We start from the raw sequence: 57,671 nt of genomic DNA, 5'->3' as shown, positions 1-57,671 counted from the left end.
TTTTTCTTCAAAATGTGCTTGTAATGCTTCAATCGTGATTCCTTTATTTGCTAATGCGTAATCAGCAACTTCATTACCTAATTCTAAGAAACTTGCATCTTTTGCTACGAAATCAGTTTCACAGTTCATTTCAACTAATACGCCAAAACCTGCACCAATACGAGCAAGAATTACACCTTCAGCTGCAACACGACCAGCTTTTTTAGCTGCTTTTGCTTGACCAGATTTACGCATATTGTCAATTGCTAATTCGATATCACCATTTGCTTCAACTAACGCTTTTTTACATTCCATCATACCTGCGCCAGTACGCTCACGAAGCTCTTTTACGAGTGCTGCTGTAATTTCAGCCATTTTTTATTCCTCTTAAATTATATATAAAGAAAAGCAGGGAACAAACCGCCCCTGCTTCACAAGTTATGATAAGGGCTTGAGCCTTAGAAAAATTATTCTGCTGCTACTTCTTCTGCCATTACAACGGTTTCTTCGCCACGACCTTCTTTGATTGCCGCTACTGCTGCATCTAAGTAAAGTTGGATCGCACGAGCTGCATCATCGTTACCAGGAATAATGTAGTTTACACCATCTGGATCTGCGTTTGTATCAACGATAGAGAATACAGGGATACCTAAGTTGTTCGCTTCTTTAATTGCAATATGTTCGTAATCTGCACCGATAACAAAAATTGCATCAGGAAGACCTGCCATATCTTTAATACCACCTAAACTTAATTCTAATTTTTCAAGTTCACGGGTACGCATTAACGCTTCTTTCTTAGTAATTTTATCGAAAGTGCCGTCTTGAGTTTGAGCTTCTAACTCTTTTAAACGTTTAATTGATTGACGAACGGTTTTCCAGTTAGTCAACATACCACCTAACCAGCGGTGATTTACGTAAAATTGTTGGCTCTCTAATGCTGCTGCTTTTACTGCATCAGACGCTGCACGTTTTGTACCAACGAAAAGGACTTTACCGTTATTGCTTGCAATGCGTGTTAATTCTACTAACGCATCATTGAACATTGGTAATGTTTTTTCTAAGTTAATGATATGAACACCATTACGAGCACCGAAAATGAATGGTTTCATTTTTGGGTTCCAGTAACGAGTTTGGTGACCGAAGTGAACGCCCGCATTAAGCATATCGCGCATAGATACTTGTGCCATAAAATTTTCCTTTTATAAAGTTCCGCCTTAACGGAAGGGTTTTGCCTCCACATACCCTGAAAAACCGACCACTAAAAGCTAATGCTTTTAACAGCACCCCGATAATCAGTTAATGATATGTGTGTGATTTTGGGTTAAATTAAATTGTTTTTCTGCTTTTTAGCGAGTAAAAAGCGGACAAATTTTACAGGAAAATCTGTAAAAAAGCGAGATTTTTTTATCATAAGAAATGATGATTTTCATTGTTTATGCAAAACTTACTAAAAAACTACCGCTTGCTCCAATTATTTCTATTTCTTTTTAGTAGGACGCTGCCAGCCTTGAATATGACGCTGTGGCACTCTGCTGATTACTAACTCATTCTCTGCAATATCTTTAGTAACCGTTGAGCCAGCGCCAATCGTTGAGCCACTCGCAATCGTAACAGGTGCAACTAACTGACTGTCTGAGCCAACAAAGACATTATCACCAATTACTGTTTTAAATTTATTTGCTCCATCATAATTACAGGTAATTACCCCCGCACCAATATTACACCCTTTGCCAATATCTGCATCACCGACATAGGCAAGGTGATTTACTTTAGAGCCTTGTGCAATTTGTGCATTTTTTATTTCAACAAAATTACCAATATGTGTTTCAGGCGCTAATTCGGTGCCAGGGCGTAAACGAGAAAATGGACCAATACGAGCATCTTCACCAATAGTGGCTTGCTCAATGACGGAATACGGCTTAATTTCAACATTATCTTCCACTATACAATTTTTAAGAATTACACCCGCACCAACTTTAACTCTATTACCTAAGATAACGTCGCCCTCAATAATAACATTAACATCAATTTCAACATCTTTACCGTGTTTCAAACTGCCTCGTAGGTCAAAACGTTGTGGATCCAAAATGGTTACGCCAGCCAATAATAATTTTTCTGCCTGTTTTTGTTGAAAATAGCGTTCAAGAGCCATTAGCTGTAAGCGATTATTTGCTCCCTCTACTTCCATTAAATCTGTTGCCTGAATAGTTTTAACTTCAAAGCCATCACAATTTGCCATTGCAATCACATCAGTAATGTAATATTCACCTTGGGCATTGTTATTATCTAATTGTGAGAGCCATTTTCTAAAACTTTTTCCGCTAGCAACCATTACGCCCGTATTGATCTCTTGAATTTTAAGTTGCTCTTCCGTTGCATCTTTCTGTTCAACAATACCCACCACCGATCCGTTATGGCGTAAAATACGACCATAACCTGTCGGATTATCTAATACAACAGTGAGTAATCCAATCCCATTTTCTGGTTTCACGGCAATTAGCTTTTCTAATGTTTCTTTAGTAATTAAAGGTGCATCACCGTATAGCATTAAAATATTTTCATCATCAGCAAAAAATGGGGCAGCCTGTTGCATAGCGTGTCCTGTGCCTAATTGTTCCGCTTGATGTACCCAATTTACTGGTTCTGACTGCAAACGTTGCTGTAATAATTCACCCTCGTGTCCATAAATAAGATGAATATTATCCGCATTAAGTTGTTTTGCCGTATCAATCACATGTTTAACCATTGCTTTACCTGCAATGGGATGAAGCACTTTCGGCAAATCTGAATACATTCGTGTTCCTTTACCTGCAGCTAAAATTACCACACTTAATTTATTCATTTGAAATCCTTAAACAGAAAAAAATCACTAACATTCTACCGAAATATAGGTAGAAATAAAAATAAACAAGCGGTTAGATCTTCACATTATTTTGCAATTTCGCATTTGCAAATTATTGGTCAAATCTAACCGCTTGCTATCTGATAAAATAATTATTTGATTTTTGTATTCACTTGATTTTCATCAAATTCCATTAGCGGTTTATGCTCACTCGCTAAGAAAGTGTAAATAACAGGTAACACAAACAGAGTAAAGATCGTTCCTATCGCTAAACCTGCTACAATAACAATCCCAATACTAAAACGCATAACTGCCCCCGCTCCTGTTGCAAATAACAATGGTACTAATCCTGCAATCATTGCGGCAGTTGTCATTAAAATTGGGCGTAACCGAATTTTTGCAGCATAGAAAATTGCTTCTGCTCTTGATTTGCCGTGATGAAGCTGTTCTTCTTTTGCTACTTCACACATCAAAATACCGTGTTTAGTGATCAAACCGACCAACGTAATCAAGCCCACTTGCGAATAAATATTTAAAGTGGAACCAGATACACCTGCCAATCCTAAAATATTTAGCACAAATAATGATCCACTAATTGCTAAAGGCACAGACACTAAAATCACTAACGGATCACGCCATGATTCAAACTGAATAGCTAGTACTAAATAAATCATCACAACTGCCAGTGAAAAAGTAATCGCTAAGGCATTACCCTCTTGTTTGTACTGACGAGACTCACTCATAAAGTCATATTGATAACCAGCTGGTAAAATTTCTGCTGCTTTTGCTTCTGCCCAAGCAACCGTATCCCCCATTGATCCCGATAAAATACCTGTAATTTTTGCTGAATTTAACTGATTTAGACGGCTTAAACTTGCTGGTCTTGTTTCTAATTTCATCGTAACAAATGCACTTAACGGTATAGAGTCGCCATTACTTGCTGTAACAAAATAATTACCAAGATCTTGTGGATTTAAACGATTTCTACGTTCAACTTGCGACACTATATTATAAGGGCGGTTATCAATATCAACTCTAGCTAACGTTGCGCCAGATAAATAGCTCCCCAATGTTGAGCTGATTTGTTGTACTGTAATACCATAAGTCCCTAATTTCTCACGATCTAAATTGATCCGCATTAATGCTGTATCAAATTTCAAGTCTAAGGTACTGAAGAAGAATTTACCTGAACGTTGTGCCTCTAATAAAAATTGCTGTGCAACTTCTGCTAATTTAGTGTAATCATTAGCAGTCGTAATCACTAACGAAAACGGTAAATCGCTCTCACCGGTTGAAATTTCAGGGACTGGGAATGCCATTATAGATACTTCAGCAACACGTTGTATGATTTGGTTAATAGCCCCTAATACTTCTGTCTGCGAACGAGTACGCTCACTCCAATCGACTAACGGTAATAATGCAAATGCACTATTACTACTCGGATAGCCCGGCATAATTTGAGTAGCACTTACTTCTGGAATTTTTTGTGTTTCATTTGCAAAAGGTACCATAATATCTTGAATGTAATCTAAATTTACGTTTGACGGCCCATTTGCAATCGCCATAAGAATGCCACGGTCTTCTGAGGGTGCAAGCTCGGTTGGCAATGATTTCAATAAGAACGGAACTGTTGAGAATATAGCCAATGCAAAAACTAACATTGATTTACGCATTGTCATCACAAAACTAAGCATATTCGTATAACAGGTTGTCATTTTTGTAAGAAAACCATCAACACAACGCTCTAATTTACTCTGCTTACCTTCTTCCGTTTTTTTCAAAATTCGGCTTGACATCATTGGTGATAATGTTAATGCCGCTACGCCTGAAATAAATACGGACCCTGCTAAAGTTAAAGCAAACTCTTTAAACAATGTTCCTGTAATTCCACCCATTAACGCCATTGGTGAATACACTGCCATTAAGGTTACTGTCATAGCAATAACAGGTGTTGCAATTTCTCGTGTACCAATAATTGCAGCTCTAAATGGTGTTTCTCCCTCTTTAATATGGCGGTCGACGTTTTCAAGTACGACAATCGCATCATCAACAACTAAACCGATAGCTAAAATTAACCCAAGTAAAGTTAGCAAATTCAGAGAGAAGCCAAAGCCCTGCAACACCATTATTACCCCAACGAGTGAAATTGGAATGGTAATAATTGGGATAATCATTGCACGGAATGAACCTAAAAATAGGGTAATCACAACTAAAACAATGAGTGTTGCTTCAAAGATAGTTTTAATTACTTCTTGGATAGAACTATTGATGGCAATAGTTTTATCATACATCACCTCTAGTTCCATTGATGCGGGAACATCTTTTTTGATTTTATCAAATAACGGATATAAATTTTTAGCAACGGTTAATGAGTTAGCCGTACTCGCTGCCTCAACGGCAAGAACAACTGCATCGGCTCCATTTACAATAGCACGACTATTATCGTTATTTTTATCTAATTCAATTTTTGCAATATCTTTTAATTTAATTTGCTGACCGCTTGCGGTAGTACGCACAACTAAATTACTTAACTGCTCAACATTGCGTGTAGTAGATTCCACTTTATTTGCATAAGCAGTGAAATAACCATTGGTATTACCTGCCGCAGTTTGCACATTGTTAACAGACAACGAAGCCATAACTTCTGGAGCAGATAGCCCAAGCCCCGCCATTTTATCTGGATCTAACCAAATCCGTAGCCCAAAATCTGTTCCACCAAATATTGTTACTTTTGAAACACCACTTACAGTGAATAATTGTGGCTTCACTACACGTTCCACATAATCTGTAATTTGAGGTGCTGAAAGTTGATTAGATGCAAAGCGAACAAACATTATCGCTTCCATTGAGCCATTTGACGCTGAAATAGAAGGATCTTCAATTCCTAATGGCAACTCTGAACGAACCGCATTCACTTTTGATGCAATGTCTGCCACAGCAATACCTGGATTAGTATTCAACCGCATTTTAATCGTGATCCTACTACTATTTGCAGCGCTTGATGAGGTGATATAATCTATATTGTTTGCTTGTGCAATTGACTCCTCTAATTTAGAAGTAACAAACGATTGCATTGTTTCCGCATCAGCCCCTGGATAAACAGTTGAAACCGTTACAATAGTATTTACCATTTCAGGATATTCACGCACTTGCAGCTTAAATATCGCTTGCAATCCTAAAATAACAATAACGATACTGATACTTATAGCTAAAACAGGTCGTTTAATAAAAATATCGGTAAATTTCATCATTTTCCTCAATTATAAACGTGTATTTTTAGAAGGTTGTGTTGTTCCTACACCTGCTTTATCAGATATTTCAACCAACGCATTATTATGTAACCGTTGGAAACCACCCGTTACAATCGTATCACCTACTTTAACACCAGAGATTAACTGTGCATAAATTCCTTGACGATCTGCAGTTTTTACTTCGACTTGTTTTACTCGAGCTAATTTATTGACATTATCTCCATACATTTTAGATTGCTCAAATTTTGCTTTTTCTTCTGCTGATAAAGGCTCAATCACATAGGCACTTTCACCATACATTGTGTAAGTAACAGCAATTTGTGGGACAACAACCTGTTCTCTTTCTGTTGGTAATGCAATGCGTAAACGAGCAAACATACCTGAATAGAGTTTATCTCTACCATCTACTGTTGCCTCAAGCTCAACTAAACCTGTCGATTTATTTACTGCGGGATCAATGGCAGAAATACGTGCATCAAATGTTTGTCCTGATAATGCATCTGCGGATACAGTTACTTTTTGTCCAAAAGAAAGACGTTCTAAATCCGTTTGAGGCAATGTAAAGCTTACTTTCATTTTACTGCGATCTTCTACTCGCACGATTTCAGTCCCCATATTGATGTATTGACCTACATTGATTTTAACGATCCCAGCCTGACCATCAAATGGAGCATAAATCTGGCGGCGCTTAATTGATGCTTTTAACGATTCAATATTCGCAACTAACTGATTATAAGCTGAACGGGCATTGTCTAATTCTGATTTTGATGCGCTATTTGAAGCAATTAACGTTTGAAAACGGTTATAGGTTGCTTGCACACTAGGCAATTGGGCTTCCATTGCACGCAAAGATGCCTGTTCTACCGAACTATCTAATTCTACTAATAGCTGTCCTTTTTTTACTATATCGCCTGATTTCACCAAAATATGATTAACCGTACCACTGACTTGAGAACTTAACATCGCTCCTTGATTTGGGCGAACATAACCTACTGCTTCAATAGCAGGAGTCCACTCTTTACCTTCAACTTTCATTACAGTTACTAATGATGATTTCTCTGGGGCAGATTTTGCATAGGCCGCCTTTTGCTGATCAATAAACATATTGAGGCCAACAACACCGATAAAAATCAGTGCGACCAATAATAAAATCAAGACAAAGCCAAATCTTTTAAGAAAAGAGGGCTTTTTAACTGCATCTGACATAGTTGCTCCATTATTAAACTAGAATTACTCTCCCTCATACATAAGCCATTTTCAATAACTCTCTTATGTTATCAGGTAAGCTTTTAGGGTTTATTCTTTTTAAAAATATTGATTATCTGCAAAATTTAGCTATTAAATAACCGCTTGTAGCAAAACAATAATGCAATAATAGTGGATAAACCAAAACCTAAAATAGCCGCCTATTCTACTATTTTTTGATTATTTAGCAAACACAAACATATCTCAATTTGAACTAAAACAAGTGCTTAGATCTTATTACTCGTTATACAAGTTCATAAATAACGCATTTTCAAACTGATTAAGGGGGGCTCGTTTAGTTTTACTTTCTATATTTTGCGAGGTGGAATAACCATTGATAAATTCAACAAAAGCAATCCGTTCTCCTCGCACATTGCTCATAAAACCTGCTAAATTATATACACCTTTTAATGCACCAGTTTTCGCAATAAGATTATTTGCTAAAGGAGCCGTAATTACTGATCCTCGACCAGATAATGTGCCATCTACTCCAGCAATTGGAAAGGTTTCAAACAAATGTAGTTGTTCCTCATTCTTTGCAATAAAAACAAGGGCATCTAACATTGTTTGAGCATTCACTAAATTATGACGAGAAAGTCCTGACCCATCAACAATAACACCATTTGCCAAATCAATATTTGCCTGTTTTTTTAAAATATCTCTTAGTGCTTGGCTTGCAAGCGGAAAGCTGGCAGAGCGTTTATATTTTTGATTAGCTATGGTACGAAAAAGGGTATCTGCAATCTGATTATCCGATTTCTTCATCATCTTTTTAACTAAATCAGAAAGTGGAACCGAATAATGCTCCGCTAACAACAAACCTGTCTGAGGCTTGGTTGCAACCTGTACTTGCCCGCTAAATTTAATACCACTGTGTTTTAATTTAGCTTGTATCATACTTGCCCCATAAGCTGTTGGATCTTGCACGGCAAAACTCAAACCAAAAGGTTTGTCTTGACGAGCCAAACAACCTTTAATATGGTAACGATTATTATCACTCACTACCGCATCAAGTAAACAATACGGAACGTCTGCATTTTCTGCTACATAAGCAGAACTGAATACTTGCACAGGATATTCTGCAGGTACATTGACCGTAACAGGACTCCCCGCAGGCTGACTAGCCTCTAAATTGGCATAAAAGCAGTTATGGTCAATATTGACGGCTGCAGGCTGTGCACTAAAACAGAGCGATAAATCATTCCAAATCCAGCCTGAAGCCTTATTATGACTCGTAAAAACGCTAGTATCGAGAATTAAATTTCCTGTAATTTGACGAATACCTTGCTTTCCTAACTCCTCAACTAATTTAGTTAATTGAATATGAGATAAAGTAGGATCGCCAGTAAATTTAGCAATTAAATCCCCTTTTAATGTGCCGTTTTCAATATTTCCTTTACTCAAAAAGGCTGTTTGAAAGCGAAAATCATCGGGAAGTGCCAGTTTAGTAGCTAATGCCGTAAATACTTTTTGTGTGCTCGCAGGTAACATAAATGCTTGGCTTTGATGTTCTGCAATAATTTGCCCTGTCTCCAAATTTTTAGCAATCACACTGACGGATACCCCCGCAGGTAAAGAAGATAATAATTCAGATACAGCGACTTTAGCTCCCGTTGATAGAGGAAAACTAACCAAAAAAATCAATAAAGTTTTAGAAAAAATATGGCGGAATGAAAACATAATCTAGGTTGCTATTTTTGAAAAGAAAATGAATAATATAGCTTTCAAAACAGCTCGTAAACAGTCAATTTACCACTTACAATAAAATTTGAAAGGATACATAATGAAACAAATTCCAATGACAGTTCGAGGGGCAGAACTACTGCGTGAAGAACTGGATTTTTTAAAAAATACACGCCGACCAGAAATTATTGCAGCTATTGCCGAAGCTCGTGAACACGGTGATTTAAAAGAAAATGCTGAATATCACGCCGCTCGTGAACAACAAGGTTTTTGCGAAGGAAGAATTCAAGAAATTGAAGGTAAATTAGGCAATGCTCAAATTATTGATATCACTAAAATGGAAAATACTGGAAAAGTAATTTTTGGAGCCACCGTTACTTTAGTGAATAACGACACCGATGAAGAAGTAACTTACCGCATTGTTGGGGACGATGAAGCCAATATTAAAGAAGGCTTAATTTCAGTCAATTCCCCGATTGCTCGTGGCTTAATCGGTAAAGAAATTGATGACACTGTCAATATCAAAACGCCTGGTGGAAATATTGAATTTGATATTTTAGATGTAAAATATCTGTAATCTACCAAAGAATAAATATTTACATAAAAGGGCTGATTTTCAGCCCTATATTTTTTATAACTATTGACTACAAATTATTCAAATCCAATACATCAGTCATATCAAATAATCCGTGTGGTTTGGTTTCAAGCCATTTTGCTGCTCGAACAGCGCCATTTGCAAATGTCATTCTGCTTGAGGCTTTATGGCTGATTTCTACACGTTCACCATCATTGGCAAACCATACGCTGTGCTCCCCCACAACATCACCGGCTCGGATAGTTGCAAAGCCAATTTCATCACGTTTACGTTCACCCGTAATGCCTTCTCTAGAAAAGACGCCGTGCGTTTTTAAATCACGCCCGAGGGCTTTAGCAATATGTTCTCCCATTGATAATGCTGTACCAGATGGAGCATCAACTTTATGCCGATGATGCGCCTCAATGATTTCAATATCACTATCATCACCCATTACTTTTGCCGCTTTTTCAAGTAATTTAAAGACTAAATTTACTCCAATACTATAATTTGAAGCAAACACAACAGCTATTTTTTCAGCCGCTGTGTAAATAGCTTGTTTTCCTTCCTCATCAAATCCTGTTGTGCCAATAACTATTTTTTTGCCGTGTTGTTGGCAAAAATTAAGGTAATCTAATGTGCCTTCAGGGCGAGTGAAATCAATTAAAAGATCAAATTGATCTGCTTGGCTTGCCAGATCATCACTGATCTTGATACCTATCACGCCAATACCAGCAACTTCGCCTGCATCTGCATTAACCAATGATGAACCTTTGCGAACAAACGCTGCACCTAACATTACATCCTCTGCTTGCTGTACTGCTTGAATTAGCTGACGCCCCATTCTGCCACCAGCTCCAACAATTCCAATTCTTAATGCCATTTTTACGTCCTTTCTACTCTTTTAACGTGTTTTTAATTATAAGCGGTTTGATTTTAGCAAAAATTTGTAAGCTTATCTTTCTTTGCTCATTTTTAGAAAAAATATATTACTATTTTCGCTTTTGAATTTCTGCCACGATTTTTAACAATAAAAAATCAGGGATAAATCGCCTGCCTAATACTAATATTTTATTGAGCCAATTTGGAATAATTACCGCTTTTCCGCACTGTTGCACAGCAATTTTTGCTACCTCTTCTGCTGATTGAACATTCAAGCGGTCAAATAATTTAGAATTTTGCAAATTTGCGGTTTTCTCAAATTCCGTTGCTGTTGTACCAGGGGCAAGGACAGATATTTTTATATTGCTCTCTTTTAACTCATAACGTAGTGCTTGGCTAAACGAAGTAACGAAAGCTTTGGTTGCATAATATACCGCCATTAACGGCCCAGGCATAAAACCTGCAACCGAAGACACATTCAGAATTTCACCTTGATTATATTTTTTCATTGGTTGCAAATAGCATTTGGTTAAAATCATTACCGCTTGAATATTCAAATTGACCATTGCAATGTTAGTTGCAAGATCTGTATCACTGAACTTGCCAAACACGCCTACCCCTGCATTATTGATTAGCCGAAAGACAAACCAGCCTTGCTGTTCAGTTATTGCAAACAGTGCTTGTGCATTTTCTGGGGAAGCGAGATCAAGTTCAATAATTTCAACATTTGTATATTCCTTTTGAAATTGCTCTAATCGATGTTTACGGCGAGCAACTAAGATCAAATATTCCCCTTGTTCAGCATATTTTTTGGCTAATGCGTAACCAATACCCGATGATGCCCCTGTAATCAAGGTATATTTTTTCATTACCACTCCGTATTTAGGTAAGATTAGCTATTTTCCTGTTCAAATTTCTGCATAAACTCAATTAACGCTTTCACGCCCTCAATCGGCATTGCGTTATAAATAGAAGCCCGCATTCCGCCTAATACTTTATGCCCTTTTAAGGCAAGTAGCCCACAAGCGGTTGCTTCTGCCACAAATTTTGCATTTAGTTCATCATTATCTGTGGTAAAAGTTACATTCATTAAAGAGCGGTTAGCTTTAGCAACTTGATTACGATAAAACGTGCTTTGATCCAAATAGTCATACAATAATTTTGCTTTAGCTTGATTACGTTCTTCAATTTTGGATATGCCACCTAAATTCAATAAATGCTTGAATACTAACGCACACAGATACCACGCAAACGTTGGTGGTGTGTTGATCATTGAATCGCTTTTTGCTTGTATTTCATAATTCCAAATAGACGGTGTTGCAAACCGAGCGTTGCCGATAAGATCTTCACGCACAATTACCATTGTAATTCCTGAAGGCCCTAAATTCTTCTGAGCACCTGCATAAATTAAGCCAAATTTGCTAATATCAATTTCACGAGATAGAATCGTTGAAGACATATCTGCCACCAATACTGCATTACCAACTTTAGGTAATTCAAAAATTTCAACACCACTGATTGTTTCATTAGGGCAATAATGTACATAATCATATTGATCTGCAATGTGGCTAAAATCTAAATTTCCAATGGTTAATCGCTCACCCTGTTCCAAAATTGAAATTTCATCAATCTCACAAAATAGACGAGCTTCTTTAGCTGCCGTTGCAGACCAATGCCCACTGTTTAAATATAAGGCTTTGCCTTTCTTACCAATTAAATTCATCGGGATAGCAGCAAATTGTCCCCTTGCTCCCCCTTGCAAAAATAGAACCTTATAATTATTTGGGATATTGTATAAAAGGCGAAAATCCTGCTCTGCTTGGGTAATCAGATCTATAAACGGCTTACCACGATGGCTAACCTCCATAACAGACGTTCCCAAACCTTGCCAATCTTGTAATTCTCTTTGAGCTTGCGCTAATACTTCAGGCGGAATCATTGCAGGTCCTGCACTAAAATTGAATAGATGCTTCATTGTATTTTTCCTTAAATGATTAAATTTTAATGGCTTGCCATTATTGCTTCAATTTCCTCAATCTCTTTCGGCACACCGCTAGTGAGATTTTTATTACCATATTCGGTAATCAGTAAATTATCTTCAATGCGAATACCGATGCCTTTATATTGTTCAGGTACATCGGCGTTTTTAGGAATATAAAGCCCAGGCTCAATTGTCAAAACCATACCAATTTGAAGTGGTCGATCTCGATCTACACCATAATCACCTACATCGTGTACATCTAAGCCTAGCCAATGCCCTAAACCGTGCATATAAAATGCTTTATAAGCCTTTTCCTCAATTAACTGTTCTACCTCACCTTGCAAAATACCCAAACGAACCATTCCTTCCGTCATAATACGAACGGCTTTATCATTTGCTAATTTGATTGAACTATTCGGTATAAGCAATTTTGCACTTTCTTTCATTGCCTCTAACACAATTTGATAAATTTCTTGTTGAGCAGGGCTAAATTTACCATTAATCGGAATAGTTCTAGTAATATCTCCTGCATACATAGCAAATTCTGCCCCAGAGTCTATCAATAATAATTCGCCGTCTTGAAGCACTTGATCATTTTCATTGTAGTGCAAAATACAGGCATTTTCTCCACTAGCAACAATCTGGTTATACGAAGCAAACCTTGCACCAAAACGGGAAAATTCGTGCTGAATTTCTCCCTCAATCTCCATTTCATACCGATTCGGACGGGTCTGTTTCATTGCACGAATATGTGCCATTGCCGAAATATGGCACGCTTGCTGTATTAGAGCGAGTTCATTCTCAGATTTAATTAAACGCATTTCTGATAACATTGGTTGCCAATCTATCATCACCGTTGGAGCAGCCTGACGCAGTGCCTTCATTTTATCAAAAGTGGCAAAAAGAATAACATCTCCCCATTCTTGAATACCTCGAGCGTAATAACAAGCGGTGAGATCCACCAATTTTTTTGCCAATTCAGTTTCAATATTCTCTATATCATAAGCGATATCAACGCCTAATAATTGGGGGGCATTTTCAAGCCCCAGCCGTCTGCCATTCCATGTTTCCATCAGTGGATCTTTTTCTCGGAGAAACAGTACAGTCTCACATTGCCCTGCTTTTTTCACGAGTAATAAGGCTGATTTTGGTTCTGCAAACCCAGTAAGATACCAAAAATAGCTATCTGGACGGAAAAGGTAATCACAATCACTATTACGTCGTTTTTCTGTTTCCGTAAACACAATTAACGCTGAATTATCTTGCATCTGGTCAAATACTCGCTGACGGCGTTGGGTAAATTCTACTTGGGGTAATTTTTGTAGATAGGCTAAATCCATCATAAAATCCTTATTGAAATTTGAAAAATTGTCGAAATTGTAACATAATTACGCTGAATAAATTTACAAATTTAATTAGCAAACACCCCCTTGCTCTTCATAAAATCACTCTTTCTTCAACTTTAGGGATATTAGAAAATGTTAAAAATCAATCAACTACTTGAAACAGTAGCTCAGTTAAGAGATCCTAAAACAGGCTGCCCTTGGGATATTAAACAGACTTTTGACTCTATTTTACCTCATATGCTCGAAGAAAGTTATGAAGTTGCCGAAGCCATTCACACACAAGATCGCTCTGCATTACGGGAAGAATTAGGGGATTTATTACTACAAGTCATTTTTTTAAGCCAACTCGCTAAAGAAGAAGGTTCATTCGATTTTAATGATGTAGCAAATGATTTATATGAAAAATTAATTTTCCGCCACCCACATGTTTTTGGAGATAAATCTGCTAATAATAGCGAAGAAGCTCTACAATATTGGGAAGCCCAAAAAGCAGAAACCAAACAACAAAAAGGGTATCGCTCAATTTTAGATGATTTACCCTACGCTCTTCCCGCCCTTACCCGTGCCAATAAATTGCAAAAACGATGTGCGAAAGTTGGATTTGATTGGGATAACCCCAATGATGTTGCCGATAAAGTTGAGGAAGAATGGCAAGAAGTTCAGCAAGAACTCAATAACTTACCCATTCAACCTGAAAAATTAGAAGAAGAATTAGGCGATCTCTTCTTTGCTAGTGTAAATTTATGTCGCCATCATAAAATTGATGCCGAAGACTGTTTACGTAAAGCAAATGTCAAATTTGAAAACAGATTCAAAAAAATTGAGCAATACCTTGCTAATCAAGAAAAATTTGTTAGCGATTGTACACTTGAAGAGCTTGATTTTATTTGGAATGAAATAAAAACAATGGAAAAAATTGACAAACTTCTGTAAAGTAATGCTCTTTGACACAAAATAATGTCAAGAATGCTAATTTATTAGCATACGCTATAAAATAATTTCAATGGAATAGGAAAAACGCTATGCCAAAAATTTTACTTGTTGATGATGATGTTGAACTCACTGAATTACTAGCAGAATTGCTCTCTTTAGAAGGCTTTGAAGCTCACGTCGTTCATAATGGTCAAGAAGCTTTAGATGAGTTAGAACAAAATTCATATGATTTAATTCTTTTAGATGTGATGATGCCTGTTCTTAACGGTATCGAAACATTAAAACAGGTACGTCAAAAATATATCTTACCTGTACTTATGTTAAGCGCTAGAGACGATGAAATAGACCGTGTATTAGGTTTAGAGCTTGGTGCAGATGATTATTTGCCAAAACCATTTAATGATCGTGAATTAGTCGCTCGAATTAAAGCGATTTTGCGCCGTACTGCAAATCTAAAAGAGAATGTAATAGATGGGGGTTCACATTCACCCGATGAGGAATCAAAATTCCTACATTTTGGTGGTGTAGAGCTTCACCCTGGTCGCCAACAAGCCATTTTTGACGGAAAAGATTTAGATTTAACTGGAACAGAATTTGCATTATTACAAATTTTAATGCGTCATCCTGGACAAATTCTTTCTCGGGAATTACTTAGTTTAGAGATCTTAGGTAAACGTCTTACTCCATACGATAGAGCTATTGATATGCACATTTCTAATTTGCGTAAAAAGCTCCCCGAAAGAAACGATAATCTCCCGTGGTTTAAAACTTTACGGGGCAGAGGTTACTTACTTGTAACTGAAAAATAATAGATCCCCCACTTCGGGGGATTTCTATTCTCTCAATTGGATCTCTTATGCGTCATCTTTGGAATAAAATTAATACATTACGTCATTATTTGATTTATCAGATATTCTCTTCGTTTTTTTTAATCTTCGTGATTATTTTAAGCATCGTGCTTGTATTACCTTATTTTGATGCTCGAACATTAATACCTATTGAAGAACAAAAACAGCATTATTTCAATAAAGAAAGTTTATTTACTCAAAAAGAATATAACTTAGATGAAGTCTTTCGCCGAAACCTCATCGTAACCTCTAAAAATGGTTATGACGTTATTTTACTTAATCCCAAGAGTAATATTATTAGTGGAATAAACCCTGCAAATGTTAATGCATTAAGATCATTTATTTTCAAATCTAATAATCCAATATTTCCTAAACAACGCCGCTTGGGCTCTATCGAAATTTATGGTCCATTTGTCCTTCATTCCAATGATCACACTTACTATCAATATTTTATTGAACGGGTTGTCCCCCAACAAGAAATTATCAATGTCCTATTTGACAATCCCATTTTACTATTTTTACTGCTGTTAGCCATTTGTACGCCATTGCTACTTTGGCTATCATGGCGTATTGTCAAACCAGTAAAAGCATTGCGCTTTTCTGCTGATGCCGTTGCTACAGGTAACCTAGTAGTTAACCCTAAATTAGAAACTGAAGGTATCAATGAATTTCGCTCTGTTGGACGAAGTTTTAACCGAATGATCTCAGCTTTGGAAAAACTTACTAGCTATCAACAACGGCTATTATCTGATATTTCCCATGAGCTTAAAACACCCTTAACTCGAATGCAATTAGCCGTATCTCTTATTCGCTACCGCAATGGTGAGTCTAACGAGCTTACTCGTATTGAAAATGAAATTCAAAAACTAGATACAATGATTCATGATCTACTTTCCCTTTCTCGCCAACAAATTAACAACCATTTGCATCGGGAAGTCTTTACTGTAAATAAAATTTGGGAAGATGTATTTGAAGATGCTAAATTTGAATTGGAGCAAAATGGATTAAATTTTTGCGTTAGTCTTCGTATTCTACACCCTAAACGTTACTATATTAATGGTAATATCAGTTTGCTTTCTAGTGCCTTAGAAAATGTTATTCGCAATGCCAAAAAATACGCTGAAAGCCAAATTAAAGTAATGATTTATATCGACAAAAATGAGCTTATTTTTACGATTGATGATGATGGAATTGGTGTTCCTGAACATCAATATGAAGAAATTTTCCGTCCTTTCTATCGAGTTGATGAAGCTAGAGCCAGACAAACAGGTGGAACTGGTTTAGGGCTTGCCATTGTTTATAATGCTATTCAGCAACATAAAGGTACAGTAATTGCTGAAAAAAGCCCAATTGGCGGTTTACGTATAAAAATACAACTCCCACTTTGGACCAAATAAACCTTTATACTTATCATTCCACAGAAAAATTATTAGAGAATAAATAAAATTTATTCTCTAATGAAAATCACTGATAATTTTTCTCTCAACAATAGTTACTACGGTAAATTTTCACTAAAATATAACCGCTTGTATATTAAAGAAGGATAAAAAATGCTAACCAATTTACAACTTGAACAGATTTTAGATGAAAAACTCAACAGTAAAATGATTGCTGACTATGCCCCAAATGGGCTACAAGTGGAAGGCCGTCGTGAAATTCAAAAAATTATTACAGGTGTTACCGCCTCATTGCCCCTCATTGAGCAGGCGATTTCTCAAAATGCCGACGCTATTTTAGTTCATCATGGCTATTTTTGGAAAAGCGAAAATTTAGCTATTCGAGGAATGAAAGGCAAACGGATTAAACAACTCTTAAAGCACGATATCAATTTATTCGCCTATCATCTCCCTTTAGATATTCACCTTGAATTAGGCAATAATGCACAGCTAGCTAAACAGCTTGGTATTACACAATTAAAAGGCTTAGAAAATAAACCCAACTCTATTCCTGTTTATGGCGAGTTATCTCAACCAATTTCAGCAAATGAGTTGCAACAAAAACTCGCTGGATTATTACAGCACCCTGTCATTTTATGTGATGAATTTATTGCCGATTACCCACAGAAATTAATAAAAACTATAGGGATTTGTTCCGGCGGTGGGCAAGGCTATATTGATTTGGCTGCAGAAAAAGGCTGTGATGCTTTTATTAGTGGCGAAATTTCTGAGCAAACAACCCATTCAGCTCGAGAACAAGGCATCTATTATTTTGCTTGCGGACATCACGCTACAGAACGAGACGGGGTTAAAGCTCTAGGTAGATGGCTTGCACAACACTATAATTTAGATGTGCAATTTATTGATATTGATAACCCTGCATAGCAGAACATATATGCTATAAAAATTTTGTGATCTAGATCGATATTTTAACATTTGCTCGTTGAGAATCTACCAATTTACCTTAATATACGCTTAACATACATTAAGAATGGAGATTATCTTATGGAAATTGGCACAGTCAAATGGTTTAATAATGCTAAAGGCTTTGGCTTTATTACTTCTGATGTTTTTGAAGGCGATATTTTTGCTCATTTTTCAGTGATCGAAGGCGATGGCTACCGTTCACTAAAAATGGGGCAGAAAGTTCAATTTGAATTTAATAATAGTGATAAAGGTGCGTCTGCATCAAAAATTATACCTATTGTGGAATAACATATTAAAAAAATACAAGCGGTCAGTTCAGTCATAACTTGACCGCTTTTTTATACCTATCTGAATACAGCTAAGCATTTTTCTTCCTTATCCCCTTTATGCTAAAATAATTATCCTACTAAAAGAACAAAGGGATTTAATGAAAAAAATCGAACGCCTCTTTGCCAACAACCACGCTTGGGCAACACAAATGAAAGACGAGCAGTCTGACTACTTCAAACAGCTCGCCGAACATCAAAAACCTAATTACCTATGGATTGGCTGCTCTGATAGTCGAGTCCCTGCTGAAAAACTTACTGGGCTTGAGCCGGGTGAACTATTTGTTCACCGTAATGTTGCTAATTTAGTTATTCATACGGATCTTAACTGCTTATCTGTAGTGCAATATGCCGTAGATGTTCTTGAAATTGAACATATTATCATTTGTGGACATACTAATTGTGGCGGAATTAAAGCTGCTATAGGCACAGAAGATTTTGGACTAATCAATAATTGGCTACTACATATTAAAGATCTTTGGTTAAAACATAGCCATTTACTCGGCAAACTCACAAGCGAACAGCGTGCAGATATGCTAACCCGTTTAAATGTGGCAGAACAAGTCTATAATTTAGGGCGCTGTTCTATTGTAGATAGTGCCTGGAAAAGAGGGCGTTCGCTTTCTATCCACGGTTGGGTCTATGACGTAAACGATGGGTTTCTTATTGATCAAGGTGTAATTGCAACAAGCAGAGAAACCCTGGAAATCACTTATCGCAATGCTATTGCAAAATTACTCACACAGGCTGATGAAATTTCTACTAAAAATGAACAGATAACTAGTTAGTAAAACAAGCAGGAAGGCATTCAATTCCTCGTACTTCTTGCTTATTTTACTTAAATCGCACCGCTTGTAAGAGAATTACTTACTGAATTTCCCAACTTAAATTAGATACTAATCGACATTGATCACATTTAAACTGAAAAATTGCAAAAGGCTCTGCTAATTTCCAGCCTTGATTACAACTTGGACATTTACGGTTATGCTCAATTTCAGAATCTTTGCCTAAACGATATAAATAATAGTAAGTCGGAATTTGACTCTCTATTTCAATAGCTTGTGCTATTTTACGTCCTTGCTGAGATAATTCACTCTCTACCTCAGAAATTTGCGACAACGCCTGCTGTTCTAATATATTCCCATTCATTTGTAACTGATCACAGGCCTGCCAATCTTCCTGCCACTGGATAATTTTTTCATTTAATCCACTATGTTGAACTGCTCGATAAAGTGGTACTGGACAGAAAGTAACGCCATTATAAATCGGTGAACAGGTATCTAAATGCGTTGTATAAAGAATATAGAATGTTGCTGGCATTTCACTTGTTTGCTCTGCGTTATAATCTCGTCCGACAACTTCAAAATATTCAAAATAGACATTTGCCTCTTCTGCTTGAACCAATGCTTCAGATACATTTTCACTATTCCAATTTGGCAGCAAACTATCTTGTTCAGGAATAGCTACTCGCACCTGAAAACTAGAATGTGTCTGCGTTTGGTGATGAGTTACCCCAATTTCACGCCCAATCACCTGCCCATTTATTCGCCATTGATTGACAATTTGATCAATCAATGTTACAGGATCTTGCTCAAAATTTTGGTAACTAAAATAGGCAATGGCTTGATACATTTTATTTCTCTTTCAATAAGTTAGCACGTTCTTGTTGTACACAACTAGTCGGCTCTTGATGAATAATCACTTCCGAAATTGGAAAGGCTTCAAGTAATTTTCGCTCTAAACTATCTGTAATTTCATGAGCAACAATCAATGGCAAATGATCATCAAGTTCTAAATGTAACTGGATAAACCTTACTGCTCCAGCTCTACGAGTTCTCACATCGTGAATACTAATAATTCTTGGATGCTCGAGCGCAATTGTCCAGATGCGATCAACCTCTTCTTGAGGAAGTGCTTGGTCAAGTAATGATTGCATTGCATCCCATAACATTTTGACCGCATTGTAGAAAATATAAAATGCAATACCGATAGCAAAAATAGCATCAGCGTAAATAAAACCATTTAGATTTAATAACATTGCGATCAAAATAGCCCCATTCATATATAAATCTGTTTGATAATGAAGGGAATCTGCTTTAATTGCAGGGCTATCTGTAAGTTTAACTATTTTATGCTGATACAATACCAACCCAGCAGTAAGTAAAATAGATATAATACTGATTATCACACCTAATTCACTGCTCTGTATAAATTGTGGTTCTGTTAAACGTTGAAGCCCTTGTAATAATAAAAAAGCCGCTGACCCCGTAATAAATGCGCTTTGTGCCAATGCTGCCAAGGATTCTGCTTTACCGTGTCCAAAAGCATGATCATCATCAGCAGGACGTAACGCAAAACGTAACACTAGCATATTTGTTATAGATGCAAATAAATCAACCACTGAATCTGTCATTGCAGCTAAAATCGCCATTGAACTTGTTTGCCACCAAGCAAAAGCTTTAATGACAATAAGAATTCCCGCAATTGCAATCGCTAAATTTGCAGCACGTTTAACCAAAATATTATAGGATTCTTCCATTATTTACACTCAATTAACCACGGAAACAGAATAAATTTTTCTGCTAATTGTGCAATTTCTAACTGATCAGCGGTGAGATCAACTGAATTTTTTGTCAAATTTTCTGCTGTAATTGACCGCTTGTTTGAGAATTGAATTTGTCCAAAACCACAAGGTAAATTTCGTCCTCGAGATAATTCCAATTGAATATTATGAAAACGATCTGTTGGTGGGTAAATTATTTGGCTACGTAGTTCACCATCTTCAATTACTAATTTTTTCTGTAAATTAGATTGCTTTTCAAAGAGTTTTTCTCGTAGTGTTAAACGTTTTTCTAGGCTTTTATGAATAGTATTTTTATCTAAAAAGAATAAAATGCCTTGCTGCCAATTCTCAGGGTCTTTTGCACCATCACTTGGTAAATAAAGGAGCTGTCGCATTTCATCAAGGCGATTATCTGTTATCTTTTGATAACGCTGCCCATCAAATTGCACAATATCAGGTAAGCTAAAATCTACTGGACGATTTACACAAGCGGTAACAAAAGCAGAAAATATTACCAACATGAATAATCTAATCACAGCTGTTCCTCTCGTTTAAATACCAACTCTGTTGCAGTTGAGCTTTCTTCATCAAACCAATAACCACCAAAATTAAATTCTTTTAACTGCTCAATCTTTGTCGGCTTTGTTTTTAATAAGTAACGAACCATCATTCCTCTTGCTTTTTTCGCATAAAAGCTAATTATTTTAAACTTACCATTTTTCTCATCTAAAAATATTGGCTTTATGATTTTAGCAGTTAATCGCTCTTTTTTTACTGCACTGAAATACTCGTCTGATGCAAGATTAAGTAAAATATTATCACCTTGTTCATCAATTGCATTTTGCAAATGATCCGTAATAATATTTCCCCAAAAATGATAAAGATCCTTACCTTTCGGATTCGCTAATTTTGTCCCCATCTCTAACCGATAAGGTTGCATTAAATCAAGAGGTTTAAGCAATCCATATAGACCTGATAACATTCGTAAATGGCTTTGTGCATACTCAACTTCACAATGATTCAACGTTTCTGCTTCTAGCCCAGTATATACATCACCTTTAAATGCAAATAATGCTGGTTTTGCATTCTGTATTGTATGCTCTATGTGCCATTGTGCAAAGCGAGCAATATTTAGGCTCGCTAATTTATCGCTAATTGACATCAACGATGCTAATTCAGCAGGTGTAAATTGTTTACAAATATCAATAAGATCTTGACTATAAGCAGTCAGTTGTGGTTGAGAAAAGGCAAAACCTTCAACATTTGTTTCAAAATCAAGTGTTTTTGCTGGGGATATAACGGCTAACATAAAAATATCTCTACTTTCAGTTTAATAATGAATAGGAACCAGAATAGAAAAAGGCAGGAAAATTCCTGCCTTTGCTCAAAAAACGAAAAATTAACGTTTTGAGTATTGTGGACGACGACGTGCTTTGTGTAAACCCACTTTTTTACGCTCAACACGACGAGCATCACGGGTAACAAAGCCCGCAGCACGTAATGCTGGACGTAAAGTTTCGTCATATTCCATTAATGCACGAGTAATACCATGACGGATAGCACCCGCTTGACCAGAAATACCACCACCTTTAACAGTGATATAAAGATCTAGTTTATCAGTTAATTCAACTAATTCTAAAGGTTGACGAACAACCATTCGTGCTGTATCACGACCGAAGTAAACTTCTAAAGAACGTTGGTTGATGGTAATATTACCACTGCCCGGTTTGATAAATACACGAGCTGAAGAGCTTTTGCGGCGACCTGTGCCGTAGTTTTGATTTGCTGCTGTCATTTTTCTGCTCCGTGATTAAATATCTAAAACTTGTGGTTGTTGTGCTGTATGGTTATGTTCAGAACCTGCATACACTTTTAATTTACGGAACATTGCACGACCTAATGGGCCTTTTGGCAACATACCTTTAACCGCGATTTCAATCACTGCTTCAGGACGACGAGCAATCATTTCTTTGAAAGTAGCATCTTTGATACCACCTACATAGCCAGTGTGCCAGTAGTAGATTTTGTCAGTTTCTTTTTTACCTGTTACAGCTACTTTTTCCGCATTGATAACGATGATGTAATCACCAGTATCAACGTGTGGAGTGTACTCAGCCTTGTGTTTACCACGAAGACGACTTGCTAATTCAGTAGCTAAACGACCTAGCGTTTTACCTGTCGCATCTACTACATACCAGTCACGTTTAACTGTCTCTGGTTTTGCTACAAAAGTTTTCATTAATTAAATCCAAATTAAATTGTTTAAACCCAATATCCTAAAGGATATTACCTATACGGTAGAATTAAACCCCTTCGAGTCAATTCAGACCAAACTTGTATAGCGGGAATACTATACAAAAACAGGGTGTCGATATTATACGGATTTTATTACCTAAATGCTAAATATTTTTTATAAAAAATGCTAATATGTCGATTATTTCAAAATATTAGCAGATTAATCAAAATAATCTTTTCAAAAAAATAAGAAAATGGTAGAAATATAAGACTTTATTATAATCATTTAATTTAAGTACAACTAACAATAGGTAGGAGCAATTATGGAACATTGGTCAAATGAAATGTGGGTTATCATTATCTGTGCATTTATTCTGGGCATAATTATCGGCTATGTAGTTTTACGAACCACAAATGCCAATGCGAAAAAACAACAACAATTAGCTAGCGAATTAAAATCTGCTAATCTAAAAATTGAACAGCAAAAGGAACAGCTTGAAAAACATTTTCAACAGTCTGCTAACTTACTTGCTACTCTTGCTGATGATTATAAAAAACTTTACACCCATTTAGCTGAAAGCTCGCAATCTTTATTGCCTGAAGAAGCTCAACAAAAAATTGAATTTTTCCAACCAACCCAGATCACTAACACAGCCGTAACCGAAGATAATCAACCTAAAGATTATTCAGAAGGTTCATCAGGTATATTAAAATCGTAGTAAATATAAAAGTAATAAAATAAAGAAAATGGCTACTTAACTGTAGCCATTCATTTATTGCTAACAATACGCTATAAGAATTTTGCTTTCAATGCTTTTACTACGTCTTTTTGGCTTTCATTAAGTGATTTTGTCATTGGTTCACGACAACAGCCCGCTTGTACACCTTCTTCTTCTAATAGGCCTTTAATTGTTTGATACAATCCATTGCTAATAATTGCTTCAATTAAATCATTAGTAACATGTTGAATAGCTAATGCTTCTGTTATTTTTCCCCGTTGAGTTAATTCAAAAATTTGACGTGCTCTTAAACCATTAACATTAAATGTTGAGCCAATCGCACCATCTATACCAAGTACCGTTGCTGGTAACAGCATTTCATCAAAACCTGCGTAAATTAGATGACTTGGGAAAGCCTTACGTAAACGCTCTAACAAATAAAAATCTCCTGCGGTAAATTTCACACCAATAATTTTAGGGTTTGCAAATAGTTCAGCAAATTGATTCACACCAATATTCACACCGGTCAGAAATGGAATAGAATAAACAATCATAGGACTGCCCGTTTCACGAATAATTGTTTCATAAAAATTCTTAATTTCAGAAAAGCTAAATTTATAATAGAAAGGCGTAACGGCAGATAAACAATCATAACCTAACCCAGTTGCATATTTTCCTAATTCCACTGCTTCTTGTAAATTTACGCTGCCCACTTGTGCAATTAATGCAACTTGATCTTTCACTTCATCTTTTACAATTCGAAAAATTTCTTTTTTCTCTTCCGTAGATAACATAAAGTTTTCGCCCGTTGAACCACCAACATATAAGCCATCAATTTTCATCTTATCTATATTATAACGAACAATTTGACGTAATCCCGCTTCATTGATCTTACCATTTTCATCAAATGAAACTAATAATGCACTAAAGATACCTTTTAAATTTTTCATTACACTATCCTTTAAATAAAATTATTATTTGTGTGAAAATACTACTGATTATACTGATTTCAATACATTAACCGTTTTTTGTTTTTGTAATATTGCTTTATTTGGCTCTGCTTGAACCAATAAGGCATAAAGTAAATCTAAAATAAATAACTGTGTCATTTTTGTGCCTAATGAATCACCTTGCATATAGCCTTGACTATTCCCATTGATTAATACATAGTCTGCAACATCAGTAATCGGAGACCGTAAATTATGCGTAATTGCAATACAAATTGCTTCATTTTCTTGTGCAATCCGTAACCCTTTCACTGTCTCTTTAGACGAGCCTGAATGACTAATACCAATAACAACATCGCCCTTTTTCAATAATGCTGCCTGCATATACATAAAGTGATTATTGGTAAGCGAGTCAACTTGTAAACCAATACGCATTAATTTATGTTTAGCATCTTCTGCAGTAATCCCTGATGATCCAACACCAAACAGAAAAATCCGTTTTGCTTTACGCAATTCCAATACTACTTTTTCCAGTACATTAAAATCTAACAGATTAATTGTTTCTGAAATAACAGCACTTAATGAATGTTGCAATTTTAGTGCAATTTCTCTTACCGTATCCTGTTGAGAAATATCTGTATCTAGTATCCTATCACTCTCTTTTTCTTGGGTTGCTAATTCAATAGCCAATTCTAATTTAAAATCTGTATAACCCTTAAAGCCAAGTGTTCGGCAAAATCGAATAAAAGTGGCTTCACCTACGTCTAAATAAAGTGCTATTTCAGATAAAGAACATCTGCTTAATAAATCAGGTTGAGACAAAATTTGTTCTGCAATTTTTTTCTCTGTTTTAGTAAAACTCGACTGTAATGCATTCATTTTGCCTAAAATTTTTCCACCGTATGACATTGTTTTTCCTATAACAATTCTACGGGAACTTTCACAACTAATTTCTTCAAAAGTTTATCGCCATTAATTGAAACACCAGGTTTATGTGTTTCATTTGGTAAGAAAATTACAAACATTTTTGGACGAAGAATCACCACATTTTTATTTGCGGTTTCTGGAGTAAGCTGATAATCAGCGTCTTCATTATATTCACTATAAAGTGATAAATCTGGCATTCCAACATCATATTCAATTGCTTCTTCGCCAGAAATTAGCACTTGAATATCAATAAATTTACGGTGCAACTCTGCTTGTTTACGATCAGCAGGCTCCGTAGTAAACTCCATCACATTCATATCAATACCATCTTCTAGTGGCTGTTTACCAAGAGGTAGATTAGCTAAATCTAATTGATTTAATTTGTGGCAGCAACGTGCTAAAACAGGGGGTAAAGAATTGGTAAAATCTTGACGAGTTAAATCACCCAATAACATACAAAACCTCGTTATTTTGAGTAACATTATCAATTCTGATTATATTACTCCAGAAAATAAATAAAAAAGAAGATATACTCCATAGAGTAAAAGTTTCTTCTTTTAATAACAAGTGAAAAACAAAAGAAGTGAGAAGAAGATCACTATTTTACAAAATAGATAAAAAAATAACCGCTTGCTATATCTATTACAAGCGGTTAAAAAATTAAATAATTAGCGGTAAATTTATCGATGCAAGCTGTCTTTTTTCATCAAGCAAATCATCTAAAATAAGAGGGTTTTGCATAAGAAAATTATGTTCAAAGGTTAAATGCCAATGATTTGCTACTACTGCTAAATTTAGTTCGCGAGGAAAAACTGTAGCCTGACGAGAGCGGTTAAGCAACACTGCCAAACGAAATACTCTTAATAATGTTAAAATATCACGATGCTGAAAACGGTTGGTACTTCGTAAATCACTTTTTTTAAAGCTTTTAAGATGATAACGCATTAACAGTCCGAGTAGCCGTTGTTGCTCATCATCAAAACCTGGTAAGTCTGTATGAGAAATGATATACGCAGAATGACGATGAACAGCATTATGATTAATACTAATACCTATTTCGTGCAACATTGCGGCCCATTTTAATAGGCTTCGTAGTTCTTTGAGCTGTCGTTTATTTTTCCAATTACGAATTTGATCAAATAAGCATAAGGCAGTTTCTTGTACACGCAAAGCCTGTTGTTGATCGATATGATACTGTTCAGCCAATCCTTCAGCCGTGCGTTGCCTAATATTGCTAACTTGGAAGCATTCTTCCAATCCATACATTATACCTTCACGCAATGCCCCGTCTGAATAACGCATTGAGTGAATTTTAAACGTACGAAATAACGCAAGTAAAATTGCTAGCCCTGGTACTAATATATCTGCTCTCTCTTCAATTAATCCCTTAAGTTGAATTTCGTTTAAATTATTAAACATCAAACAGCGATCAATTAAGCTCAATAATCGGCTTTCAGTAATTAACATATCTTTATAGCCATTAGCACCTAATACTTTACTAACAGTTTTTATCGTGCCAGATGAACCAAAAACATACTTCCAACCTAACTGACGATAGTCAGAACTTAGATCTTCAATTTTTTCCATCGCTACTTGGTAAGCTAAATCAAACCGTTCTTGCGTTAAAATTCCATTTGGGAAAAAACGTTTTGCAAAGCTCACGCACCCCATATTGCGACTCTCTGCTCGCAAAGGAGTGAAACCATCACCAACTACCATTTCCGTAGAACCGCCACCAATATCTACAACAAATTTACGCCCTTTTTGTGCTTGAGTATGACTTACGCCTGAGTAAATTAAACAAGCCTCCTCTTTACCTGAGACAATATTGATCGGAAATGGAAAAAACTGTTGAGCTTGTTCGACAAATTGCTGATTATTTACCGCTTGCCTTAATGTATAAGTACCAATAACTTTTACATTCTCTGGGGAAAATCCCTCTAAACGTTTTGCAAATAGGCGTAAACACGCTACGCCTCGCTCAATTGCCTCTTGGCTTAAGACATTATTCTCATCTAGCCCCTCCGCCAAACGCACTCGCCGTTTTAAGCGAGAAAGAATTTGAATTGAGCCATTCACAATTCGAGCTACAATCATATGAAAGCTATTTGATCCAAGATCAATAGCAGCAAATTCACGAGGAGGATTATCATTAGGTTTCATAAATTGAACCTCATTTATTGGACTCCGATTGCTTATTAAGGACAAGCGGTAATTTCAAGTAATTTTTCACCTATACTACTGTACATTTTGCAAAATTCGATCAGCAAATTTACCGATGCTAATCGCAAAATTATTCGATTTATTCCAATCTAAAATTGTTCGGAAATTATTTGATACTAAAAAAGCACGCCCTACCGCCTTATCTGGGCGAACTAACCATAATTTTGCTTTATGTAATTGAGCCAATTTTTGATTTTCCTGACCGCTTGGATAAGCCAGATACACACCAAGAGACTGCCATTCTGCTAGGCTTTTAGCTTTATTTTGCTCAATACCTGAAAAAGCAAGATCAATCGGCTGAGCTAATTTAACTTCAACACCCCACGGCAGTTTATTATCCCAGCCAACTGTTGATAAATAAGAAGCAATAGATGCAAATGCATCGTACTCATTATTCCAAATATCTTTCTTACCATCATTATCGCCATCTGCTGCATATTTCAAATAAGAAGTTGGCATAAATTGTGTTTGCCCCATTGCACCAGCCCAAGATCCCTTCATTTCATAGCGAGAAATTGTTCCCGTTTGCAACATTTTCATTGCATTCACAAATTCTTGAGTAAACAATTTTTCACGGCGACCATCAAAAGCAAGGGTTGCCAATACTGATAGCACATCAAAATTTCCTTGATAGCGTCCAAAACTGCTTTCCATTCCCCATAACGCCATAATATATTCTTTTTGCACACCATATTTTTGACTGGCTTTGGTTAGTTGAGGCTGATATTCCCACCAATTATCAACTGCTCTATTCACTTTAGCGGTTGTTAATACTTTATTTAGATAATTCGTTACTCCATTAGGATTTGGCGGTGGCGGCGGTAAATTTGGATCTCGGCGACGATTTGCTTGCTTTTGATCTAATTCTACAGCCCGATAAATATAATTGATACTCATCTGCTTATTCAAAATTTTATCAGAAACACCTGCACCAGCTGCTTTCCGTTTCAAAAACTTAACATACTCATTAAAGTGACGTAAATCTCTTGATTGATTAAATTTTGCATCTAATTTTAAGCCTGAATGCTCAGTATTATTACTACTACAACTGCTTAATAAAAAAGCAACCATTATCGGTAATGAAAAGAATCCTATATTTTTCTTCATTATTTTTCCTCAGAACTATAATTCACCATTCGATTAGGGCGAATTACATTTGTTTGATCAACATCAGCAACCCCTAAAAATTTACCTTCTGGAGAAAATAGACGAACTAATCCAACAAGTTTAGAGGGGTTTTCAAATTTTACTCGTTGTCCAAAACCTACGGCAACCGCTTGTTCAGACGTTAAATTTAAAATAGGCAATCCAGCAACGGCTGTATCCATTGGTAATAAGTAACTATCTAACTTCGCAAGCGGTTGTTTTTCCGCTAATAATTGTAATTGAGCAAAATCCATCATTTCATTTGTTGGGTATTGTGCAACGGCAAGCCGTCTTAAATACGTAACGTGAGCACCACACCCTAATACTTCGCCTAAATCATCAACTAATGTCCGAATATAAGTACCTTTTGAACAATGGACTTCCAAAGTCAAATTAGGGGCATCATAGGCAATAAATTTCAACTCAAAAATAGTAATTGGACGAGCTTCTCGTTCAACTATAATCCCCTGACGAGCGTATTCATACAAAGGTTTGCCATTATATTTTAACGCCGAAAACATTGTCGGCACTTGCAAAATATTTCCCCGAAAATGCTCAAGTGCTGATAAAATTTGTGAAATTTCAATATTTACGGCTCGAGTTTGAATAATCTGACCATCTGCATCAGACGTATCCGTTCGTTCGCCTAGCTTTGCAGTAACTAAATATCGTTTGTCGGAATCCAATAAAAACTGTGAAAATTTAGTTGCTTCGCCTAAGCAGATTGGTAACATTCCTGTGGCCAAGGGATCTAACGCTCCAGTATGCCCTGCTTTATTTGCATTAAACAAACGTTTGACCTTCTGCATAATATCATTAGAACTCACCCCTTGTGGTTTATCTAACAAAAAAATGCCATCAATATCTCGTCCTTTTTTACGAGGTCTGCCCACAATTATTCCTTGTCTTTGATTTGTTCGATATTTTCTTCTACTTGACGAGCTTCATCACTGCGAACCGTTTGCGTTACTAAATTCGCCATACGCATACCTTCCACCAATGAATAATCGTACACAAACTGTAATTCAGGCACGATACGCAAACGCATCGCTTTACCTAGTAACGATCTAATATAAGGGCTTGCTTTCGTTAGACCTTCTAACCCACGTGTTACCGTTTCTTGATCGTTATCAAATAAAAAAGTTACGAAGATTTTTGCATAGGCTAAATCACGGCTGATTTCAACATCGGATACCGTTACCATTCCAATACGAGGGTCTTTTACTTCACGCTGTAAAATAACAGCCACTTCTTTTTGTAGTTCCTGTGCAACTCTGTCTGCACGGCTAAATTCTCTTGCCATTTTTATTCCTAATCTGTTTATAATTTGACGATTTTTCGCATTATAACAAAAACTTTAAATAAGTCTGAAAAATAAGAAATTACAAGCGGTCAATTTCTGAAAAATTTTACTGTGTAAATCTCTTCAGAAACTCACCGCTTGCTTTCACTTAGCTACATTAAAGAGAGTAATTTTGTTATATTACCTATTCTCTATATTTCAAAAGGCTTACGAAATAATTGTGCCTTCTTCCGTTCCTGTTACTACCTGGTATAACGCCCCTACTTTTCCCATATTAAACACACGAATTGGCATAGCATGGTCTCTAGCTAAAGTAAATGCTGCTAAATCCATTACCTGTAACTCTTTATCAATTACTTCCGCATAGCTTAATGTCTTATATAACACGGCATCTGCATTTTTAGCAGGATCTTTATCATAAACACCATCAACTTTAGTCGCTTTCAATACTACATCGGCTTCAATTTCAATACCTCGCAAGCAAGCAGCTGAATCTGTCGTAAAAAATGGGCTACCTGTACCCGCAGAGAAAATTACTACGCGTTTTTCACGCAACATTTTGATTGCTTCCGACCAATTATAAGTATCACAGATCCCATTAAGTTGAAAAGCTGACATCAATTTTGCATTCACATCGGCACGATGTAAAGCATCACGCATTGCAAGCCCATTCATTACTGTTGCCAGCATACCCATATGGTCGCCAACAACACGATTCATACCTGCTTTAGCTAATTTTGCTCCACGGAATAAGTTTCCGCCGCCTAGAACAACGCCAACTTCCACTCCCATTTCAATTAACTGTTTAATTTCAAGGGCCATTCTATCCAAAATAGATGGATCGATGCCAAATCCTTCATCACCTTGCAAAGCTTCGCCACTCAGTTTTAATAAAATTCGTTTATAAATTGGATTGCTCATTTCTGACCTCTTTTTATGATAGGGTATATTGATAGGAAAAATTGCGTTATTATAAAACATCATTGCCTATGGCTGGAATAGCATTTTTCACTCTTTTTTTGTAAAATCTGCTCTCTTTTCTTTTACATACTTTCAATGAAACGATTTTTTGTCCTTATTACCTTAATTAGCTTAGCTATTTTTGCAAGCTATTCCATGTTGCTTGGATCAGGCTTTTTTCCCCAAGCCGATTTCGTCGTTATTACTATTTTTAGCCTATTTATTCTTTTATTTAGTGGATCAGCTAAATCATTTTACTTCGGACTATTGCCCATAAGTTTGTGTTATATTACTTATATGCCGATCGGCATAAACTTTGGTCCACCGTCTTACCAATATGTCGCATCAGTATTCGCCACAGACCTACAAGAAAGCCGTGAATTTTTAGCCCAACTTCCTCTTTACGATATAATATTAGCAGTTGCTAGCTTATTATCGCTATTCATAATTCGAGCCTTATGTAAAAAATTTCATATTCAGTTTCAACGAAACCAAACTTTCGTTACTTTAAGTCTTACTCTTTTCTTCTTCGTTTCTCCCATTGCAAAATTTATAACGGAAGGGATAGATTCTATTACAAAAGTTAAAACAGAATTACAATGGCTCAATACAATGAATATTGAAAGTGGCTGGGGGAAATCACAACTGAAGAATCAAAAAATCTACGATGATTACGTTTTAATTATTGGAGAAAGTGCAAGGAGAGATTACCATCACGCTTATGGCTACCCTATTGAAAATACCCCGTTTATGAGCCACGCTAATGGTACGTTAATTGATGGCTTAACTGCAGGCGGAACAAATACGATCGCTTCTCTTAAAGTCATGTTAACCAAACCAAATCCTAAAAAATGGGAAGGTCATTATGCGTTAAGTCTGGTTGATTTAGTTAAATCCGCAGGTTTACAAACTTATTGGCTATCCAATCAAGGCTACTTAGGCATTTTTGACACACCAATTTCTTCCCTTGCAAATAAAAGTGATGAGAAATTTTTTACAAAATCGGGAGATTCATTTAGCCAAAATATTAGTGATTTTGCCTTACTACCCAAATTTGAACAACTTATCCAACAAAAGACATCGACAAAACGTTTTATTGTCTTACATCTTTACGGTTCTCACCCACTCAGTTGCGATCGTCTTACCGATTATACAACTATCTTCAATGAAAATGATATCGACAAAAAATATCATAATCTAAACTGTTATATTTCCTCTATTAAGAAAACTGATGAATTTATCCGTAAAGTTTATGAAGGATTACAATACAATCAGCAAAAAAATGGACGAACATTCTCAATGATCTATTTTGCTGATCACGGTTTATCACATGCTATTAGTGAGAATAATATTGATATGCTGAATATGACTAAAAGCCCCCTGCATTTGAATATCCCACTCTTTAAAATTTCCAGCGATGATACCCAACGAAAAGTTTATAAAGCCTTTAAATCAGGATTAAACTTCACAGATGGTATCGCCAACTGGATTGGTATTGAAAATGAAAAACTTAATCCAAATGTTGATCTGTTTAGTCCTCAAAATGATAGCGATGATTACGGTTTAAAAAACATTATTGAGCAATTTAATACCCCTGTTGATCCTGCGATTGTTATAAAAAAGCGCTAACAAGCGGTAACTTTAGATAAAAGTTTGTAAAAAATAAAGGGAAAACAACCGCTTGTTGTTTTCCCCTTTTACCATCAAATTATATGAGATTTAAATAATCATTATTTCTGGCGCATTGCTGGGAATAAAATTACATCACGAATTGAAGGTGCGTTAGCAAAAATCATTGCTAAACGGTCAATCCCCAATCCTTCTCCAGCAGTTGGTGGTAAACCGTGTTCAAGTGAGACTACAAAATCTTCATCATAGAACATTGCCTCATCGTCACCTGCTTCTTTTGCTTCAACTTGTGCTTGGAAACGCTCTGCCTGATCTTCTGCATCATTTAATTCTGAGAAACCATTACCAATTTCACGTCCGCCAATAAATAATTCAAAGCGGTCGGTTACATCTGGATTTTCATCATTACGACGTGCTAATGGAGAAATCTCTGCTGGGTGAGCCATTAAGAAAGTTGGTTGAATCAATTGATGCTCTGCAACTTCTTCAAAAATTGCATTAACTATAGAACCTAACCCCCACGATTTTTGGATCTCAATATTCAATCCTTTAGCAATTTCTACACTCTTTTCAAAGTTATCTAAATCTTCACGTTTAATGCCATTGCCATATTTTACGATCGCATCATGCATAGTAATACGCTCAAATGGCTTGCCAAAATCGAACATATATTCGCCATAAGGAACATCTGTTGTACCTAAAATATCTAATGCTAAACGACGTAACAATTCTTCAGTATTATCCATTAAATCGTGATAATCAGCATAGGCCTGATAGTACTCAATCATCGTAAATTCTGGATTATGACGAACAGAGACCCCTTCATTACGGAAATTACGGTTTAACTCAAATACTCGCTCAAACCCACCTACCACTAAACGTTTTAAGTAAAGCTCTGGTGCAATGCGTAAATACATATCTACATCTAATGCGTTATGATGTGTAATAAAAGGCTTCGCCGCTGCACCACCAGGAATAACTTGTAACATTGGCGTTTCAACTTCAATAAAATCTTTTTCAAGGAAAAATTGACGAATACCCGACACAACTTTTGAACGAATAATAAACGCTCGGCGAGATTCTTCATTAGCAATTAAATCAAGATAACGCTGACGATAACGAGTTTCTTGGTCAGTTAAACCTTTATGTTTATCAGGTAAGGGACGCAAAGCCTTAGTGAGTAACTCTAATTCGCTCACACGGACAGTTAATTCACCCGTTTTTGTCTTAAATAAAACACCTTTTACGCCGACAATATCGCCTAAATCAAGTAATTTTACCGTATTTTCATACTCACCTTCAGGTAAATTATCACGGGCAACATAAAGCTGAATTTCACCACTAACATCTTGAATGGTAATAAATGTTGCTTTTCCCATCGCCCTGCGTAACATAATGCGTCCGGCTACAACTACAGGAATTTCTTGAATTTTTAACGCTTCGCCCTCAATATCACCATAGTTTTTATGTAAATTTTTGGCTAAATGTTCACGACGAAAAGTATTTGGAAAAGGGTTACCACGCTGACGTAGTAGGTTCAATTTTTCACGGCGAGCAAGCATTTCACCGTTCAGATCAAGTTCTTGATTTTCTTGTTCAGACATTTTGTTACCTTAAAAATTTTTAAAAGAATTCGTTTCCATAAAAGGGGAGATTATAAGCGATTTTCTTGTATTTTGGTAGAAAACAAGCGGTAAGCTATGGAAAGAAATTTATCAAAACCCTGAAATTTCAGGGTTTTGATAATTAGATATCTAAATTCGCATACAAGGCATTACTTTCAATAAAATCTCGGCGAGGTTCAACATCATCGCCCATTAAAGTAGTGAAAAGTTTATCGGCGGCAATGGCATCAACTATGGTAACTTGCAACATTTTACGCACTACAGGATCCATTGTCGTTTCCCATAATTGCTCAGGGTTCATTTCTCCCAATCCTTTATAACGCTGAATAGTCAAACCTTTACGAGATTCTTTCACAAACCAGTCAATTGCTTCTGCAAAACTACTTACAGGCTGTTTACGCTCGCCTCGCATTGCATAAGCGGTTGGCTCAAGTAAACCACGCAACTGTTCTGCTAATTTTGCAATCCGAGCATATTCATTACTTGAAATAAAGTTGAAATCTAACGTATACGTTGTATCAATACCGTGAGTTGTTACCACAATTTGCGGCTCATAAATATGCCGTTCACTATTATAAGACATTTCGGCACGATAGCTGCTACCACTACTTTCATTCGCTACTAGCATATTAACTAAATTAGTTCCCCAAGCGGATACATTAGACTCATTTTTTGCAAATTCAACCGAGAACATTGGCTGGTCTAACAAATTATTCAAAATTGCTAATGGATAACGATAAGAAAGACGTTCAAACAATTTCTGAACAGTATTAAACTCTATAATCAAATTTTCTAGTGCTAAACCACTTAATGCAGGAGCATTTTCACTTACATAAAGCTCTGCACCATCTAATGCAATGGCTAACTCATACTGCTGCATTTCTTCACTATTTTGAATATATTTTTCTTGCTTGCCTTTTTTCACTTTATATAAAGGTGGTTGAGCAATATAAATATAGCCTCGTTCAATTAGCTCTGGCATTTGACGATAGAAGAAAGTAAGTAATAATGTACGAATATGTGCACCATCTACGTCCGCATCAGTCATAATGATAATTTTATGATAACGCAATTTCTCAATGTTATATTCATCTCGCCCAATTCCCGCACCTAAAGCAGTAATTAGTGTCGCAACCTCTTGTGATGAAAGCATTTTATCAAAACGTGCTTTTTCTACATTGAGAATTTTACCTTTTAAGGGCAAAATTGCTTGGTTTTTGCGATCACGCCCCTGTTTTGCTGATCCACCAGCAGAATCCCCCTCCACTAAGTAAAGCTCTGAAAGTGCGGGATCTTTCTCTTGGCAATCTGCAAGTTTACCAGGCAGCCCCCCTAAATCTAATGCACCTTTACGGCGAGTCATTTCTCGAGCTTTACGGGCAGCTTCCCTTGCTCGTGCCGCATCAATAATTTTGTTTACAATGCTTTGTGCATCACTTGGATTTTCAAGTAAATAGATTTGTAGTGCTTCATTCATCGCACTTTCAACAGCGCCTTTCACTTCAGAAGAAACTAATTTATCTTTTGTTTGTGAAGAAAATTTAGGATCTGGAACTTTTACTGAGACTACCGCTACTAAGCCTTCTCGAGCATCATCACCCGAAGCATCAATATTTGCATCGGCTTTTTTAATTTTACCGCTTGCATCCATATAATGTTTTAATGAACGAGTTAAAGAAGCACGAAAGCCTGCTAAATGTGTACCGCCATCACGTTGGGGAATATTATTCGTAAAACAATATACATTCTCATTGTAGCTATCATTCCATTGCAAAGACACCTCTACACCGATACCATCTTTTTCCGTAGAAAGATAAAATGGCGTAGAATGGATTGGGGTTTTACCTGCGTTAAGATATTCGACATAAGAACGAATTCCACCCTCATACTCAAAATGCTCTTCTTTACCTTCTCTCTCATCAATTAAGGTAATAGCGACACCTGAGTTCAAGAACGAGAGCTCACGTAATCGTTTCGCTAAAATTTTATATTCGAAATCTGTCTTATTCTTAAAAATTTCATAGCTTGGCCAAAAACGTACTGTCGTACCTGTTTTTGTTGTTTCGCCAATTACCGTTAAAGGAGCATCTGGCTCGCCTAAACTATAAAATTGCTCATGTACATTACCTTCACGACGAATTGTGAGTTGTAATTTAGCAGAAAGTGCATTTACTACCGATACCCCTACGCCGTGTAACCCACCTGAGACTTTGTAAGAATTATCATCAAACTTACCACCAGCGTGAAGTACAGTCATAATCACTTCAGCAGCTGACACACCTTCCTCTTCGTGAATACCAACGGGAATACCTCGACCATCATCTTGCACGGATACTGAATTATCCGAATGGATAGTCACGATAATTTCATCACAATGCCCTGCTAATGCTTCATCAATCGCATTATCAACTACTTCAAATACCATATGGTGTAAACCCGTTCCATCATCTGTATCGCCAATATACATTCCCGGACGTTTACGCACTGCATCAAGTCCTCGTAAGACTTTAATACTTGAAGAATCATAATTTGATTGATTTTGCTCAGTCATTGTTATTCCTATTCATAAAAAAGGGTTCGGCAAATGCCAAAAATGAGTAAGATTATAGCAGAAAAAGGACAATTAGGGAATTAGATAAGGGCTTTTAACCCACGCAAACAACTAAACAAGCGGTGATATTTAGCTAAATTTTGTCATTAAAAAACGCAAGCAATGCCTGCGTTTATATTAACGATAAGATGTGAATATGCTCTATTTATTCTACTAAAAATAAAAATGGATTTAACCCACTGCGAGCCAAACCTTTTTGCTCCATTTCTGCATCTAAAAAGAGTGTAGCAAGATCATCAGCAACGGCTTCGACGTGAGGATCTTTTTCTTGATACATCACCTTAAGATAGCTTTCACAATCGCCACAGGTTTCTGCTTTTACCGCAGAATCAATACTATCTAAACTCCAATAGTCTAGCTTACCTGTTTGTTCACAATTAGTACACTTTGCTCGAACTACATTCCATTCGCTTTCACATAAAGCACAGTGTAAATAACGCAATCCTTGGGTATCACCAAAATGTACAACACTTGCTACTGGAGCAGAGTCACAAACAGGGCAAGTTTGACGATGTTCGCCATATTCTGCCTGCGCATTACGAGGTAATTGTTGAGTGAGTTGCACCCAATAAAGTGATAATACTGCCCATAAAAAAACAGCTTTATCTGCACCAACGTCTGAAAAACGCTCATTTAATAAATGATCTGCTAATTGTTCTATCTCTGATGTTGAGGCTTTTTCTAACCATTCTAAATTATCTAAAACCGTTTCTGATAGATTTTCTTTCGCTTTACACTTATCAATGAAGGCTTGCAATAATTCACGCCACTCAGGAGAACGAGTAAACTGCTTCACATTCAGCGGTTTTTGGCCCAAATTTTGCGTTAAATAAGCGGTGAGATCTGCTGATATATTTGCAATCGGGTGGCTATCTAACAAGTCTAACTGAATATCAACTAACTCTGCAGCAAAAATTAAATAATCCCCAAATGGATTGTCTTGTGCAAGCTGACGTAACCGTTTAGCACGGCGTTGGTAGAGATTTTTTGGATTCGCAAAAAGTAATGGCGGATGCTGAAAAGAACTTGCCACTTGCTTAATTTCTGTATCGGGTAAAATTCTAATGCCCATAATATATTCCTAATAAAAATTTATTCTATTTTAGCCTAATTTCTGGCAACGTGGGTATTCATAATACAAAGTTGCTTAAAGTATCAAATTATGGCAAAAATTTCTCAATTCTAACCGCTTGTAGTGATAAAAAATGCGGTCTTAAGACCGCATTCTATTATTGATTTTTTGCTGATTTCTGTTCTTCCAGCTCTTTTTTAATTTCTGGTAAAACTTCATCACGATACCAACGTGGATGATGCTTTTTAGCCCAACGCACAGTTACCCAGCCTTCAACCATTCCACGAATTGAGCCTTTAACCCAAAACGCCATATAAGCATGAACCATAATACCTGTAAAAAGCATAAATGCACAGCTTGCATGGAGTAAAATTGCAATACGAATAACTGGAATTGGAAAATTATGGGCAAAATATTGTCGCCACATAATAAACCCTGTTACCAACAAAGTAAACATTGCTACAATCAATGTCCAAAACAGCATTTTCTGACCTAAGTTATATTTACCATTATCAGAAACTGCATGTTCATTTCCTTTTAGGACTTCTTTGATGTTTTTGAGCCATACCCAGTCATTTTTTTCTGGAATATTATGATGCCAATAGATGACCACCAAATTCAAGAAAGCAATAAACATCACAATTCCAGTAAATGGATGCACAAAACGTGCTAATTGTGGTGTTCCTAAAATTTCCACTAGCCAAGAAAAATCAGGAAAAAAGAATGCAAGACCAGAACAGCCTGTAATTAAAAAGCAAATTACCAACAGCCAGTGGCTTAAACGAGCAGGTAATTTATGACGAAGAATGCGTTGATCATTTTTGATCTTAATATTATTCATCATTGCCTCCTAATACTTCATCATCATGTTCATCCAATTCTTCTGTATTTGGACCAACAGCAACGTAATGTGCAATTTCACTTAATAGCAATCCGCCCATCGCAACCGCTGCAACAGGTTTTAATACATCTTTCCAAAGCGTAATCGTTGTATCAATCTTCGGATCTTTCGGTAACCCCGAATATAATTCCGGACGATCTGCATGATGCAGCACATACATTACGTGTGTACCGCCAACACCCTGCGGATCATATAAACCTGCATTTTCATACCCTCGAGATTTCAAGTCTGCTATGCGTTGCTCTGCATACAGCTTCATCTCTTCTTTGCTACCAAAACGAATAGCACCAGTAGGACAGGTTTTCACACAGGCAGGTTCTTGCCCCACATTCACTCTATCAGAACAGAGTGTACATTTATAAGCCCGATTATCTTCTGGATTGATGCGAGGAATATTAAACGGACAACCTGCAATACAGTAACCACAACCAATACATTTGTCTGATTGGAAATCAACAATACCATTAGCATATTGAATAATTGCTCCTGGTGATGGACATGATTTTAAACACCCAGGTTCCGCACAGTGCATACAGCCGTCTTTACGAATCAGCCATTCCAAGCGGTCGTTTTCTTCCACTTCATTGAATTTCATTACCGTCCATGCTTTTGCATTTAAATCTGCAGGATTATCATATACCCCTACACATTTTTCAGGCTCGGCACGAAGATCATTCCATTCTGAACAACCAACTTGACATGCTTTACAACCAATACAGGTTGTCACATCAATGAGCTTAGCGACTTCGACTTGGTGATCCCGCACCTGTGGAGGTGCGGTTAAGCCTGATGTTGCAGAAGCTTTAATAATGTTTTGAGATTGAACTGTACCCATTTTAAGCCTCCACTTTCTCAATATTCACCAACATACATTTTGATTCTGGCGTTTGCGTATTCGCATCGCCTGCTCGTATGCACAGATTATTTGCAAAGAATCCTTTCTTCGCTCCCGTTGTTGCCGCAAATCCCCAGTGAATTGGAATCCCAACTGTATGAATTGGCTTACCGTCTGCCATCAGGGTGCGGATACGTTTAGTAACTACCGCAACAGCTTTAATATAACCACGTTTTGAAGTAACTTTTACCACATCACCGTGCTTAATACCTTTCTCTACAGCAAGCCCCTCACCAATTTCCACAAATTGTTCTGGCTGTGCAATTACATTTAATAACACGTTTTTAGTCCAAAAGTGGAAATGCTCGGTCAAGCGGTAAGTTGTACCGACATAAGGAAATTCTGCTGTTGTACCAATATCCGCTTTATCTCCTTCTAAGATTCGAGCCACTGGGCTAGAAATCACATTCGGATGTAATGGGTTTGTACCAATTGGCGTTTCAATCGGCTCATAATGCTCTGGGAATGGACCATCAGCCATACGTTCACGCACGAATAAGCCACTTACCCCTTCAGGTTGCATAATAAATGGTAGAGCTGGGCTATTTGGTGGTGCAGTACCAAAGTCTGCAACATCAACATAGTTCCAGTTTTTACCATTCCATTTAATAATCTGACGTTTAGGGTTAAATGGATTACCTGCTAAATCTGCACTTGCACGGTTATACAAAATACGGCGATTTAATGGCCACGAGAACCCCCAACCTAAGGTATTACCTAAACCTGACGGATCCGAGTTATCTCGATTCGCCATTTGGTTACCTTTCTGCGTCCACTGCCCCGTATAAATCCAACACGCACCTGATGTTGTACCGTCATCACGCATTTGGCCGAAACTTGAAAGTAATTCACCTTTTTTCAAGATAATATTACCGCTTGCATCTTTTAAATCTTCAAGTGCATAACCATTTAATTCCTTAGCAACTTCTTCGGCTTTTGGCTCAAGTGGATTGAGATAATCCCAACACATTGCTTCTAACGGCTCAAGCGGTGCCTTTCCACCTTCTTTTTTATACAAATGAATCAATTCCGCACGCAATTCCGATAAAATTTCACCATCCGTTTTTGCTTCTGCTGGTGGTTCTGCCCCCTTCCAATGCCATTGTAACCAACGACCAGAATTTGCAATTGAACCATCTTCTTCAGCAAAACACGTTGTTGGTAAACGGAAAACTTCGGTCTGAATATCTTCAGTCACCACATTGTTAAACTCACCAAAGTTTTTCCAAAACTCTGAAGTATCTGTAATTAATGGATCCAAAATAACCAAATATTTCAGTTTACTTAATGCCTTAACAATTTTGCCTGAGTTTGCAAATGAAGCAACTGGATTCATTCCTTGGCAAAATAAACCATTCACTTTGCCGTGACACATATCCTCTATGTAACGGAATTGGTCTGTACCGCCTTTTGGCAATTTTGGTAAATAGTGGAAACCAAACTCATTATCTTTAGTGGCTTTATCGCCATAAAACGATTTCAGCATACTCACCATAAATTTTGGTGTATGTTGCCAGTAATTGACCTGACCTTTTAACATCGTTTTTGGCGTAATTCGAGCTAAGAAACTATCTAAATTGGTATCGCTCTCTGTTGGCAACGGAATATAAGAAGGCAATGTATGTGGGAATAGCCCTAAATCAGTAATACCTTGTACATTTGAATGCCCACGCAACGCATTGACCCCACCACCTGACACACCAATATTACCAAGAAGTAACTGGATCATCGCCATTGTACGAATGTTTTGTGAACCAACAGTATGTTGTGTCCAACCTAACGCATAGAGGAACGTTGCTGCCTTATCTGGCGCAGAAGTTTTTGCAATTTCTTGACAGAATATATTGAAATCTTTTTGCGCCGTCCCCGTAATACGCTCAACCATTTCAGGCGTATAGCGTTCAACGTGTTCACGCAATAAATTAATCACACAACGTGGATGTTGTAAGGTTAAATCACGTTTTGGCTGACCTTCTTCATCAAATTGGTATCCCCAAGTTGAACGGTCATATTTACGAGAGGTTTCATCATAACCAGAGAATAGCCCATCTTCAAATTTAAAATTCTCATTCACTAAAAATGCAGCATTCGTGTAATGTTTTACATATTCGTGTTGAATTTTATCATTTTTAAGAAGATAGCGAATAACCCCTGAAAGGAAAGCAATATCCGTTCCTGAGCGTAATGGCATATAAATATCAGCGACTGAAGCCGTACGGTTAAAACGTGGATCAACCACTATTAACTTCGCACCATTTTGTTTCTTCGCTTCAATTGCCCAGCGGAATCCAACAGGATGAGCCTCTGCAGCATTACCGCCCATTACAATAACAAGATCAGAATTTTTTATATCAACCCAGTGATTAGTCATCGCACCGCGACCAAATGATGGAGCAAGACTTGCTACCGTTGGTCCGTGTCAGATACTCGCTTGGTTATCGGTATAAATTATACCAAGAGAACGCACAAATTTTTGAGTAAGAATCCCTGTTTCATTACTACATGCTGAGCCTGCAAGAAAACCTGTTGTCATTAACCGATTAATAGGTTCACCTTTCTCATTCTTCTCAACAAAATTTTCATCTCGGTCATTCTTAATATGACGAGCGATACGTTCAACCGCCTCATGCCAAGAAATACGTTTCCACTCGGTTGAACCCGCTTCACGTACTTCAGGATATTTAACTCGGCGATCACTATTAACGTAATCCAATGCACCAGCTCCTTTCGGACATAATGCACCACGGCTAACTGGATGATCAGGGTCTCCTTCAATATGAATAAGTTTGCCCTTTGAATTCATTGCACCATCGCCTAAGCTATATAACAACATACCGCAACCTACGGCACAATATGTACAGGTATTACGTGTTTCCCGCATACGTAATAATTTGTATTCGCGAGGCGCTGCTAACGCTGTTGCGGGTGCAAACCCTAACATTGCAGCAGAAGTCCCAGCCATACCACCTGCACAGATCTTAAAGAATTTTCTTCTATTGACCTGCATAATCACTCCAAATCATACTTCTATGATAAATTTAATCAAAAACGCAAATTTTGCTGAATCATCGATCTAATACGGTGATAAAATCCTATTCAACAAAATTTGCAAAAATTTAAGACACCGATGATACTGATTTTTGGCAAAATAAACTATGAATAACGTATTTTTTAAAGAGGGTATGGTGAAAATTTCATCTTCTATTGACGTAAGTCAAGTTATAATTGAGAATGGTTCTTTATACTGCAGAGAACAGTCAGATAATGTCATTTATGAAGTCCCTGTTGCTCTCACTTATAACGGTATTTCTCACACCGTAATGATGTGTACTCCACAAGATTTAAAAGATTTTGCATTAGGATTCTCACTTGCGGAAAATATCCTAAATAATAAATCAGAGCTGTTTGGATTAGATATTATTGAAACCTGCAACGGAATCGAAATTCAGCTCGAAATTAGTAGCCGTCAATTTATGAACTTGAAAGAAAAACGCCGTTCTATGGCAGGTCGAACAGGGTGTGGCATTTGTGGCGTTGAACAACTAGAACAAGTGCGACAAAATTGTCAATTTTTACCATTATCTAACCGCTTGCAAAATATTGACCCTATTATTCTAAATGGCTGTTTAACTCAACTTGAAGCAAGCCAATCATTAGCAAAAGAAACTGGTGCAAGCCACGCAGCTGCTTTTTTTACATCAGAAGGAAAATTACTAGCTATCCGTGAAGATGTCGGTAGACACGTTGCACTCGATAAATTACTTGGCTGGCACGCTAAAGCGAATTCACCACTTGGCTTCGTTTTTGTAACTAGCCGAGCAAGTTTTGAAATGGTGCAAAAATGTTTAGCTTGCGGGATTGAAATGCTTTGTGCCATTTCGGCTACAACCGAAATGGCAGTTAATATTGCACAACAAAATAACTTTACTCTACTCGCTTATACTCGACAAAATAAAACAACAATTTATTCTGGAAAACACCGCTTGTTGCTTCCATAAACATAAAAAAGCCACCCTATGGGTGGCAAATTTATTTAAATAACCTAATAAACCTTCATTAGAATTTGTACGAAAGCCCAGTGAAAAAGATTACAGGATCAAGTTTAATCTTAACTTCATGATCTGCATTTAATGCTGTGAATTTTGCTTTAGTTTTAATATGGGTATACCACATCGCTGTATTAAATGATAGATTATCGGTTAATTTAACATCAATACCTATATTCGCTACTGGACCAAACGAATGCTTTTTCACTTGTAGATTTGTAATTGCTGGGTTTAACGCTTTAGCCCCAAAGAAACGTGTATAGTTTAAACCAGCACCAATATAAGGTCTTGAACCCGAATTTTTATCTAAGAAATAATATTGTGCATAAAGGCTTGGTGGTAAATGTTTTACTTTAACGACTTCACCTAATCCTAAATTTGCCGCAGGAACAGAAGCGGTAATTCGATGAGAGAAAGGGGTTGCGCCTAATAATTCTACACCAATATTATCTGTTACCATATACGTTGCGGTTAAACCCACTTGTGCATTATTATTAACGTCTAATGTAACAGGCACTGAGGTTGTTGTTTTTGATTGCGAATTCGCATTTACAAATACACCCCCCACACGGAAAATAGTATTTCCTGCTTCATGAGCTAATGCTGAACCTGCTAATAATGCTCCACTTAATGCAACTGCCAATACCGATTTTTTCATTTTAGAATCCCCTTCTAGAAGAATAATTTCAAATCATAACTAATTGTTATGTGGAACTTATTATAGAGTTCTCCCTAAAAACTGTTTTGATACATATCAAATAATATCTTAACTCTCACCCTACTTATATTTAATCCAATAGTATGAATTTAAAGAATTTGATCCAACGCAATCTCTGAAATTTTATGCCACATTTCCCCCATTTTAGGAAATCTTTCTACAATAATTTGCTCACTGCCATAGTTAAAAATTAATTTATATGCATGTAAATAGACACGATCTACTAATTTTCCTCCATAAAGCATATCACCTAAAATAGGGCTACCTAGACTTTTCATCGCTACTCGAAGTTGATGAGTCTTACCCGTTTTAGGTTGTAATATAAATAACCGTAAATTTGGTTCAAGAGAATAAGAAATAAATTGAGTTATCGCTGGCTGTACCCTGCTTTGGCACAGTTTCCAAGCACCATTACGGGTACGAACCATATCACCAATAATTTTTCCTTGCTTCTTTTTGGGCTTTTGAATTGCTAATGCAAGGTAAATTTTCTGAATCTGATGTTGTTCAAATAATTCATAAAAATAAACTGCTGCCGTTTTAGACAATGCTAAAATAAGTAAACCTGAGGTAATTTTATCTAGTCGATGGACTAACCAAACTTTTTCCACCCCTAATTGATTTGCTACTTTTTCAGTTAATCCGACCGCTTGTTCATCACGATGTACACTTACTCCCGCAGGTTTATCAATAATCACAAAATCTGAATGACGATAAACCACTGAAAATTCATTATTCATTTGTTATACTCTTAAAAAATTGAGCTAATATAATATAGGAAAGAAAAATGGCATTACAAGTTTATTTAATTCGACACGGTCGTACAAATGGAACAAAAAAGGGCTATTACAAAGTTGGGGGGATTCTCCACTCACCGAAAAAGGAATACTTGGTGCTAAACTAACAGGCAAAACTCTCCCAGAAATTCCATTTAGTGCTTACTATTCAAGTCTAATGAAACGAGCTCAAGACACTGCTGACTATATTATTGGTAATCGGAATATTTTACATCTACACCATAAAGGATTGAATGAACTTAACTTTGGCTTATGGGAAGGAAAAATGATTGCAGACCTTATCAATCACCCTGAATATCAACAAAATTGCCTCTCACGGCTTAACCCTCACACTATTAACCGCAATACTTAAAGGAATTCATTGGCACAATTTTCGTAATGCTAAAAAACACGAGTTTATCGTCAATACCTCTATCCGAATTTAATAATACCGATCATTTAAACTAAACATCTCGAATAAAAACTTAAACAACAATAGCGGTGAGATAATTAAAAAATTTGCAAAAGTAGAATTTATTTTACCGCTTATTTGGTTTAATAAAACAAACAAAAAAGTATTCCCACTTCCCAAATCAATGCAGATAAAATAACTGCAAAATGAAATTGCCAGTGTAAGGTTTTATGGCGTGCATATTTCATTATCAGAAAAGTCCCTGCAAACCCACCAAGCAGACATAAAAATAGTAAATTAAATTCGGAAATTCTCCATAAACTATTAACAGCCCTACGTTTATCAATATACATAAAATAACCGCTAAGAATATTTATTAATAGCCAATAAAACGTTAAATATAGCCCCCAATGTTCATTCATTTATGTTTAATCCTATTAAAATATTTTTCTAATATATTTTAATAAAAAAGCGAGTACCAAGTACTCGCCTTTATTATTCACTAAGTAATAAATTATTACCAGCTTACACGTAAACCAACACCGATATTTTTTTCAGTCGTTTTAGTTTTCTCAAAACTGCCAGTCTCTTTATTCTTCGTTTCGGTTTTAATTTTACTGATCGATCCTTCAACATAAGTAAATACATTTTTATGAATTTGGTATTCCGTACCTAACATAAATGTATTTGTAACTTCTTTAACATCTGCGATGAATTTTTTGCCATTATCATCTTTTTTCGGTATGTTTTTATCTTTTTTAACTGCACGTCCATAGTTACCATAAAGTGCAATTTCAGGCATTACTTGATATTTAGCACCCACACTGAAACCATTGAAACGCTCTTTTTGAGCACCTGTTTTCTTAAATGAACCAGCATAATCGCCCGCTAAAGTTAAATCATCAATCGTATATGATGCACCTGCTTGGTAAGCATCTTTATGGCTTTTCACATCTGTACCTGTTGCATAATTATCACGACTATAACCCGCTGCAACCGTTGCTGATTGACCTTGAGCTACATCAAAGCTATAAATACCGCCAACACTATAACCTGATTTTAATTTATCAGTTAATACTTCATAAGTGTCTGCATCACGTTGTTCAGCAAAACGATAATCTAAACCAATTTGTAAACCCTCAATGCCTTTATAATCATAGCGAATTGCAGCTTTGCTACTCGTTGCTAACGTTGAATCCAGCGCACCGTAATTATTATCAAAACCTGCCTGTGCAATATCATCACCAATAAGTACTTGACGACCAAATGTTAACTCACCAAACTCCTTACTACCGAATCCTACATAAGCACGATGTGCATATAAATCACCAAATTCATCTGTTGTTCTCTCAAGGTCACCTTTTTTCTGATTAAAACGGAATTCTACACGACCAAGCGCATAGAAATCATCAGCAATATTATGTTTTACCTTAACGCCAAAACGTGAACCATCATTATGTAAATTAGTATGTTTTTCTGTCTTAGCTCCATCTGCTTTTGCATTTCCGTTATCTAAAAGTAAACGAAGAGAACCATAAAAATCAACTTTAGAACCATCTTGATCATAAACAGTGGTTGCTGATGCTGATGCTGCGAATGCTGTTACTGCTAATGCTACTAGTGTTTTTTTCATATTGTTCACCTTAAATATTATTGTTGTTTAGTTAAATTACTCTCGATAAGGTATAAGAGTAACCACCATAGCTCTGCTATTCATTTACATCCATTGTAAGATTGGGTAAATGCAAATTGCCATCAAATAGTGTCAGAAACCTTTTTTTATGTCAATAATTAAAACGCTCTTTAAGAATAAGAGAATATTCATTTAAAAACAATAACTTAGAATAAAGCCACCAAATTTGTTATAATAAAAATTATTTCTACTTACACCAGCACCGCTCCAAAAAATATCGTAACCCATTGAAATATAAAATATTTTGTTTAAATCCCTATTTTTTAAAAAAGTTCCATGAAAATGTGATATATATCACATTTTTATAAAAAAGGTTATTTTTAGTTTATTTTTCAAACTACAAATAATCTATTGCAAACTAAAAAACAACTTTTATAATGGCAAAAATTTCTGAAAGACAGGTAATATGACTAACTTTTCACAATCAATAAAAACACAATGCGAGCTGTTTACGCCTTTTTTAGAATATAAAATCGAAATTTCATCTGATATTTTTATTCTATCTAAAGGACGTATTGCCGATTTTGTAGCAGAAATTGAGGAAAGCTGTGAACAACTAAGTAAACAATCTCAACCAATCTATGCTGAATTCTATTCTCAACGACTAATTCGCCAATTCGATTTATTAAGAAAACAAATCTCTAAATTACAACAAAAAACCTCACACCAACGCCCTGTATTTAAATCAGGTCAATCATTTGCAAAAAATATAGCTAATCTACCCGCTTACAAACGCCGAGAAGAATATCAAAAAGCATTAAGAGCCTTAAATGATAAAATTAGTTGGCTTATTGAACAAAGCCATAACAGCACAACTATTGAACAAAAACATTTTTTTGAAGGAAAAATTCAAGAAACTGAATATCGTAAAATGAAATGTATTCAGGCTATTGAAGAGTGCAAATAACAGCACTTACAACTAATCTTGCTCTTAATAGCATAACCCCCTGATATTACAGGGGGTATATTAGAGACTAACCAAGCAATTACTAAACAATGCCTTGCTCTAACATCGCATTTGCCACTTTTTTAAAACCAGCAATATTTGCACCGTCTACATAATTTACATAACCATCGCCTTGCGTACCATTTTCCACACAACTTTGATGGATATTCTCCATAATATTAAATAAGCGTTGATCAACTTCCTCACTCCCCCAAGAAAGGCGAATTGCATTTTGGCTCATCTCTAAGCCTGATGTTGCAACTCCACCTGCATTTGATGCTTTACCTGGTGCATATAAAATTTTAGCGCCAGTAAATATTCCCACTGCATCTAATGTTGAGGGCATATTTGCCCCTTCTGCTACGCAAATACAGCCATTTTTAAGTAGCATTTTTGCATCATTGATATCCAGTTCATTTTGAGTTGCACAAGGTAGAGCGATTTCACACGACACATTCCACGGTTTTTGTCCTTCAAAATAAGCTACTCCTTGCTCTTTTGCGTAAACAGAGAGACGCTCCCGGCGTTCATTTTTCAATTCAAGTAATGCAATCAATTGTTCTTGTGTCATTCCATTTTTGAAAAATATATAGCCATTTGAATCAGATAACGTTAAAACTTTGCCACCTTTTTGTATAACTTTTTCTGCCGCATATTGTGCAACATTTCCAGAACCTGAAATAACAACCCCTTTACCTTCGATCGTTTGTCCTTTGGTATTTAGCATACTTTCAGCAAAATAAACTGTGCCGTAGCCCGTTGCTTCTGGGCGAATTAAACTCCCTCCCCAAGTGAGGCCTTTACCTGTTAAGACAGAACTAAACTCATTACGTAATTTTTTATATTGCCCAAATAGATAGCCAATTTCACGTCCGCCAACACCAATATCTCCCGCAGGTACATCAGTATTGGGACCAATATGACGAAATAGTTCACTCATAAATGCTTGGCAAAAACGCATCACTTCGCCATCAGACTTTCCTTTTGGATTAAAATCTGAGCCACCTTTGCCGCCACCCATTGGCAAAGTTGTCAATGCATTTTTGAATACCTGCTCAAATGCTAAAAATTTTAGCACGCCTAAATCTACCGTTGGGTGAAAACGCAATCCGCCTTTATATGGTCCAATTGCCGAGTTCATCTGCACTCGATAGCCTCGATTAACTTGTACTTTTCCTTGATCATCAACCCAACTAACTCTAAAGCTAATCACTCGTTCTGGCTCAACTAAACGCTCGAGTAATCCATATTGGGTATATTGTGGATTTTTTGCTAAAAATGGCGCAAGACTACCGAAAACTTCTTCTACTGCCTGATGAAATGGATACTGATTTGGATCACGCTGTTTGATCTGCTGAAATAAAACATTTAAGTCATTCATAATTCACCTCTGTATAAAATAATTATTATTTGTTGTATTTAACCTTTTTGATTCTATCAAAGCATTTTTGATTTGCAATCACTTATTATAATTTTTAATTATATAAATTAAAAAAACTAATTAAATATAATTTTTATGAACAATATTTCATCAGATAACTCTTTTTGCAAAAATTTGGCAAGAAATAACCGCTTGTAAGCAGAATTAGAGTAAAATCATCGCTAATAATTACCAAATAAGGAGCGACTTACTATGCAAAATAATGATAATAATGTTGATCAACTAGAAATTCTAAAATTTGAAAAAATGGCAAAAACTTGGTGGGATCCGCAAGGTAGCTTCAAGCCGATTCATTTACTTAATCCATTACGTTTAGCTTATATTAGTGAAAAAGCGAACGGACTGTTTGGCAAAAAAGTGCTTGATGTTGGTTGCGGTGGAGGCATATTAAGTGAAAGTATGGCAAAACAAGGGGCAATCGTTACTGGAATTGATATGACGACTGAGCCACTGAATATAGCCAAACAACATTCACAGCAACAAAACTTAGAAATTGATTATCAACAGATTACTATTGAAGATTTTTTACAAAATCAGACCGCTTGTAATGCAGAAAAATTTGATGTGATTACCTGCATGGAAATGTTAGAGCACGTTCCTGATCCATTGTCTATTATTAAAAGTTGCCAACAACTGCTCAAACCAAACGGCATACTCTTTTTTTCTACGATTAATCGAACCTTAAAAGCCTATGCACTAGTTATTATTGGTGCGGAATATGTGTTAAAGCTACTTCCTAAAGGTACTCACGAATTTGATAAATTTATCAAACCAGCTGAATTACTCTCTTGGTGCGATGATGCAAAATTGCGATGTAGTGAAATAATCGGTTACCACTTTAATCCTATTACCGAAAAATTTTGGTTAAATAAAGATGTAAGCTGTAATTATATTGCAACACTAACACATAATAACTTTTCATTAGCTAACATATAATGTTCAGAAAAATAATAAAAGATATCCTCATCTAAGCTATAAATATCCCCGTAAAACGGGATTTTAATATTTTTTATCAACTTTTCCGAATAGCCTTTGCCATTTCTGAGCTTTATTTAATATTGGAGATTGGACAATTCTTACCATTTGTACTACACCAATCAATATCATTATGAACGAAATTATTCCAATAAAAATAAAGTATATTTTAATGTATCGAAAGTTAAAATGGCACGCCCTAAAGGATTCGAACCTTTGACCCACGCCTTAGAAGGGCGTTGCTCTATCCAGCTGAGCTAAGGGCGCGTAGTAAGAAATAAATATGATGCTTTAGAAGTGGTCGGCGAGATAGGATTTGAACCTACGACCCACTGGTCCCAAACCAGTTGCGCTACCAAGCTGCGCTACTCGCCGACTAAAAGATGACACTATTATAATTTCTTTTAATACCTCGTCAATCATTTTCTATCTACTTGATTTTAAATGGCTATTCTTTAAACATTAAGATAAATTATACTTATCAATACTCATTTTTTTTGAGAGAATAATAAACATTTTCCTTATTGGGGCTCGTATGTCTGCACAAATTATTTCAGGTTCTGATCTCGCTTATCAAATTAAGCAAGAAATTGCACAAAAAATTTCAGCTTTTCATGGTCAAGGGAGACGCAAACCTGAGCTGGCTGTTATTTTAGTTGGCAGTGATCTCGCCTCACAAATTTATGTAAAAAACAAACGTAAGAGCTGTGCAGAAGTAGGTATTCAATCTTACACTTATGAACTCGCAGAACAAACGACAGAAACTGAGATTCTCTCTCTTATCAATAAATTAAATAATGCTCCAAATATTGATGGTATTTTAGTTCAACTACCACTACCGCCACACATTGATAGCACTAAAATTATTGACGCTATTTGTCCAGATAAAGATGTTGATGGCTTTCACCCTTACAATATTGGCAGGTTATGTCAGCGTATCCCAACACTACGAGCCTGCACGCCTTATGGAATTATAAAATTACTTGAAAAAACTGGAATTGAGTTTCTCGGCAAACACGCTGTTATAGTTGGCGCATCAAATATTGTTGGTCGCCCAATGGCATTGGAATTACTGTTAAAGGGCTGTACCGTAACAGTAACTCACCGCTTTACCCTTGATTTAGCAACTCATATCCGCCAAGCAGATATTTTAATCGTTGCCATAGGCAAACCTAGTTTTATACAGGGAGAATGGATAAAAGAAGGGGCTGTTGTCATTGATGTCGGCATTAACCGTGTTGATAATAAAATAATCGGTGATATTGAATTTGATGTGGCATTAGAAAAAGCCAGCTTTATTACACCTGTACCAGGTGGCGTAGGGCCAATGACTGTTGCAATGTTAATGCAAAATACACTGCAAGCCTATGAAAATCATATTCAATATAACAGCGATAATTTCTAATTAGATTTTGCTTACAATTTACAGGCTCAATTATTCATAAAAGATTGAGCCTTTTACATATTTAAAATAAATCTTATAGTAGATTTGCACTTTCTAATGCTGCAATGACTTTAGGCTGTGCTTCTTCAGATAATACAGTTAATGGCAAACGCAAACTTGGTTGAGAAATCAACCCCATTTTATACGCTGCCCATTTTACAGGGATAGGGTTACCCTCAATAAATAGATCTCGATGTAAATCGACTAGCTGATTATTTATTTTCTCTGCTTCATCAAATTGTCCAGCCAAAGCAAATTCACACATTTTTGCCATATCTGCTGCTGCAAGGTTGTTGGTAACTGAAATAACACCTTGGCCACCAAGTTTAATAGACTCAAGCCCAGTTGCATCATCGCCACTTAAGAAAATAAATTCATTACCCGCTAATCGTTTGATTTCAGTTACACGACCAAGATCACCTGTTGCTTCTTTAATCCCAATAATATTTGAAATTTTCGCTAAACGCGCAACTGTTTCGGGCTTTAAATCACTGCCTGTACGACTTGGTACGTTATATAAAATTTGTGGTAATTTCGTACATTCTGCAATCGTTTTAAAATGTTGGTACATTCCCTCTTGGGTTGGTTTATTGTAATATGGTACCACACTTAAACACCCCACAATACCACTGTCTTCTAACAATTTAGTTAAAGTGATTGCTTCATTAGTTGAATTTGAACCTGTACCTGCAATAATCGGAATTCGCCCTGCTGCATACTCTACACCTTTACGAATCAATCTAACTTGCTCATCAATAGTAAGTGTAGTTGATTCTCCCGTTGTGCCTACAAGAACAATACCGTGCGTACCTGACTCAATATGAAATTCAATTAATTTTTTTAATTCTCCAAAATCAATTTCCCCCTCACACATTGGGGTAATTAATGCAACGATACTGCCTGAAAATAAAGGTACTGACATTTTTCTCTCCTGTCTATTTTTTATAGCGTTATTCGTTAAACAGATTGCAAAATTACACTGCAATATGCAAGTAATTTCTTGACTATTTGCAAAAAAATAATAAATCTAATCGCTTATAACTCCTTTTTGAAAGGCCATTGCTACTAACGTTCGCCATTTTTCTGAGCCATCTATTGACCTTCCCATATTAGCAATGTTTGGAAAGCGCCCCCAGCATTCAAAATGATGTTTCTTCATTAAATCAATACTTACCCGATTTAACTCAAAAATATACGCCATTAGAGTATTAATCTCATAGTCTAACATCACATTTTGCATATATTGAACAACTTGAGAGCCATACCCTTTTCCTTTAGCGGATTGATCAAAATAAATGCTAATTTCAGCTGTATGTACAAATCCTGATCGTTCATAGAAAGGAGAAAAACTAAACCAACCAACTACACCTGAATATTCCTCTACACTCCAAAGTGGGTATTTTTCACTCTGTAAATGAAAATCAAACCATTGCTGACGATTTTCTTCTGTAACAAATTCCAGATCTGCTGTAATTTGATGTGTTGGAATAGCTTGATTATAAATAGATAAAATCTGTTTAAAATCTTCTTGTTTTGATTTTCTGATTATCATTTCTCAAATTTTAATAAATCTGTTAGAGCATAAGCAATACTATTTTCATTATGTGAGCCAATCACTTTTTTAGCGCTTTTTTGTACTTCTTGATCTGATTCACCCATTGCAATCCCCATTCCTACCAAAGACAGCATACTTATATCGTTGAAATTATCACCAAAAGCAATAACCTTTTCAGGTGAAATTCCTTCCAATTTTAACAATTCTGCTAGACAAGCACCTTTAGTATTACCTTGAGCTGTAATATCAACACGATCAACCCAAGACCATTCAGCACTAAATTGATCAAGCGGTAGGTTATCAACAAATTTTTGCATTTTATCTAAATCAGGATTACTAACTAACACTTTCCAAATTATAGAATTGCCATCTAATAAATCATCAAATTTAACCTGGCGAACATCGGGGCGGATAGATGAATCAACACTATTTACCCAAGCCAGTAATTTTGTGAAATGTGTATTAAGCATTTCATAAGTCATACTATCACGTGTATAAACAGCAAGATGTAGCGATTTTTCTTGGGCAGAACGAATTAACAACATAGCTTGCTCTGTTGTTAATGGATTACCCCATAATACTTTATCGTGTTTAAAATCGTATAGATATGTGCCATTACAACAAACAACGGGCGTGTCTAATCCTAACTCTATATAGTACGGACGAACTGCAGTATGATGACGCCCTGTAACAATAAAGATTTTTAACCCTAACAATTGAGCTTGTTTAATTGCTCTCTTACTTGACTCTAAAATTGAGCCTTGATTAGATAGCAACGTTCCATCAAGATCAAATGCAATTGCTTGATAATCCATAAAAGTTCTCCTACCTATATAAAAAAAGAAAGGATGATTTCTCACCCTTTCTATTTTATAACGCTAATTTATCCATTAGTAAATTATTTATTACCATTGTACGCTGGCGTTTGATAAAGCGGTGCTGGACCATTTGGACCTGCAACGTTACCATTTTCATTTTGCTTTAATACACCACCATTTGCAGAAATCTCTACACGGCGATTTGGACGTAAGCAATCTTTTAATGCTTGACCTGATTCACCATCACACGCTTTTACTTGATGTGCTTTACCATAGCCTACTGCTTCCATTTGTGCAACAACACCTTGTTGTGCTAAACGAGCTTTAACCATATTTGCACGACGTTGTGAAAGATTTAAGTTATACTGCTCAGAACCTAAACGGTCAGTATAACCTGCAATTTTAACTTGTTGTGCGCCTGATGCTTTTAATTGACCAGCAACATTATCAACAACTTCTTTACCTTTTACGGTTAAAGTATCTTTATCGAAGTCAAATAAGAAATCACCGCTTAAATTAAATGATGAATTACCATTACAACCATTTGGATACCAATAGAAACTTTGTGCATTCATATTTTTATCAAATAAAATTTTGTATTGGCAGATTTTATGTACGCCATTTTCACGGTAGTTGAATGCGTAATCCCATTCACGAACACCATATAATCCTTCTTCAAAATGCGGACGACCAATTAAGTAATAAAGTTGATCTTTATTCATACCACGTTCGATTTGGCGAACATTCTCCCAGTTTGGCCAAGAACCAAATTGTGAGCCATCGTGGTTAAATTCTGATTCAGAAATTTTTGGGAATACTGGGTTTTCAGTTGTCCCTTCGTCAGATACTTTACTTAAGTTACCACAAGCAGTGACTGCAAGCGCAATACTGGTTAATAGTAATCCGCGAGAAAGAATTGTTTTTTTCATTTAAGGTGTTCCTTTTGAAAATTGTTGTATAAAAATATTTAGATTACTCGTATTACCATCATTTGGCATACAGGTTCAGCAGATTTTACACTACTAAAAATTTTTATTCTAGCTTTTTTGATTATTATTTAAATAGATAAATCTTCTACTAATAATTGCAAATTTCGATTTCCTCGAAATTCATTTATATTCAATTTATAAATCAATTTGGCTGATTTAATTGAATAATCAGGATATTGCCTTAAATCAATATTAAACCAGATTGCATCAATTTGCATACCTTCACTACTTTCAACAATTAATGCCAAATGTTTCTGCCCTACTAATTTCTGATGTAAAATTTTAAAATCACCCTCAAATATAGGCTCTGAAAAATGTTGCCCCCAAGGACCCGCTTGTTTTAATAATTCTGCTGTATCAAGGTTCAATTCATTAGTTTGCAATTCACCATCAGTATAAATAATACCTTGTAACTGTTCTGGCTCAATAAATGTTTGAACAACATTATTAAAAGCCTGTTCAAATTGAGGAAGTTTTTCTCGAGCAATCGTTAGCCCTGCTGCCATTGCATGGCCGCCAAATTTAATAATTAAATCGGGGTAATTTGTATCAATCCGCTCAAGCAAATCACGCATATGCACCCCAATAATTGAACGGGCAGACCCCCGCAATAACTCGCTTTGCTCATCTTCTTGCGCAAACACGATGGTAGGACGATTAAATTGATCTTTTATCCGAGAGGCTAATATACCAATAACGCCTTGATGCCAATCAGCTTGGAATAAAATAATGCCACTTGCTACTGAGTAATCTATTAAATTTGGCAATTTTGCACAAATTGCTAGAGCTTCAGCTTTCATCTCTTGTTCAAATTCCTTACGAGTTTGATTAAGTGAATCTAATTCTAATGCTAGCTGGCGTGCCGTCATTAAATTTTCACAAATCAATAACTCAACGCCAAGAGACATATTCTCTAGCCGACCCGCTGCATTTAAACGTGGTGCAATGGAAAATCCTAAATCACTGGCTTGCAAACTTGATAACTCACGCTTACCCACTTCAGCTAGTGCTTGAATACCAACTTTAGCCTGTCCCGAACGAATACGATTTAACCCTTGTGATACTAAAATTCTATTGTTGTGGTCAAGGGGAACAACATCTGCAACCGTTCCCAATGCAACTAGATCAAGTAATTCTGAAATATTTGGTTCTTTAGTTTTGAAAGCACCTTCTTTACGTAGCTTTGCTCTCAACGCAATCATTACATAAAAAATAACGCCCACACCAGCTAATGATTTAGACGGAAATTCGCACGTTGCTAGATTTGGATTCACAATCGCATCAGCATTAGGTAAAGAATCTGTTGGTAAATGGTGATCCGTGATCAGCACTTTTATACCATGAAATTTCAACAAATCGATTCCCTGAAAAGACGAGATACCATTATCTACGGTTAAGACCAAATCAACGCCTTTTTCTATAACCATTTGTGCAACATCAATACTTAATCCATATCCCTGAGAAAATCGATCAGGAATGATATAATCCACGTTCTGAAAGCCAAATTGACGTAGAGCTAATATTGCTAAAGCCGTGCTAGTTGCCCCATCAGCATCAAAATCTCCTACAATCACTATTCTTTCTTGCTGTTGATAACTTTGAAACAATAATTCGACCGCTTGTTCAATATTAGCCAGTTGATTTGGGTTATGTATTCCCTTTAATGATAAATCCAATTGCTTTCGAGATTTTACTCCTCGAGCTTGATAAATACGGTTTAATAACGGGTGATCGGATATACATTCGTCCGTTAATAACGGACGACGTTTGATGAGTTTATTCATTCTATAATTTATTGCCTAATACAAGCGGTTAGATAATTGAATTGATAAGCTTTTAACTAAGAGCT

55 protein-coding genes and 2 tRNA genes (2 of these 57 running past the window's edge) are annotated in these 57,671 nt (G+C 36.2%); 14 read left to right on the top strand and 43 right to left on the bottom strand.

Going from position 1 to position 57,671, the window contains the following annotated elements; genetic code table 11:
- From tsf to dacB, 6 genes are all read right to left on the bottom strand, one after another.
- On the bottom strand, window positions 1-354 hold the start of the coding sequence (tsf, locus tag A6B43_RS07930; RefSeq protein WP_124210435.1) for a translation elongation factor Ts. 501 nt of this gene lie to the left of the window's left edge; only the first 354 of its 855 coding nucleotides appear in the window; it begins with the start codon at window positions 352-354; its stop codon lies beyond the left edge, outside the window.
- Between the two features lie 92 nt (window positions 355-446).
- Window positions 447-1,166, bottom strand: a complete 720-nt coding sequence (gene rpsB / locus A6B43_RS07925) for a 30S ribosomal protein S2 (RefSeq protein WP_124210434.1) — start codon at window positions 1,164-1,166, stop codon at window positions 447-449.
- 290 nt (window positions 1,167-1,456) lie between these two features.
- Complete coding sequence (glmU, locus tag A6B43_RS07920; RefSeq protein ID WP_124210433.1) at window positions 1,457-2,821, bottom strand: bifunctional UDP-N-acetylglucosamine diphosphorylase/glucosamine-1-phosphate N-acetyltransferase GlmU; 1,365 nt, start codon at window positions 2,819-2,821, stop codon at window positions 1,457-1,459.
- A 152-nt stretch (window positions 2,822-2,973) separates the two neighbouring features.
- Window positions 2,974-6,069, bottom strand: coding sequence for an efflux RND transporter permease subunit (locus A6B43_RS07915; protein ID WP_124211010.1), 3,096 nt, complete (start codon window positions 6,067-6,069; stop codon window positions 2,974-2,976).
- 12 nt (window positions 6,070-6,081) lie between these two features.
- A complete protein-coding gene (locus A6B43_RS07910) occupies window positions 6,082-7,278 on the bottom strand; it encodes an efflux RND transporter periplasmic adaptor subunit (RefSeq protein WP_124210432.1) in 1,197 nt (398 codons plus the stop codon).
- 276 nt (window positions 7,279-7,554) lie between these two features.
- Window positions 7,555-8,997 carry a serine-type D-Ala-D-Ala carboxypeptidase gene (gene dacB, locus A6B43_RS07905; protein WP_124210431.1) on the bottom strand — a complete coding sequence of 481 codons (1,443 nt, stop codon included), beginning with the start codon at window positions 8,995-8,997 and terminating at the stop codon, window positions 7,555-7,557.
- Window positions 8,998-9,100: 103 nt separating this feature from the next.
- Here dacB and greA point away from each other — a divergent pair, with 103 nt between their 5' ends.
- Window positions 9,101-9,577 (top strand): transcription elongation factor GreA, encoded by a 477-nt coding sequence (greA, locus tag A6B43_RS07900; RefSeq protein ID WP_124210430.1) that lies wholly within the window; start codon window positions 9,101-9,103, stop codon window positions 9,575-9,577.
- A gap of 67 nt (window positions 9,578-9,644) precedes the next feature.
- Here greA and dapB read toward each other — a convergent pair whose 3' ends face one another.
- The 4 genes from dapB to pepP form a co-directional block, all read right to left on the bottom strand.
- The gene (gene dapB / locus A6B43_RS07895) at window positions 9,645-10,457 is read right to left on the bottom strand and encodes a 4-hydroxy-tetrahydrodipicolinate reductase (protein ID WP_124210429.1); all 813 of its coding nucleotides are present in this window, start codon (window positions 10,455-10,457) and stop codon (window positions 9,645-9,647) included.
- A gap of 109 nt (window positions 10,458-10,566) precedes the next feature.
- Complete coding sequence (locus A6B43_RS07890; RefSeq protein WP_124210428.1) at window positions 10,567-11,325, bottom strand: SDR family NAD(P)-dependent oxidoreductase; 759 nt, start codon at window positions 11,323-11,325, stop codon at window positions 10,567-10,569.
- A gap of 23 nt (window positions 11,326-11,348) precedes the next feature.
- The gene (gene serC / locus A6B43_RS07885; RefSeq protein WP_124210427.1) at window positions 11,349-12,431 is read right to left on the bottom strand and encodes a 3-phosphoserine/phosphohydroxythreonine transaminase; all 1,083 of its coding nucleotides are present in this window, start codon (window positions 12,429-12,431) and stop codon (window positions 11,349-11,351) included.
- Window positions 12,432-12,457: 26 nt separating this feature from the next.
- Window positions 12,458-13,777, bottom strand: a complete 1,320-nt coding sequence (gene pepP / locus A6B43_RS07880) for a Xaa-Pro aminopeptidase (RefSeq protein WP_124211009.1) — start codon at window positions 13,775-13,777, stop codon at window positions 12,458-12,460.
- Window positions 13,778-13,915: 138 nt separating this feature from the next.
- Here pepP and mazG point away from each other — a divergent pair, with 138 nt between their 5' ends.
- From mazG to can, 6 genes are all read left to right on the top strand, one after another.
- Window positions 13,916-14,716: a nucleoside triphosphate pyrophosphohydrolase gene (gene mazG, locus A6B43_RS07875; RefSeq protein ID WP_124210426.1), complete on the top strand. Its 801-nt coding sequence runs from the start codon at window positions 13,916-13,918 to the stop codon at window positions 14,714-14,716.
- An 89-nt stretch (window positions 14,717-14,805) separates the two neighbouring features.
- Window positions 14,806-15,525 carry a response regulator gene (locus A6B43_RS07870; protein ID WP_124210425.1) on the top strand — a complete coding sequence of 240 codons (720 nt, stop codon included), beginning with the start codon at window positions 14,806-14,808 and terminating at the stop codon, window positions 15,523-15,525.
- Window positions 15,526-15,572: 47 nt separating this feature from the next.
- Window positions 15,573-16,961, top strand: coding sequence for an envelope stress sensor histidine kinase CpxA (cpxA, locus tag A6B43_RS07865; RefSeq protein ID WP_124210424.1), 1,389 nt, complete (start codon window positions 15,573-15,575; stop codon window positions 16,959-16,961).
- A 153-nt stretch (window positions 16,962-17,114) separates the two neighbouring features.
- A complete protein-coding gene (locus A6B43_RS07860) occupies window positions 17,115-17,885 on the top strand; it encodes a Nif3-like dinuclear metal center hexameric protein (RefSeq protein WP_124210423.1) in 771 nt (256 codons plus the stop codon).
- Window positions 17,886-18,005: 120 nt separating this feature from the next.
- The gene (gene cspD, locus A6B43_RS07855; RefSeq protein WP_124210422.1) at window positions 18,006-18,215 is read left to right on the top strand and encodes a cold shock domain-containing protein CspD; all 210 of its coding nucleotides are present in this window, start codon (window positions 18,006-18,008) and stop codon (window positions 18,213-18,215) included.
- A gap of 139 nt (window positions 18,216-18,354) precedes the next feature.
- Complete coding sequence (gene can, locus A6B43_RS07850; RefSeq protein ID WP_124210421.1) at window positions 18,355-19,041, top strand: carbonate dehydratase; 687 nt, start codon at window positions 18,355-18,357, stop codon at window positions 19,039-19,041.
- 79 nt (window positions 19,042-19,120) lie between these two features.
- Here the strand turns inward: can and A6B43_RS07845 are convergent, their stop codons facing one another.
- The 6 genes from A6B43_RS07845 to rplM all read right to left on the bottom strand — a co-directional run bounded on the left by A6B43_RS07845 (window position 19,121) and on the right by rplM (window position 23,055).
- Window positions 19,121-19,885 carry a Zn-ribbon-containing protein gene (locus A6B43_RS07845; protein WP_124210420.1) on the bottom strand — a complete coding sequence of 255 codons (765 nt, stop codon included), beginning with the start codon at window positions 19,883-19,885 and terminating at the stop codon, window positions 19,121-19,123.
- A 1-nt stretch (window position 19,886) separates the two neighbouring features.
- Window positions 19,887-20,792, bottom strand: coding sequence for a cation diffusion facilitator family transporter (locus A6B43_RS07840; RefSeq protein ID WP_124210419.1), 906 nt, complete (start codon window positions 20,790-20,792; stop codon window positions 19,887-19,889).
- The gene (locus tag A6B43_RS07835) at window positions 20,792-21,352 is read right to left on the bottom strand and encodes an ABC transporter ATPase (protein WP_237306880.1); all 561 of its coding nucleotides are present in this window, start codon (window positions 21,350-21,352) and stop codon (window positions 20,792-20,794) included. The genes A6B43_RS07840 and A6B43_RS07835 overlap by 1 nt, the downstream gene beginning before the upstream one ends.
- Window positions 21,349-22,125, bottom strand: coding sequence for a peroxide stress protein YaaA (gene yaaA / locus A6B43_RS07830; protein ID WP_124210418.1), 777 nt, complete (start codon window positions 22,123-22,125; stop codon window positions 21,349-21,351). The genes A6B43_RS07835 and yaaA overlap by 4 nt, the downstream gene beginning before the upstream one ends.
- A gap of 90 nt (window positions 22,126-22,215) precedes the next feature.
- A complete protein-coding gene (gene rpsI, locus A6B43_RS07825; protein WP_124210417.1) occupies window positions 22,216-22,611 on the bottom strand; it encodes a 30S ribosomal protein S9 in 396 nt (131 codons plus the stop codon).
- A gap of 15 nt (window positions 22,612-22,626) precedes the next feature.
- A complete protein-coding gene (gene rplM, locus A6B43_RS07820) occupies window positions 22,627-23,055 on the bottom strand; it encodes a 50S ribosomal protein L13 (protein ID WP_124210416.1) in 429 nt (142 codons plus the stop codon).
- A 319-nt stretch (window positions 23,056-23,374) separates the two neighbouring features.
- Between rplM and A6B43_RS07815 the strand changes: the two genes are divergently transcribed.
- Window positions 23,375-23,770: a Z-ring associated ZapG family protein gene (locus A6B43_RS07815; protein WP_124210415.1), complete on the top strand. Its 396-nt coding sequence runs from the start codon at window positions 23,375-23,377 to the stop codon at window positions 23,768-23,770.
- A gap of 71 nt (window positions 23,771-23,841) precedes the next feature.
- Here the strand turns inward: A6B43_RS07815 and nanA are convergent, their stop codons facing one another.
- The 8 genes from nanA to pyrH all read right to left on the bottom strand — a co-directional run bounded on the left by nanA (window position 23,842) and on the right by pyrH (window position 31,237).
- Window positions 23,842-24,720 (bottom strand): N-acetylneuraminate lyase, encoded by an 879-nt coding sequence (gene nanA / locus A6B43_RS07810; protein ID WP_124210414.1) that lies wholly within the window; start codon window positions 24,718-24,720, stop codon window positions 23,842-23,844.
- A gap of 48 nt (window positions 24,721-24,768) precedes the next feature.
- Complete coding sequence (locus A6B43_RS07805; RefSeq protein WP_124210413.1) at window positions 24,769-25,626, bottom strand: MurR/RpiR family transcriptional regulator; 858 nt, start codon at window positions 25,624-25,626, stop codon at window positions 24,769-24,771.
- Window positions 25,627-25,634: 8 nt separating this feature from the next.
- On the bottom strand, window positions 25,635-26,099 hold the full coding sequence (gene nanQ, locus A6B43_RS07800) for an N-acetylneuraminate anomerase (protein WP_124210412.1): 465 nt from the start codon (window positions 26,097-26,099) through the stop codon (window positions 25,635-25,637).
- A gap of 205 nt (window positions 26,100-26,304) precedes the next feature.
- The gene (ppx, locus tag A6B43_RS07795; protein ID WP_124210411.1) at window positions 26,305-27,807 is read right to left on the bottom strand and encodes an exopolyphosphatase; all 1,503 of its coding nucleotides are present in this window, start codon (window positions 27,805-27,807) and stop codon (window positions 26,305-26,307) included.
- A gap of 75 nt (window positions 27,808-27,882) precedes the next feature.
- Window positions 27,883-28,974 (bottom strand): lytic murein transglycosylase, encoded by a 1,092-nt coding sequence (locus tag A6B43_RS07790; RefSeq protein WP_124210410.1) that lies wholly within the window; start codon window positions 28,972-28,974, stop codon window positions 27,883-27,885.
- Window positions 28,974-29,906: a tRNA pseudouridine(55) synthase TruB gene (gene truB / locus A6B43_RS07785; RefSeq protein ID WP_124210409.1), complete on the bottom strand. Its 933-nt coding sequence runs from the start codon at window positions 29,904-29,906 to the stop codon at window positions 28,974-28,976. Before truB ends, A6B43_RS07790 begins: the two co-directional genes overlap by 1 nt.
- A 2-nt stretch (window positions 29,907-29,908) precedes the next feature.
- Entirely contained in the window at window positions 29,909-30,316 is a 408-nt protein-coding gene (gene rbfA / locus A6B43_RS07780; protein WP_124210408.1) for a 30S ribosome-binding factor RbfA, read from the bottom strand.
- Between the two features lie 207 nt (window positions 30,317-30,523).
- On the bottom strand, window positions 30,524-31,237 hold the full coding sequence (gene pyrH, locus A6B43_RS07775; RefSeq protein WP_124210407.1) for a UMP kinase: 714 nt from the start codon (window positions 31,235-31,237) through the stop codon (window positions 30,524-30,526).
- Between the two features lie 135 nt (window positions 31,238-31,372).
- Here pyrH and A6B43_RS07770 point away from each other — a divergent pair, with 135 nt between their 5' ends.
- Complete coding sequence (locus A6B43_RS07770) at window positions 31,373-32,905, top strand: phosphoethanolamine transferase (protein ID WP_211329678.1); 1,533 nt, start codon at window positions 31,373-31,375, stop codon at window positions 32,903-32,905.
- A gap of 101 nt (window positions 32,906-33,006) precedes the next feature.
- Here A6B43_RS07770 and lysS read toward each other — a convergent pair whose 3' ends face one another.
- From lysS to fdnG, 6 genes are all read right to left on the bottom strand, one after another.
- Complete coding sequence (lysS, locus tag A6B43_RS07765; protein ID WP_124210406.1) at window positions 33,007-34,509, bottom strand: lysine--tRNA ligase; 1,503 nt, start codon at window positions 34,507-34,509, stop codon at window positions 33,007-33,009.
- A 142-nt stretch (window positions 34,510-34,651) separates the two neighbouring features.
- Window positions 34,652-37,081, bottom strand: a complete 2,430-nt coding sequence (gene gyrB / locus A6B43_RS07760; RefSeq protein ID WP_124210405.1) for a DNA topoisomerase (ATP-hydrolyzing) subunit B — start codon at window positions 37,079-37,081, stop codon at window positions 34,652-34,654.
- Window positions 37,082-37,286: 205 nt separating this feature from the next.
- Window positions 37,287-38,213, bottom strand: a complete 927-nt coding sequence (fdhE, locus tag A6B43_RS07755) for a formate dehydrogenase accessory protein FdhE (RefSeq protein WP_124210404.1) — start codon at window positions 38,211-38,213, stop codon at window positions 37,287-37,289.
- Window positions 38,214-38,370: 157 nt separating this feature from the next.
- A complete protein-coding gene (locus A6B43_RS07750) occupies window positions 38,371-39,054 on the bottom strand; it encodes a formate dehydrogenase subunit gamma (protein WP_124211006.1) in 684 nt (227 codons plus the stop codon).
- Entirely contained in the window at window positions 39,047-39,949 is a 903-nt protein-coding gene (gene fdxH / locus A6B43_RS07745) for a formate dehydrogenase subunit beta (protein WP_124210403.1), read from the bottom strand. Before fdxH ends, A6B43_RS07750 begins: the two co-directional genes overlap by 8 nt.
- Before the next feature lies 1 nt (window position 39,950).
- Entirely contained in the window at window positions 39,951-43,016 is a 3,066-nt protein-coding gene (gene fdnG / locus A6B43_RS07740; protein ID WP_148086831.1) for a formate dehydrogenase-N subunit alpha, read from the bottom strand.
- 148 nt (window positions 43,017-43,164) lie between these two features.
- Here fdnG and fdhD point away from each other — a divergent pair, with 148 nt between their 5' ends.
- On the top strand, window positions 43,165-44,007 hold the full coding sequence (gene fdhD, locus A6B43_RS07735) for a formate dehydrogenase accessory sulfurtransferase FdhD (protein WP_418902968.1): 843 nt from the start codon (window positions 43,165-43,167) through the stop codon (window positions 44,005-44,007).
- 58 nt (window positions 44,008-44,065) lie between these two features.
- Here fdhD and A6B43_RS07730 read toward each other — a convergent pair whose 3' ends face one another.
- On the bottom strand, window positions 44,066-44,713 hold the full coding sequence (locus A6B43_RS07730; RefSeq protein WP_124210400.1) for an OmpW/AlkL family protein: 648 nt from the start codon (window positions 44,711-44,713) through the stop codon (window positions 44,066-44,068).
- Between the two features lie 149 nt (window positions 44,714-44,862).
- Window positions 44,863-45,513: a TIGR01621 family pseudouridine synthase gene (locus A6B43_RS07725; RefSeq protein ID WP_124210399.1), complete on the bottom strand. Its 651-nt coding sequence runs from the start codon at window positions 45,511-45,513 to the stop codon at window positions 44,863-44,865.
- Between the two features lie 145 nt (window positions 45,514-45,658).
- Here A6B43_RS07725 and A6B43_RS08865 point away from each other — a divergent pair, with 145 nt between their 5' ends.
- On the top strand, window positions 45,659-45,922 hold the full coding sequence (locus A6B43_RS08865; protein WP_237306971.1) for a histidine phosphatase family protein: 264 nt from the start codon (window positions 45,659-45,661) through the stop codon (window positions 45,920-45,922).
- A 182-nt stretch (window positions 45,923-46,104) separates the two neighbouring features.
- Here the strand turns inward: A6B43_RS08865 and A6B43_RS07715 are convergent, their stop codons facing one another.
- On the bottom strand, window positions 46,105-46,383 hold the full coding sequence (locus A6B43_RS07715) for a DUF1294 domain-containing protein (protein WP_124210398.1): 279 nt from the start codon (window positions 46,381-46,383) through the stop codon (window positions 46,105-46,107).
- Window positions 46,384-46,478: 95 nt separating this feature from the next.
- Window positions 46,479-47,594 carry a porin gene (locus A6B43_RS07710; protein ID WP_124210397.1) on the bottom strand — a complete coding sequence of 372 codons (1,116 nt, stop codon included), beginning with the start codon at window positions 47,592-47,594 and terminating at the stop codon, window positions 46,479-46,481.
- Window positions 47,595-48,060: 466 nt separating this feature from the next.
- Between A6B43_RS07710 and priC the strand changes: the two genes are divergently transcribed.
- Window positions 48,061-48,561 carry a primosomal replication protein PriC gene (priC, locus tag A6B43_RS07705; RefSeq protein WP_124210396.1) on the top strand — a complete coding sequence of 167 codons (501 nt, stop codon included), beginning with the start codon at window positions 48,061-48,063 and terminating at the stop codon, window positions 48,559-48,561.
- A gap of 82 nt (window positions 48,562-48,643) precedes the next feature.
- On the opposite strand, the gene gdhA is transcribed toward priC, so the two are convergent.
- On the bottom strand, window positions 48,644-49,981 hold the full coding sequence (gene gdhA, locus A6B43_RS07700; RefSeq protein ID WP_124210395.1) for an NADP-specific glutamate dehydrogenase: 1,338 nt from the start codon (window positions 49,979-49,981) through the stop codon (window positions 48,644-48,646).
- Window positions 49,982-50,233: 252 nt separating this feature from the next.
- Here gdhA and ubiG point away from each other — a divergent pair, with 252 nt between their 5' ends.
- The gene (ubiG, locus tag A6B43_RS07695) at window positions 50,234-50,977 is read left to right on the top strand and encodes a bifunctional 2-polyprenyl-6-hydroxyphenol methylase/3-demethylubiquinol 3-O-methyltransferase UbiG (RefSeq protein WP_124210394.1); all 744 of its coding nucleotides are present in this window, start codon (window positions 50,234-50,236) and stop codon (window positions 50,975-50,977) included.
- A gap of 229 nt (window positions 50,978-51,206) precedes the next feature.
- Here the strand turns inward: ubiG and A6B43_RS07690 are convergent.
- Window positions 51,207-51,283: transfer RNA gene (locus A6B43_RS07690), tRNA-Arg, on the bottom strand.
- Window positions 51,284-51,314: 31 nt separating this feature from the next.
- Window positions 51,315-51,391: transfer RNA gene (locus A6B43_RS07685), tRNA-Pro, on the bottom strand.
- 160 nt (window positions 51,392-51,551) lie between these two features.
- Between A6B43_RS07685 and folD the strand changes: the two genes are divergently transcribed.
- On the top strand, window positions 51,552-52,421 hold the full coding sequence (gene folD / locus A6B43_RS07680; RefSeq protein WP_124210393.1) for a bifunctional methylenetetrahydrofolate dehydrogenase/methenyltetrahydrofolate cyclohydrolase FolD: 870 nt from the start codon (window positions 51,552-51,554) through the stop codon (window positions 52,419-52,421).
- A 73-nt stretch (window positions 52,422-52,494) separates the two neighbouring features.
- Here the strand turns inward: folD and dapA are convergent, their stop codons facing one another.
- The 6 genes from dapA to dsbC all read right to left on the bottom strand — a co-directional run.
- Window positions 52,495-53,382: a 4-hydroxy-tetrahydrodipicolinate synthase gene (dapA, locus tag A6B43_RS07675; protein WP_124210392.1), complete on the bottom strand. Its 888-nt coding sequence runs from the start codon at window positions 53,380-53,382 to the stop codon at window positions 52,495-52,497.
- Between the two features lie 105 nt (window positions 53,383-53,487).
- Window positions 53,488-54,012 carry a GNAT family N-acetyltransferase gene (locus A6B43_RS07670; RefSeq protein ID WP_124210391.1) on the bottom strand — a complete coding sequence of 175 codons (525 nt, stop codon included), beginning with the start codon at window positions 54,010-54,012 and terminating at the stop codon, window positions 53,488-53,490.
- Window positions 54,009-54,830: a pyridoxal phosphatase gene (locus tag A6B43_RS07665; protein WP_124210390.1), complete on the bottom strand. Its 822-nt coding sequence runs from the start codon at window positions 54,828-54,830 to the stop codon at window positions 54,009-54,011. Before A6B43_RS07665 ends, A6B43_RS07670 begins: the two co-directional genes overlap by 4 nt.
- Before the next feature lie 83 nt (window positions 54,831-54,913).
- Entirely contained in the window at window positions 54,914-55,762 is an 849-nt protein-coding gene (locus A6B43_RS07660) for an OmpA family protein (RefSeq protein WP_124210389.1), read from the bottom strand.
- Between the two features lie 128 nt (window positions 55,763-55,890).
- Complete coding sequence (gene recJ, locus A6B43_RS07655) at window positions 55,891-57,606, bottom strand: single-stranded-DNA-specific exonuclease RecJ (protein WP_124210388.1); 1,716 nt, start codon at window positions 57,604-57,606, stop codon at window positions 55,891-55,893.
- A gap of 56 nt (window positions 57,607-57,662) precedes the next feature.
- Window positions 57,663-57,671, bottom strand: the final stretch of a protein-coding gene (gene dsbC / locus A6B43_RS07650) for a bifunctional protein-disulfide isomerase/oxidoreductase DsbC (RefSeq protein WP_124211004.1). 663 nt of this gene lie beyond the right edge of the window; the window shows 9 of its 672 coding nt (coding positions 664-672); its start codon lies off the right edge, out of view — the gene reads right to left on this strand; its stop codon occupies window positions 57,663-57,665.

The organism is Vespertiliibacter pulmonis (assembly GCF_013377275.1).
Lineage (GTDB): Bacteria > Pseudomonadota > Gammaproteobacteria > Enterobacterales > Pasteurellaceae > Vespertiliibacter > Vespertiliibacter pulmonis.
The sequence above is the reverse complement of the archived record's forward strand: the minus strand, read 5'-3'. Positions and strand labels throughout refer to the sequence as shown.

Coding starts and splice junctions, on each gene's coding strand:
- fdhD (WP_418902968.1), top strand. CDS start 43,165: ATGAATAACGTATTTTTTAAAGAGGGTATGGTGAAAATTTCATCTTCT.
- gyrB (WP_124210405.1), bottom strand. CDS start 37,081: ATGACTGAGCAAAATCAATCAAATTATGATTCTTCAAGTATTAAAGTC.
- fdhE (WP_124210404.1), bottom strand. CDS start 38,213: ATGGGCATTAGAATTTTACCCGATACAGAAATTAAGCAAGTGGCAAGT.
- gdhA (WP_124210395.1), bottom strand. CDS start 49,981: ATGAATGACTTAAATGTTTTATTTCAGCAGATCAAACAGCGTGATCCA.
- A6B43_RS07910 (WP_124210432.1), bottom strand. CDS start 7,278: ATGTCAGATGCAGTTAAAAAGCCCTCTTTTCTTAAAAGATTTGGCTTT.
- cpxA (WP_124210424.1), top strand. CDS start 15,573: ATGCGTCATCTTTGGAATAAAATTAATACATTACGTCATTATTTGATT.
- A6B43_RS07665 (WP_124210390.1), bottom strand. CDS start 54,830: ATGGATTATCAAGCAATTGCATTTGATCTTGATGGAACGTTGCTATCT.
- A6B43_RS07840 (WP_124210419.1), bottom strand. CDS start 20,792: ATGGAAGAATCCTATAATATTTTGGTTAAACGTGCTGCAAATTTAGCG.
- mazG (WP_124210426.1), top strand. CDS start 13,916: ATGTTAAAAATCAATCAACTACTTGAAACAGTAGCTCAGTTAAGAGAT.
- dapB (WP_124210429.1), bottom strand. CDS start 10,457: ATGGCATTAAGAATTGGAATTGTTGGAGCTGGTGGCAGAATGGGGCGT.
- A6B43_RS07860 (WP_124210423.1), top strand. CDS start 17,115: ATGCTAACCAATTTACAACTTGAACAGATTTTAGATGAAAAACTCAAC.
- rbfA (WP_124210408.1), bottom strand. CDS start 30,316: ATGGCAAGAGAATTTAGCCGTGCAGACAGAGTTGCACAGGAACTACAA.
- A6B43_RS07725 (WP_124210399.1), bottom strand. CDS start 45,513: ATGAATAATGAATTTTCAGTGGTTTATCGTCATTCAGATTTTGTGATT.
- A6B43_RS07710 (WP_124210397.1), bottom strand. CDS start 47,594: ATGAAAAAAACACTAGTAGCATTAGCAGTAACAGCATTCGCAGCATCA.
- rpsB (WP_124210434.1), bottom strand. CDS start 1,166: ATGGCACAAGTATCTATGCGCGATATGCTTAATGCGGGCGTTCACTTC.
- A6B43_RS07890 (WP_124210428.1), bottom strand. CDS start 11,325: ATGAAAAAATATACCTTGATTACAGGGGCATCATCGGGTATTGGTTAC.
- recJ (WP_124210388.1), bottom strand. CDS start 57,606: ATGAATAAACTCATCAAACGTCGTCCGTTATTAACGGACGAATGTATA.
- A6B43_RS07670 (WP_124210391.1), bottom strand. CDS start 54,012: ATGATAATCAGAAAATCAAAACAAGAAGATTTTAAACAGATTTTATCT.
- pepP (WP_124211009.1), bottom strand. CDS start 13,777: ATGGATTTAGCCTATCTACAAAAATTACCCCAAGTAGAATTTACCCAA.
- ppx (WP_124210411.1), bottom strand. CDS start 27,807: ATGAAACCTAATGATAATCCTCCTCGTGAATTTGCTGCTATTGATCTT.
- fdxH (WP_124210403.1), bottom strand. CDS start 39,949: ATGGGTACAGTTCAATCTCAAAACATTATTAAAGCTTCTGCAACATCA.
- A6B43_RS07915 (WP_124211010.1), bottom strand. CDS start 6,069: ATGAAATTTACCGATATTTTTATTAAACGACCTGTTTTAGCTATAAGT.
- nanA (WP_124210414.1), bottom strand. CDS start 24,720: ATGAAAAATTTAAAAGGTATCTTTAGTGCATTATTAGTTTCATTTGAT.
- A6B43_RS07815 (WP_124210415.1), top strand. CDS start 23,375: ATGGAACATTGGTCAAATGAAATGTGGGTTATCATTATCTGTGCATTT.
- greA (WP_124210430.1), top strand. CDS start 9,101: ATGAAACAAATTCCAATGACAGTTCGAGGGGCAGAACTACTGCGTGAA.
- can (WP_124210421.1), top strand. CDS start 18,355: ATGAAAAAAATCGAACGCCTCTTTGCCAACAACCACGCTTGGGCAACA.
- rpsI (WP_124210417.1), bottom strand. CDS start 22,611: ATGACAGCAGCAAATCAAAACTACGGCACAGGTCGCCGCAAAAGCTCT.
- A6B43_RS07715 (WP_124210398.1), bottom strand. CDS start 46,383: ATGAATGAACATTGGGGGCTATATTTAACGTTTTATTGGCTATTAATA.
- dapA (WP_124210392.1), bottom strand. CDS start 53,382: ATGTCAGTACCTTTATTTTCAGGCAGTATCGTTGCATTAATTACCCCA.
- A6B43_RS07870 (WP_124210425.1), top strand. CDS start 14,806: ATGCCAAAAATTTTACTTGTTGATGATGATGTTGAACTCACTGAATTA.
- pyrH (WP_124210407.1), bottom strand. CDS start 31,237: ATGAGCAATCCAATTTATAAACGAATTTTATTAAAACTGAGTGGCGAA.
- cspD (WP_124210422.1), top strand. CDS start 18,006: ATGGAAATTGGCACAGTCAAATGGTTTAATAATGCTAAAGGCTTTGGC.
- A6B43_RS07845 (WP_124210420.1), bottom strand. CDS start 19,885: ATGTATCAAGCCATTGCCTATTTTAGTTACCAAAATTTTGAGCAAGAT.
- A6B43_RS07805 (WP_124210413.1), bottom strand. CDS start 25,626: ATGTCATACGGTGGAAAAATTTTAGGCAAAATGAATGCATTACAGTCG.
- folD (WP_124210393.1), top strand. CDS start 51,552: ATGTCTGCACAAATTATTTCAGGTTCTGATCTCGCTTATCAAATTAAG.
- A6B43_RS07770 (WP_211329678.1), top strand. CDS start 31,373: ATGAAACGATTTTTTGTCCTTATTACCTTAATTAGCTTAGCTATTTTT.
- A6B43_RS07790 (WP_124210410.1), bottom strand. CDS start 28,974: ATGAAGAAAAATATAGGATTCTTTTCATTACCGATAATGGTTGCTTTT.
- yaaA (WP_124210418.1), bottom strand. CDS start 22,125: ATGTTAGCCGTTATATCCCCAGCAAAAACACTTGATTTTGAAACAAAT.
- A6B43_RS07730 (WP_124210400.1), bottom strand. CDS start 44,713: ATGAAAAAATCGGTATTGGCAGTTGCATTAAGTGGAGCATTATTAGCA.
- lysS (WP_124210406.1), bottom strand. CDS start 34,509: ATGTCTGAACAAGAAAATCAAGAACTTGATCTGAACGGTGAAATGCTT.
- priC (WP_124210396.1), top strand. CDS start 48,061: ATGACTAACTTTTCACAATCAATAAAAACACAATGCGAGCTGTTTACG.
- glmU (WP_124210433.1), bottom strand. CDS start 2,821: ATGAATAAATTAAGTGTGGTAATTTTAGCTGCAGGTAAAGGAACACGA.
- dacB (WP_124210431.1), bottom strand. CDS start 8,997: ATGTTTTCATTCCGCCATATTTTTTCTAAAACTTTATTGATTTTTTTG.
- A6B43_RS07750 (WP_124211006.1), bottom strand. CDS start 39,054: ATGAATAATATTAAGATCAAAAATGATCAACGCATTCTTCGTCATAAA.
- rplM (WP_124210416.1), bottom strand. CDS start 23,055: ATGAAAACTTTTGTAGCAAAACCAGAGACAGTTAAACGTGACTGGTAT.
- serC (WP_124210427.1), bottom strand. CDS start 12,431: ATGAAGCATCTATTCAATTTTAGTGCAGGACCTGCAATGATTCCGCCT.
- A6B43_RS07660 (WP_124210389.1), bottom strand. CDS start 55,762: ATGAAAAAAACAATTCTTTCTCGCGGATTACTATTAACCAGTATTGCG.
- nanQ (WP_124210412.1), bottom strand. CDS start 26,099: ATGTTATTGGGTGATTTAACTCGTCAAGATTTTACCAATTCTTTACCC.
- ubiG (WP_124210394.1), top strand. CDS start 50,234: ATGCAAAATAATGATAATAATGTTGATCAACTAGAAATTCTAAAATTT.